The organism is Nitrospirota bacterium (genome assembly GCA_016207885.1).
Classification (GTDB): Bacteria; Nitrospirota; Thermodesulfovibrionia; order UBA6902; family UBA6902; genus JACQZG01.
Genome location: JACQZE010000031.1, coordinates 1 through 41,549, shown reverse-complemented (window position 1 = coordinate 41,549; position 41,549 = coordinate 1). Strand labels below are relative to the sequence as shown.

42 protein-coding genes and 1 pseudogene are annotated in these 41,549 nt (G+C 45.7%); 16 read left to right on the top strand and 27 right to left on the bottom strand.

Annotated elements, in window-relative coordinates; all coding sequences use genetic code 11:
- Positions 1-48: 48 nt before the first annotated feature.
- From HY807_12380 to napA, 4 genes are all read right to left on the bottom strand, one after another.
- A complete protein-coding gene (locus HY807_12380) occupies positions 49-411 on the bottom strand; it encodes a nitrate reductase cytochrome c-type subunit (protein ID MBI4827196.1) in 363 nt (120 codons plus the stop codon).
- Positions 412-452: 41 nt separating this feature from the next.
- On the bottom strand, positions 453-1,259 hold the full coding sequence (napH, locus tag HY807_12375) for a quinol dehydrogenase ferredoxin subunit NapH (protein MBI4827195.1): 807 nt from the start codon (positions 1,257-1,259) through the stop codon (positions 453-455).
- Positions 1,260-1,379: 120 nt separating this feature from the next.
- Positions 1,380-2,168, bottom strand: coding sequence for a ferredoxin-type protein NapG (napG, locus tag HY807_12370; protein MBI4827194.1), 789 nt, complete (start codon positions 2,166-2,168; stop codon positions 1,380-1,382).
- 58 nt (positions 2,169-2,226) lie between these two features.
- The gene (gene napA, locus HY807_12365; protein ID MBI4827193.1) at positions 2,227-4,998 is read right to left on the bottom strand and encodes a nitrate reductase catalytic subunit NapA; all 2,772 of its coding nucleotides are present in this window, start codon (positions 4,996-4,998) and stop codon (positions 2,227-2,229) included.
- A 269-nt stretch (positions 4,999-5,267) separates the two neighbouring features.
- On the opposite strand from napA, the gene HY807_12360 reads away from it, so the two are divergent.
- From HY807_12360 to HY807_12350, 3 genes are all read left to right on the top strand, one after another.
- Positions 5,268-6,923 carry a DUF3365 domain-containing protein gene (locus HY807_12360; protein MBI4827192.1) on the top strand — a complete coding sequence of 552 codons (1,656 nt, stop codon included), beginning with the start codon at positions 5,268-5,270 and terminating at the stop codon, positions 6,921-6,923.
- The gene (locus HY807_12355; protein ID MBI4827191.1) at positions 6,923-7,603 is read left to right on the top strand and encodes a response regulator transcription factor; all 681 of its coding nucleotides are present in this window, start codon (positions 6,923-6,925) and stop codon (positions 7,601-7,603) included. Before HY807_12360 ends, HY807_12355 begins: the two co-directional genes overlap by 1 nt.
- A 369-nt stretch (positions 7,604-7,972) precedes the next feature.
- Positions 7,973-9,451, top strand: coding sequence for a hydroxylamine oxidoreductase (locus tag HY807_12350; GenBank protein ID MBI4827190.1), 1,479 nt, complete (start codon positions 7,973-7,975; stop codon positions 9,449-9,451).
- Between the two features lie 90 nt (positions 9,452-9,541).
- Here HY807_12350 and HY807_12345 read toward each other — a convergent pair whose 3' ends face one another.
- Positions 9,542-9,994, bottom strand: a complete 453-nt coding sequence (locus HY807_12345) for a YhcH/YjgK/YiaL family protein (GenBank protein ID MBI4827189.1) — start codon at positions 9,992-9,994, stop codon at positions 9,542-9,544.
- A gap of 11 nt (positions 9,995-10,005) precedes the next feature.
- Entirely contained in the window at positions 10,006-10,398 is a 393-nt protein-coding gene (locus tag HY807_12340; GenBank protein ID MBI4827188.1) for an isoamylase early set domain-containing protein, read from the bottom strand.
- Between the two features lie 210 nt (positions 10,399-10,608).
- Here HY807_12340 and HY807_12335 point away from each other — a divergent pair, with 210 nt between their 5' ends.
- Positions 10,609-11,346, top strand: a complete 738-nt coding sequence (locus HY807_12335; protein MBI4827187.1) for a zinc dependent phospholipase C family protein — start codon at positions 10,609-10,611, stop codon at positions 11,344-11,346.
- A gap of 7 nt (positions 11,347-11,353) precedes the next feature.
- The gene (gene scpB / locus HY807_12330) at positions 11,354-12,043 is read left to right on the top strand and encodes an SMC-Scp complex subunit ScpB (GenBank protein ID MBI4827186.1); all 690 of its coding nucleotides are present in this window, start codon (positions 11,354-11,356) and stop codon (positions 12,041-12,043) included.
- Between the two features lie 8 nt (positions 12,044-12,051).
- Here the strand turns inward: scpB and HY807_12325 are convergent, their stop codons facing one another.
- Positions 12,052-12,216 carry a hypothetical protein gene (locus tag HY807_12325; GenBank protein MBI4827185.1) on the bottom strand — a complete coding sequence of 55 codons (165 nt, stop codon included), beginning with the start codon at positions 12,214-12,216 and terminating at the stop codon, positions 12,052-12,054.
- Between the two features lie 110 nt (positions 12,217-12,326).
- Between HY807_12325 and HY807_12320 the strand changes: the two genes are divergently transcribed.
- Complete coding sequence (locus HY807_12320; GenBank protein MBI4827184.1) at positions 12,327-13,622, top strand: diguanylate cyclase; 1,296 nt, start codon at positions 12,327-12,329, stop codon at positions 13,620-13,622.
- Here the strand turns inward: HY807_12320 and HY807_12315 are convergent.
- From HY807_12315 to HY807_12260, 12 genes are all read right to left on the bottom strand, one after another.
- Positions 13,614-14,012, bottom strand: coding sequence for a YjbQ family protein (locus HY807_12315; protein ID MBI4827183.1), 399 nt, complete (start codon positions 14,010-14,012; stop codon positions 13,614-13,616). The two genes, HY807_12320 and HY807_12315, sit on opposite strands and share 9 nt — an antisense overlap.
- 127 nt (positions 14,013-14,139) lie before the next feature.
- Positions 14,140-14,301 carry an addiction module protein gene (locus tag HY807_12310; GenBank protein ID MBI4827182.1) on the bottom strand — a complete coding sequence of 54 codons (162 nt, stop codon included), beginning with the start codon at positions 14,299-14,301 and terminating at the stop codon, positions 14,140-14,142.
- Between the two features lie 171 nt (positions 14,302-14,472).
- Positions 14,473-14,709 carry a toxin-antitoxin system HicB family antitoxin gene (locus HY807_12305; protein ID MBI4827181.1) on the bottom strand — a complete coding sequence of 79 codons (237 nt, stop codon included), beginning with the start codon at positions 14,707-14,709 and terminating at the stop codon, positions 14,473-14,475.
- Positions 14,706-15,134 (bottom strand): putative toxin-antitoxin system toxin component, PIN family, encoded by a 429-nt coding sequence (locus HY807_12300; GenBank protein ID MBI4827180.1) that lies wholly within the window; start codon positions 15,132-15,134, stop codon positions 14,706-14,708. Before HY807_12300 ends, HY807_12305 begins: the two co-directional genes overlap by 4 nt.
- Before the next feature lie 80 nt (positions 15,135-15,214).
- Complete coding sequence (locus HY807_12295; GenBank protein MBI4827179.1) at positions 15,215-15,745, bottom strand: hypothetical protein; 531 nt, start codon at positions 15,743-15,745, stop codon at positions 15,215-15,217.
- Between the two features lie 167 nt (positions 15,746-15,912).
- The gene (gene lpxK / locus HY807_12290) at positions 15,913-16,941 is read right to left on the bottom strand and encodes a tetraacyldisaccharide 4'-kinase (protein ID MBI4827178.1); all 1,029 of its coding nucleotides are present in this window, start codon (positions 16,939-16,941) and stop codon (positions 15,913-15,915) included.
- The gene (locus HY807_12285; GenBank protein MBI4827177.1) at positions 16,928-18,184 is read right to left on the bottom strand and encodes a 3-deoxy-D-manno-octulosonic acid transferase; all 1,257 of its coding nucleotides are present in this window, start codon (positions 18,182-18,184) and stop codon (positions 16,928-16,930) included. The genes lpxK and HY807_12285 overlap by 14 nt, the downstream gene beginning before the upstream one ends.
- Complete coding sequence (locus tag HY807_12280; GenBank protein ID MBI4827176.1) at positions 18,159-19,883, bottom strand: ATP-binding cassette domain-containing protein; 1,725 nt, start codon at positions 19,881-19,883, stop codon at positions 18,159-18,161. Before HY807_12280 ends, HY807_12285 begins: the two co-directional genes overlap by 26 nt.
- Positions 19,859-20,989, bottom strand: coding sequence for a lipid-A-disaccharide synthase (gene lpxB / locus HY807_12275; GenBank protein ID MBI4827175.1), 1,131 nt, complete (start codon positions 20,987-20,989; stop codon positions 19,859-19,861). The genes HY807_12280 and lpxB overlap by 25 nt, the downstream gene beginning before the upstream one ends.
- A gap of 82 nt (positions 20,990-21,071) precedes the next feature.
- Positions 21,072-21,380, bottom strand: coding sequence for a hypothetical protein (locus HY807_12270; protein MBI4827174.1), 309 nt, complete (start codon positions 21,378-21,380; stop codon positions 21,072-21,074).
- Between the two features lie 65 nt (positions 21,381-21,445).
- The gene (locus HY807_12265; protein ID MBI4827173.1) at positions 21,446-22,555 is read right to left on the bottom strand and encodes a DegT/DnrJ/EryC1/StrS family aminotransferase; all 1,110 of its coding nucleotides are present in this window, start codon (positions 22,553-22,555) and stop codon (positions 21,446-21,448) included.
- On the bottom strand, positions 22,545-23,513 hold the full coding sequence (locus HY807_12260) for a Gfo/Idh/MocA family oxidoreductase (GenBank protein MBI4827172.1): 969 nt from the start codon (positions 23,511-23,513) through the stop codon (positions 22,545-22,547). The genes HY807_12265 and HY807_12260 overlap by 11 nt, the downstream gene beginning before the upstream one ends.
- A 151-nt stretch (positions 23,514-23,664) precedes the next feature.
- On the opposite strand from HY807_12260, the gene HY807_12255 reads away from it, so the two are divergent.
- Together HY807_12255 and HY807_12250 are read left to right on the top strand one after the other, a co-directional pair.
- Entirely contained in the window at positions 23,665-25,047 is a 1,383-nt protein-coding gene (locus HY807_12255) for a putative DNA binding domain-containing protein (protein ID MBI4827171.1), read from the top strand.
- A 130-nt stretch (positions 25,048-25,177) separates the two neighbouring features.
- On the top strand, positions 25,178-27,025 hold the full coding sequence (locus HY807_12250; protein ID MBI4827170.1) for a putative DNA binding domain-containing protein: 1,848 nt from the start codon (positions 25,178-25,180) through the stop codon (positions 27,023-27,025).
- Positions 27,026-27,116: 91 nt separating this feature from the next.
- Here HY807_12250 and lpxI read toward each other — a convergent pair whose 3' ends face one another.
- The 6 genes from lpxI to bamA are packed head-to-tail and all read right to left on the bottom strand — an operon-like array spanning position 27,117 to position 33,067.
- The gene (gene lpxI / locus HY807_12245; GenBank protein MBI4827169.1) at positions 27,117-27,965 is read right to left on the bottom strand and encodes a UDP-2,3-diacylglucosamine diphosphatase LpxI; all 849 of its coding nucleotides are present in this window, start codon (positions 27,963-27,965) and stop codon (positions 27,117-27,119) included.
- Positions 27,956-28,738, bottom strand: coding sequence for an acyl-ACP--UDP-N-acetylglucosamine O-acyltransferase (gene lpxA / locus HY807_12240; protein MBI4827168.1), 783 nt, complete (start codon positions 28,736-28,738; stop codon positions 27,956-27,958). Before lpxA ends, lpxI begins: the two co-directional genes overlap by 10 nt.
- Entirely contained in the window at positions 28,731-29,171 is a 441-nt protein-coding gene (gene fabZ, locus HY807_12235) for a 3-hydroxyacyl-ACP dehydratase FabZ (protein MBI4827167.1), read from the bottom strand. The genes lpxA and fabZ overlap by 8 nt, the downstream gene beginning before the upstream one ends.
- Complete coding sequence (gene lpxD / locus HY807_12230) at positions 29,161-30,192, bottom strand: UDP-3-O-(3-hydroxymyristoyl)glucosamine N-acyltransferase (GenBank protein ID MBI4827166.1); 1,032 nt, start codon at positions 30,190-30,192, stop codon at positions 29,161-29,163. The genes fabZ and lpxD overlap by 11 nt, the downstream gene beginning before the upstream one ends.
- Positions 30,189-30,713, bottom strand: coding sequence for an OmpH family outer membrane protein (locus tag HY807_12225; GenBank protein MBI4827165.1), 525 nt, complete (start codon positions 30,711-30,713; stop codon positions 30,189-30,191). The genes lpxD and HY807_12225 overlap by 4 nt, the downstream gene beginning before the upstream one ends.
- 50 nt (positions 30,714-30,763) lie before the next feature.
- Positions 30,764-33,067, bottom strand: coding sequence for an outer membrane protein assembly factor BamA (gene bamA, locus HY807_12220; protein ID MBI4827164.1), 2,304 nt, complete (start codon positions 33,065-33,067; stop codon positions 30,764-30,766).
- Positions 33,068-33,233: 166 nt separating this feature from the next.
- On the opposite strand from bamA, the gene HY807_12215 reads away from it, so the two are divergent.
- Genes HY807_12215 through holA form a run of 3 tightly spaced genes read left to right on the top strand, consistent with a single transcriptional unit; the run spans position 33,234 to position 37,167 of the window.
- Complete coding sequence (locus HY807_12215; GenBank protein MBI4827163.1) at positions 33,234-35,675, top strand: leucine--tRNA ligase; 2,442 nt, start codon at positions 33,234-33,236, stop codon at positions 35,673-35,675.
- Entirely contained in the window at positions 35,676-36,224 is a 549-nt protein-coding gene (locus tag HY807_12210; protein ID MBI4827162.1) for a hypothetical protein, read from the top strand. It begins immediately after the preceding gene.
- Positions 36,214-37,167 (top strand): DNA polymerase III subunit delta, encoded by a 954-nt coding sequence (gene holA, locus HY807_12205; protein ID MBI4827161.1) that lies wholly within the window; start codon positions 36,214-36,216, stop codon positions 37,165-37,167. The genes HY807_12210 and holA overlap by 11 nt, the downstream gene beginning before the upstream one ends.
- On the opposite strand, the gene rpsT is transcribed toward holA, so the two are convergent.
- Positions 37,136-37,402, bottom strand: a complete 267-nt coding sequence (gene rpsT / locus HY807_12200) for a 30S ribosomal protein S20 (protein ID MBI4827160.1) — start codon at positions 37,400-37,402, stop codon at positions 37,136-37,138. The genes holA and rpsT overlap by 32 nt on opposite strands.
- Positions 37,403-37,514: 112 nt before the next feature.
- On the opposite strand from rpsT, the gene murJ reads away from it, so the two are divergent.
- From murJ to HY807_12180, 4 genes and pseudogenes are all read left to right on the top strand, one after another.
- The gene (murJ, locus tag HY807_12195; protein MBI4827159.1) at positions 37,515-39,083 is read left to right on the top strand and encodes a murein biosynthesis integral membrane protein MurJ; all 1,569 of its coding nucleotides are present in this window, start codon (positions 37,515-37,517) and stop codon (positions 39,081-39,083) included.
- 25 nt (positions 39,084-39,108) lie between these two features.
- Positions 39,109-39,732 (top strand): MBL fold metallo-hydrolase, encoded by a 624-nt coding sequence (locus HY807_12190; protein ID MBI4827158.1) that lies wholly within the window; start codon positions 39,109-39,111, stop codon positions 39,730-39,732.
- A gap of 119 nt (positions 39,733-39,851) precedes the next feature.
- Positions 39,852-40,271, top strand: a pseudogene (locus tag HY807_12185) (endonuclease domain-containing protein).
- A 1-nt stretch (position 40,272) separates the two neighbouring features.
- Positions 40,273-41,157, top strand: coding sequence for a PhzF family phenazine biosynthesis protein (locus HY807_12180; GenBank protein ID MBI4827157.1), 885 nt, complete (start codon positions 40,273-40,275; stop codon positions 41,155-41,157).
- A gap of 73 nt (positions 41,158-41,230) precedes the next feature.
- Here the strand turns inward: HY807_12180 and HY807_12175 are convergent, their stop codons facing one another.
- On the bottom strand, positions 41,231-41,407 hold the full coding sequence (locus tag HY807_12175) for a hypothetical protein (protein ID MBI4827156.1): 177 nt from the start codon (positions 41,405-41,407) through the stop codon (positions 41,231-41,233).
- 58 nt (positions 41,408-41,465) lie between these two features.
- Between HY807_12175 and HY807_12170 the strand changes: the two genes are divergently transcribed.
- Positions 41,466-41,549, top strand: an 84-nt coding sequence (locus HY807_12170; protein MBI4827155.1) for an IS200/IS605 family transposase, incomplete at its 3' end; no start/stop codon positions are given.

Genomic DNA, 41,549 nt, shown 5'->3' with positions numbered 1-41,549 from the left:
CTCTGTCTGTATCACCTGGCATTGCACGCAGTTGTAACGGTTTCCGGCTCATTCGCCTTTCAGGTCTTTCCCTGTATCAAAATCCGTAAGGTGTGATTTAGGCATCAGGGTTGCACCTGTGGCCCCGGCCTCTTCCGGCATATGACAGTCCATGCAGAGGTTCTCAGTCTGCGCTATGGGGAGCATCCCTGTGATATCATGCGGGATTAACGGAGGGCTGTTCTCAAAAGACCTCTCGAACCTGGTGCTCGTTCCGGCTTCTTTGGTAATAGGCGCTCCATACACAGGGGCTGAGGTGTTTTCATCATACAGGTTTTCATGCCTCAGGCCGAGATCCTCTTCAGTGTATATTTTTGTCCGGGCGCAGGAAAGCAATAAAATTGAAACGATTGATACGGCCAACACCGGCATCATCCATATTTTTCTCTCTCGCAGCATAACATCCTCCTTTTTTATTTATAAATATATTTTGAATATATATTGCTGAAATTCACAGCGTCATCATCGCATACCTCAACGCACCTTCCGCAGTTGATGCACTCTCCTGAAATCACGGCCCCGCTCTGCCTGCCGACCATGTGCAGGACCTGTTTTTCAGGACAGATATCAACACACTTCATGCATGATGTGCATTTGTCCCTGTCATATCCGATCCGCAAAAATCCGAAGCGTCCGGCAAGCGAATAAAAGCCGCCGAGGGGACATAGATGCCCGCAGAACCCGTTCTTTACCGCAAAAAGGTCAAAGAAAAATACAGTCAGCACAAATGCCCATCCAGGACCGATCCCGTAAATGACACCCCTGTGCAGCATCCCTATAGGGCTTATCCATTCAAAGGCAGCAACCCCGAGGATCATTGACAATACTACCGATAATCCCATTGCCCAATACCTGATGCTTCTCCTTATGTCCCAGGATTTCCAGACCTCGTCAAGCTGGAAATAGTTTCTGAGTTTATTGGCCGCATCCGTTATCATGTTTATGGGACATACCCAGCCGCAAAAGACCCTTCCCCCGAGCACTGCGTAAAACAAGAAGATAATGAATGCGCCGAATAACGCGTCCTTTGTAACAGAAGCGCCTGCTGAAAAACTCTGCAAAACCGCAAAGGGATCAGACAGGCTGATGACGTCAAAGACCTTTGCTGAGCTAAGGTTGCCTCTCAGGATTTTCCATCCGAAGGCGTTGCCGGCGAAAAAGAGGAAGAGCACCGTTGACTGTGTAATCCGTCGCGCTATGAGGTATTTATATTTTTTCATCTGAGAATAAATTCATCTAAAAATCCCCCTACATCCCCCTTTTTCAAAGGGGGACTTGTTTGAATCCCCTCTTTGTAAAAGAGGGGCAAGGGGAGATTTTTTTAAAGTAATTTTTCATGTTCAAAATACATCCTCATTCAAATAGTCCACAGGTTTCTTTTCGCTCCTCGGAGTCTCTGTTGTAACCTTCTCAGGGACATCTTTCAGCCGGTCCTCATCGCGTTCGTCCCAGCCCTTTACATATCTCTCGCTCGATTCTCCCATGGCGATTTTAAGGGGCAGTACGAATATGGACGCCTTTTTGGTTACGCACGCCTTTTCGCACATGCCGCATCCGGTGCAGGCTTTACTGTGAACAACAGGGGCGAGCATGGCGTGTTTCCCTGTTCGTACATTTCTCATATACTCGACAGTTACCGCCTTATCCATCAGAGGGCAGGCGCGGTAGCAGGCGTCACACTGGATGCCTGAATACGCGATGCATGTTTCCCTGTCTATGACCGCGAGCCCCATCCTTGCGAGATCAATGTTGAGTTTTATTTCTCCGTTTTCAACTTTATCACTCACCAATGCCTTATCAAGAGATCCTGTCGGACACGCCGGCACGCATGGTATGTCTTTGCACATCCGGCACGGATTGTCCCTGGGGATAAAATACGGAGTTCCGACCGGCTTATTATCTCCGGGTTTTGCAAGCGCAAGCGCGTCATAAGGGCATGCCTCAACGCACATACCGCATTTTATGCATGAGGCAAGAAATGCCTTTTCAGGCGCTGCGCCGGGCGGCCTCAAGATCAAAGGCGCTGACCTGCCTTCTTCAATAAACCCGCCCCACACCAGTCCGCCTGCTGTTGCGAGTCCAAGGCTTTTGATCGTCTTTAATAGGAAATCTCTTCTTTCAGGCATCATCTTCTATTGAAATACCCCTCACCCTAACCCTCTCCCGCAAGGGGAGAGGGAATTTGAATTACGCCTTATAAATTTTTACCGCGCATTTCTTGAAATCAGTCTCTTTGGATATCGGGCAGGTGGCGTCAAGCGTCACCTTGTTTATCAGGACATGCTCGTCAAACCACGGGACAAAGATCAATCGCCTCGGCGGGTTGTTCCGCCCCCTTGTATCAACATGCACCTTTACCTTCCCCCTTCGTGATTCCACCCAGATGAGGTCGCCGTCTTTTACGTTGTGTGACTTCGCGTCTTTCGGGTTCATAAAACAGACCGCCTCAGGAACCGCACGGTAGAGTTCAGGCACGCGCATCGTCATTGTGCCGCTGTGCCAGTGTTCAAGCACCCTTCCGGTGCTGAGCCATAATGGATATTCATTGTTAGGTATCTCGGCAGGGTCAATATAGTGCCTCAGAAATATCTTTGCCTTGTTCGGGAATTTGACCTTCTCTTCCCCTTTCGGCCCTGACAGGTCGCCTGACGGAAGCTCTTTAAACGCCTTTCCATAAAAAGCGAACTGCCCGTTGTTTGCCGCTTTTGCGTATGGGTCATACTCGGAATTAAATCTCCACAATGTCTCTTTGCCGTCCACTACCGGCCATCTCAATCCTCTAACTTTATGGTATGTGTCAAAGTCAGCGAGGTCATGGCCGTTGCCAAGAGTGAACTTCCTGTACTCTTCCCAGAGATATTTCTGAAGGAAGAAGCCGTAACCTTTAAATCCTTCAACATCCCTCTTGTCACCAGCGGCTTCTGAATTCAAAAAGCCTTTGCCCACAGGATCAGGCCACTTAAATGTCTTTGCCTCATTGTTTGCAAAGAGCACATCAAAGAGCGTGTCGGTCTCTTTATACCCCATCGCCTTTGCCTTCTCCAATACATTCGGGAGGGTAACCTCAGGTGAGATCTTATGCTCCTTCCATACTTCAGCCAATGTTAATCGTTTTGAAAATTCAACCAGCTGCCATGTGTCTGACATCGCCTGGCCGACCGGCGTCACCTGCTGGCGCCAGTGCTGAGTCCGCCTTTCGGCATTGCCGTACGCGCCCCATTTCTCAAATATCATGGCGCTCGGCAAAATCAGATCCGCTACCTTCGCTGAAATCCCGGGATACGCCTCAGATACCACGATGAAGTTGTCCATCTCCCTTGCCGCGGTTATCCAGTGGTTCATATTGGCGGTATTCTGCCAGGGATTATTTACCTGCACCCATACCCATTTGACCTTCCCGTCTTCAAGGTCTCTCATGATCTTCACATAGTGCGAACCTGGTATGGGATTCAATGTGCCTTCAGGAAGCTTCCATATCTTTTCCGTGATCTCCCTGTGCTTTGGATTAGCGACGACCATGTCGGAAGGGAGCCTGTGCGAAAAGGTGCCGACCTCTCTTGCGGTGCCGCACGCGCTGGGCTGTCCTGTCAGGCTGAATGCGCTGTTGCCGGGCTGGGACTGTTTGCCAAGAAGCAGATGCACAGTGTAAGCCTGTTCATTTACCCAGGTTCCCCGGATGTGCTGATTAAAGCCCATCGTCCAGAAGCTTGTGACCTTTCTCTCTTTCGCGGCATAGAGATCAACAAGCGTAACGAGCTTCTTCTTGAAGTCCTCAAGAGATTCGTCCGGGTCTCCCTTTGCGAGAGCTGCTACGAAATCAAGGGTATACGGCTCAAGCCCTTTTTTGAAATCATCAAAGCTGATCAGCCAGTGGTTGTCAGGGGTCTTGGCGTTCTTCATCTCCATCTTCTGCCCCTCTTTTATGCCGAGGGCGCGCATCGCCTGCGCCTCTTCCTTTGTGATTATTTTAAAGGCCTCTTTTCCGGCTGTGTCAAGCTCTCCGGGTTTATACTTTTTATGATCAACCTGCGGCCTGAGCCCGTATCCGATATCTACCGGCCCTGTTGCAAAGACACAGTTCTTGTTCACAAAATCCCAGTCAATAGCGTCAGGACGGTTATACACGATCTCACGCGTAATGTAATTCAGTATCGCAAGGTCTGTGCTCGGCTTGATGATTATTTCAACGTCAGAGATGCTTGAGCACCTGTTTGCAAATGTGGAGATGTTGACGATCTTTACCCAATCGGGTTTGCTCAGTTTTCTATCGGTAACCTTTGACCAGAGCACGGGGTGCATCTCAGCCATGTTGGCGCCCCAGAGGATTATCGAATCCGCGTAGTGCATATCGTCGTAATTTCCCGCAGGCTCGTCAATGCCAAAGGTCTGCATAAAAGCGGCAACCGCGCTCGCCATGCAGTGACGGGCATTTGGATCAATGTTGTTGCTCCTGAACCCGCCCTTTATCAATTTGACCGCGGCAACGCCTTCCATGATCGTATACTGGCCGGAGCCGAATACGGCAACGCCGGTGGGGCCCAGCTCGGCATAATATTTCTTAAACTGTTTTGCCATCTCGTCAAATGCCTTTTCCCACGTTACCGGCTTGAACTTTCCTTTTTTATCGAATTCGCCCTTGTCGTTGACCCTTAAAAGCGGTTCAGTGAGCCTGTCTGCCCCGTACATGATCTTCGCGTTGAAATAACCCTTGATGCAGTTCAGCCCCATATTTACAGGCGCGGCAGGGTCTCCCTTGACCGCGACTATCATGTCATCCTTTGTCGCAATCATGATGCCGCAGCCTGTGCCGCAGAACCTGCATACAGACTTGTCCCATCGCCATCCTGCCTCTGTTTCTTTGGCGATCGCCTTTAATTCATCCGGCACCGCCATGCCTATTGCTGTCGCGGCGCTTACAGCGGCCGTTGTTTTCAGAAAGCCCCTTCTGGTCACTAACATGATATACCTCCTTCAGTTTTGAATAAGAATTTATATTGGCAAGAATGGAAAATAATTTGGCATCTTATAAATTAAAGATATCAGATTTATTTGTAAGGAGTCTGTTAATTTATGTAAAGAACAGGTAAATTTATGCTTTTTATATAATTTCTATATCATGATCCGGGCCGCTTTGCAAAAAAAATATACCCATGCTTTTTTTCAGGCGATTGACTTGATGCCATGCGGCTCTTACAATGTAGTTAAAGGATTCAGGTAACCGCCCCCATATGCATACAATAAAACAGTTGTTCGCTGAGTTCAGGGCGTTAAGGATAAGCCTCAGCCTGAAATTCATTATCGGAGTTGCCGCTGTTTTGTCCTTGGCGATGGGGGTCTCTCTGTATTTCATTACGAAAAATCATGAGGAGCTTATCATCAAGCAGGTTGACCTGCAGGCCAAGACCCTCTTCAGGCAGATCATCATCACGCGCAAATGGATAGCCGACCACGGGGGGATATTTGTAGAGAAGGTTCCGTGGAAAGAATCAAGCCCTTACCTTACCGAACCTGAGATAGTGGACAGCGCGGGCAGGAGATATGTAAAGGAGAGCCCGGCAATGGTCACAAAAGAGCTCTCAAAATATGCGATGGAGAAGGAACTTTACTGGTTTCATATCACAAGCCTTAAACTCATGAATCCTGAAAATGCTCCAGATGATTTTGAAAAGGCCGCGCTTCGGGAGTTTGAATTCGGGCAGAAGAAGGATTCATTCAAGATAGAAAAAATCGGGGCATATCATTACTACAGGTACATAGCCCCGCTTTATATCGAGGAGTCGTGCCTTAAATGCCATGCTCATCAGGATTACAAGGTCGGGGATGTCAGGGGAGCGATAAGCATATCAATTCCTATGGATTACGCCTTATCCATGATACGTTCAGGAAGGAGGGACATGGTGCTGGCGAGTATGATTACTATCAGCTTACTGATGGCGGTGCTTTACATAATGATGAAGGAGCTGGTGCTTAGGCCTGTAAGTGAACTGAACAGGTCCATGAGGGAATTTTCAAGCGGAAGAAGCCCTGAGACATCTGTTATCAGGACAGGGGACGAGCTGGAGGTTCTGAGCAGGTCTTTTGTCGATATGTCACGGTCGCTCTCGGAATATCATACAGGCCTTGAGGAGAAGGTAAGGGTTGCCACAAAGAGCCTTGAGCAGGCAAACGCCAGATTAACTGAACTGAACAGAAAAAAATCCGACTTTATAGCTGAGGTCTCGCATGAACTGAGAACGCCCTTGACATCAATAAAAGGGGCGATGGATTACCTGTCGTCAAAACTGTCCATGAGCTCCATGCCGGGTGCGGATATTGACGACATAACTGATTTTCTGAATGTTATAAGAAATAACGCTGACAGGCTCATAAGGATGGTGAATGACACCCTTGACCTTGAGCGTATTGAATCCGGGGTTGTTGAGTTGCATTTCAGTGATGTCAATATATCTTCTCTTGTAAAGGATGTCGTTACAGGTTTCCATGCGATAGCCGGCAGGAAAGGGGTTGCCTTTAGAGCAGCCGTGCCCACGGATGTTGTGATCTTTGGTGATGAGGATATGATAAGGCAGGTGCTTATCAACCTCATCTCAAACGCCTTGAGCGTCAGCCCCGGCAACTCGGAGATAGAGATCACCGTTTCCGCACCTGGTGATCCGGTTACCACTTATATAAAGGATATGGGCCAGGGAATAGCTGAATATGAGAAAGAGAGGATATTTGATAAATATTATACTAAAAGAGGGAAAGGCGGGACAGGGCTCGGCCTTGCCATATGTAAAGGTATAATAGAAGCTCATAAGGGAGAGATAGGCGTGTACAATAATAAAGATGGCGGCGGGAGCACATTCTATTTCAGCATCCCGGCAAGAAGGGAGCGTGTCTGATGGCTGACAGGATACTTGCCGTCGATGATGACGCGGACATATTGAAGGTGCTTAAAGCCAATCTTGAGCTTCATGGTTATGAAGTTGATGCCGCTGATACGTGGGCAAAGGCGCGTGAGATATTATCAGCGGTTCAGCCTGATCTCATTATTCTTGATGTCATGCTTCCTGACGGCGATGGTGTTGAGATATGCCGTCAGGTAAGAAAGGAGTCGCCGAAGATCCCGATAATTATGCTCACGGCAAGGGACAAGGTCTCTGACAAGGTCATAGGGCTTGAGAGCGGGGCTGATGACTATATGGTCAAGCCGTTTGAGACGCTTGAGCTTCTGGCAAGGATCAAGGCCTGCCTGAGAAGGACGGCTCCTCCTTCAAAAGAGAATGTTGTCATAGGTGAACTCAAGGTTGATTTTAAAAAGCAGATCGTCACCATGGCAGGCGAAAGGGTTGAGCTTACGCCAAAGGAATACAAGCTGCTCTGCTTTTTCATAAACCATCGCGGCGAGGTGCTGAGCCGTGAGACACTGAGAAAGAGCGTCTGGAAGGATACACAGATATATTCCTGGAGCAGGGTTATAGATGTCCATATCCAGCATTTAAGGCAGAAGATTGAGAAAGACCTGTCAACCCCTGAATTCATCATCACAGTCCCCGGAGCCGGTTACAGGTTCATTGATTAAGCCTTCCGGAGTTTAAATTTTTTAACGCGTTAACCCGGCATATACCGGCCCGTCTGTTGCCCTCCGGCAGCAAAATAATCTATCAGATAAGTATGAGTTCGAAAGCATCCGGCCGTATCTTGACATTACAAATATGTATGAGAAGATGACTCTATACGGCTCATTATACGAACAATACATCTATAAAAATTAACATTTTCTTTACATGGATTAACCTCATATTTACATTGGTATTTGATAACATCAAAGTGTGGGAAGTGAATATTTATCAATGAACCGGCATTAAATAGGATTGGAGGAAGGATGAAAATCAAAAAAGGAGGCAAGGGCATGTCACAGGATTCTGTTTCAGAAGTAAAATCAGTTTTTATGGAGGTGGGGAAAATGAAAAAAGCATTATACGTTGCAATTGCAGTATGTTTTATTTTTGCCGCAACAGGCGCGTTCGCAACAACAAAGATCAACATTCCAAAGGAGCTCTCAAAGGAGAGCAAAGAGTGTATCGGCTGTCACAGCCAGGGCAATATCAACATTTATCAGCAGTGGGGATATAGCAAGCATTTCCGCGCCAATGTCGGATGCTATGAATGCCACCAGGCAAATAAGGGCGACGCGGATGCATTTGAGCACGAGGGCCATCTGATCGCTATTATCGTTTCACCTCTTGACTGCAAGAATTGTCATGAGAACGAGGCGGACGAGTTTATGAATTCCCATCATTCAAAAGCCGGCCGTATAATGGGCTCTCTGGATAATACGCTTGCCGAGGTCGTTGAGGGAAACCGCGGCATGAAGACAGAAGGGTTCCCTGACGGCGTATCCGCGGCTGCTGTCAACGGCTGCTGGCAGTGCCACGGCTCTGTTGTTAAGGTAAATAAGAACGGAACACTTGACCCTGCGACATGGCCTAATACAGGAATAGGCAGGGTGAACCCTGACGGTTCTGAGGGAAGCTGCACAGCATGTCATCAAAGGCATGAGTTTTCTGTAGCACAGGCGCGCCAGCCTGAGAACTGCGGCAGGTGCCATTTAGGGCCTGACCACCCGCAGATCGAGATCTATCAGGAGTCCAAACACGGCATCAATTACTATGCTAACAAGGACAGGATGAACCTTGAATCCAACAAATGGGTTGTCGGCGAGGACTACTCAGCAGCTCCGACCTGCGCGACATGCCATATATCAGCTACACCTGATATGCCTGTCACACACAATGTAGGGCTGCGCATAAAATGGAACAACCGCCCGCCGCAGCTTAAGCTTTCTCATGAGACTGATAAGAAGTGGGGGCTGGCATCCGCTTCTGTCACAAGCGATATGAGAAAAGACAATATGGTCAAGGTCTGCGTCGCGTGCCATAACGAAAACTTTGTCGAGGCATTTTATACCCAGTATGAAGGGCAGCTCCAGCTCTACAGTGAAAAGTGGGCAAAGCCGGGCGAGAAGCTCTTTAATAAGGCGACTGAAGTGCTCAAGGCTGTAAAAGGCGCTGAGTACGCCAACTTCGCGCAGAAGATAGATTACACATGGTTCGAGCTGTGGCACCATGAGGGACGCAGGGTCCGTCAGGCCGCTTCTATGCAGGCCCCTGATTATACACAATGGCATGGCAACTATGACCTTGCGAGAAACTGGTACGGCGAGTATGTCCCGGAGTTAAAAGAAGTAATAGCCATGGGTAAGGAGAGCAGTAATCCGGAGGCGGTAAAACTTGCAGGCGAACTTGAGAAGATGCTCACAGAGGTTCAGAATGACGCTAATCACAATTGGTCAATAGGCAAGGAAGACCCCGCAGCCAAGGCTGAGCGCTTAAAGAGGCAGAAAGAGTTCCAGGAGAAGTACAAATAAGATTGATATATGATTAAATGTTGCAGAAGAGGGCGGGGCGGTTGCTCCGCCCTCTTTTTGTTTGATTTCGTATCAGTTATAAAGCCGGTTCTATACAGGGACTTTAAAGACAGCTTTCCTCACCATCCCCGATGAGTCTCCATATTTAATCTTGGGCATATGCGCGTCATCCGGGAAAAATACCATGAAACTTCCAGCTCTGAAAGTAAGCATATCAGCATCTCCTTTTAATTTCTGAAGGTCCTTTTCTTCGTCATATGGAGAAGGCTCATCACATTCGGATTTGCGGCAGACGCCCATGCCTTCAACACCATCAATCATGATCTGGACATCTATGTATTTCCTATGGCATTCAATAAAGCAATCCGGGGTATCTTTTGTTTGGTAGGATTCAATTGCTACATAAGATCCCTGATGATTAATTTCATATCTCCCATCAGGACGATCTGCAATCGGTTCTGCATCCAGGAATTTTAATATATCGATGAAATGGTTATGGACACACTGGTATTTAATAAAATTCGGTATCTTGTCGAATATCATTATGCAGTATGTTAAACAACCACTACTGAATCATCACAACCGTAGCAGTTTGGCAGGTATTTGTCGGCGAACCAGTCATTCTCCCACCGGTTACCGTCGATCAGGTACCTGAATCTGTACTCTTTATTGCAGGGCAATGAAATGGTTACGGTAAAATCACCGTTCTTGAGTTTTTTCATTGGTGTTTCACTTATGCTCCAATTATTAAAGTCACCTACTATAGATGCTGAACCGGCTTCATGCGCCGCATCTTCCGGCAGCCTGAAGGTGACCCTGCATTCCTCTTTGGTCTTCAGGTATTGTTTTTTAATGCCGCTGGTTACCGGTTCTTTTAAAGGCTTAGCCTGTTTTTTCTTCTTAATGATCAGTTTAACAGCTGATTTATCCTTGCTTTTTGCTTTCATTTTAGAATGTCTCCCATTGATTATAATTAAATAATATCTGAACCGCCTAATTTATAATAATAAAGCAGGCTAATTAAGTATTTGAGCAATGATTATATAACAATGTATATCAAAAACCGTTCTCTGTCAATATTGCAGAGCTTATTTATCATGGTTGTCACTTGTATCCCTATAGCTTTTTTATAAGAATATGACTTAAACTATAGATATATGTTTATCTTAATTCTATTTTTGTCCATAATTCTTGTCCCTTCATTCGCGCATGCATGGGGGCCGCTTACGCACCTGTATCTGGGGCATCAGGTTATTGACGCGGGCGCTGCCGTTATACCTGCCGGGGTCTATTCCATCATAAAAAGATACGCAAAGGATTTTCTATACGGGAACCTGAGCGCTGATGTCATTGTCGGCAGAAAATATCAGGAAGAGGACAAGAACACACACAGCTGGGATATAGGGTGGAGGCTGCTTGAGGAGTCAGCAACAGACAGGCAGAAGGCCTTTGCATACGGCTATCTCTCACATCTTTCTGCGGACACTTTTGTTCACAATCTGGAGAGGTCCAGGATCCCTTTCAGCCACTCAATAATTGAAATAAAGGCGGAGAGCCTGGTGGACAAGAAGTACAGGAGAAAATTAAAGCACCTTGATGAGGGCATTCAGAAGATGCATGACCCTGTTCTTGAGGAGATGCTTGAAAGGGTATTGTTCTCATTCAAGACCAACAAAAAGATATTCAAGGGCTTTCTTTTCATTTCGAGATTCCCGAATTGCAAACATGTCTCAAAGTTCATTAACAATCGTTTTCCTAATGAGATACCTGTTTCTGACATCTATAAATTCAAAGAGGACTCGCTTAAGAATATATTTGAGGTTTTAACCAATGGCGAGGATTCACATGTCCTTAAAGATCATCCGCTCGGAAGGCATCTGAAAAGGGCGTCTTAGTCAGCTTATGGATGATAAAGAAACAAAATCTGTTCTTGAGTCAATTCTATTTATAGCCGGTGAGCCCCTTACTGTTGAAACACTGCAAAAGATACTTGATCTGAGCAGAGAAGAGATAGAAGGGCATATCAAAGAGCTTATCAGTGAATATTCTTTAAGGAACTCCGGCCTTCTCATTGTAGAGGTGGCTGAAGGAGTTCAGATGGTCACGAATCCTGCTTCAGCTCCGTGGGTCAAAAAACTTATCGCTACGGCAATACCTACAAAACTTTCACAGCAGTCGCTGGAAACGCTCTCCATAATCGCGTATAAGCAGCCCATCATAAAGTCTGAGATTGAAGCTGTCAGGGGAGTGAATTCCGACGGTGTCATAAAGACCCTTCTTGAGAGGAGGCTTATCAAGATACTCGGGAGAAAAGAGGTGCCGGGCAGGCCGCTCATGTATGCTACCACCAAAGAGTTTCTCCAGTATTTCGGGCTGAAGGACCTGTCTGAACTTCCTACGCTCAAGGACTTTGAGGAGACAGAGGGGTTGATGCTGCCTTTCCATGAAAACCCGGATGAAGGTTTGGAAGTTTTACCGGAAAGCGGGGAAGGCCTTGAGGCTGATGGATCAGGGTCTCTGTCAGATGATGAAGATGAAAAGGTCGCTGTAGAGGCTCAGGCCGAATCCGAACCATCTGAATCTATTGAGTAGGCTGTTTCCTATTTTGAATCCGAATCGCTTTCCCGGCCTTTAGTCGGGGCTTCCTTTATAGATATATCCCTGCTGAAATCAGCACACCTGATATCTTTCCCGCTGATGGAAAATTTTTTATTGCAGTCAGCCCTCCATGCGCATACAGCGCATATATCCACTTTATTGTTCACTTGTTCCTCCTGAGGATCCTGTTGCTTCTATTATAAAGATTTTACCTGTTATATGGAAGATAATATACGATCACTATGTTAAATAAATAAAAATTTGTAGAATATAAGTAATGAAAGAGAATAATAAAGATAAAAAGTCATTTCCAGATAAATCATACAGGGTATTCCTGATAAATATAACCATTGTAATTATTCTGATAATATCCGCTATTTTTACCGGGCTTTACATAAGGAACAATGAACTTATTGACGAGGAACTCAAGGCGAGCGCGAGAACCACTTTTAACAATATCCTTCTTACAAGAAGGTGGAACGCCGGTTACGGCGGGGTCTATGTGGAGAAGAAAGAGGGTGTTATATCAAATCCTTATCTTAAAGACCCCGATATAGCTACTGCTGACGGAAAGGTCTTCACAAAAAAGAATCCGGCGCTCATGACAAGAGAGATATCTGAGATATCTGCAAGATACGGTATGTCCACCTTCCATATAACAAGCCTGATACCCCTGAACCCGGAGAATAAACCTGATGAGTTTGAGAAGGAGGCGTTAACGTTGTTCTCAAACGGGCTGAATGAGGTATACAAAAAGGAAGTTATTGACGGGAAACACTATTACAGGTACATGGCGCCGCTCTATGTTGAGGAGACCTGTCTTGAGTGCCATGCTGACCAGGGCTATAAATTCGGCGACGTGAGGGGCGGCATCAGCGTCCGTTATAACATAGATGACACCGAGAAGGTGCTCAGGTATAACAACTACATTATCATTGCGCTCGGCCTTCTCATATCCGCCATCCTCATCAGCATCATACGGTTTCTTGTCTATGAACTTATGAAGAAGAACAGCCTTGCTCAAAGCAAAATAAGGGAGATGGCAATTACCGACGAGTTGACCAGGCTCTACAACAGGAGGTATCTGTTTCAGCATCTGGGGGATGAGATACGAAGGGCGGTGAGGTTCAAGCGGCTGCTCGGATGCATCATGATAGACATAGACGACTTTAAGAGCATCAACGACACATGCGGGCACTATGCAGGTGATATTGTACTCAAAGAAGTTGCAGAGACGATAAGAAATAATTGCCGCGAGGTGGATATATTGGCGCGTTACGGCGGAGAGGAGATCGTCATTCTATCCCCTGAACTTGACCCTGAAGGCATTCGAACATTTGCCGAGAGGATAAGAAAAGCGATAGAAGGCCTGAGCATAGCTGCCGGCAGCGGAAGAGAGATCAAAGTGACCATAAGCCTCGGCGTGACCAGCCTGACCTCCGGCCAGCTTGAAGATCTGGATGATGATGAAGATATAGTAAAGTTTGCCGACACAGCGATGTATCTTGCAAAGAAGAACGGGAAGAACAGGGTTGAGGCCTATATTGTTCCGGACAGTAAAGTCTCATCCTGAAGTTATCTTTACCATCGCTTTTCGATTTCTCGGCCCGTCAAACTCGCAGAAGAAGATCGACTGCCATGTGCCTAACACAAGCTTGCCATTGTCAATTATCACGGATTGAGACGCGCCTGTGAGTATGGATTTGATATGAGCGTCCGAGTTTCCTTCATCATGCCTGTAGTCGCCCTGATGGGGGATCAGCCTTGAAAAGGTCTTCTCAATATCTCTCTGCACCGAAGGGTCAGCGCCCTCATTTATCATCACGCCCGCGGTCGTGTGCGGGACATAGACATGACATATGCCGCTCTTTATCCCTGATTCAGAAAGGGCATCATTCACATTCTCTGTGATGTCGATGAACTCGCATCTTGAATTTGTGTTTATGTTAATGGTTTTCAGCATGAGCGGTGTGATGTTAGCGATTCAAACGTTCTCTTAACCATGCAGGATTCCTGCGGCAATCAAGCACAGCATATACTGCAACTTCATTCCATCAGGTCTTGTGATGCCGAATCGAGGATTCTGATCTTCACAACTTTTCGCGGATACTCTTTTTTGCTTTTTCCCAATCTGTAAAGGATTCTTTCCCTTCAGATACCAATCCTTCACGCTGCAAAAGAACGTCATTATGCCATGAAGGGGATGGTATTTCTGCGGCATGTCGGCATAGATCATCCCATAAATCTTCCATCCTGTAAGTTTTGAAAGGATTAACGTCAGCCCCTAACGCCCTGATGACTGACGAGTGCCACTGTAAAATGTTAAAAAGCATGAATACGATTTGCAAATCTCAAATCACTGCTCAACTGAAAAAGCGTCCTGTGGCACTCGTTCACGTCCATCTGGTTGATACTGTTTTTGGTCACAGGCGGTCATAATCATCCGGTTCAACATCTGCAACTTTAGACATGGCTTTTTCAAATTTCTTCCGGCTTCCTCTTTTAGCTCTTTTTTCGAGATACTCGCCAGTAATTAATGCTGATATTTTTTCCGCAAGTGCCGTAGCTACAAATTGATTGATTGACACATGATCTTTTTTGGCTAACTCACGAGCCGTTTCATGCAATGAATCAGGCAATCTCAGGCTAATCGTACTCATTTTATCACCCCTGTTAATTTCAATATTTCTTTTGGTGTTACTACCCGCAAACCAAAAGTTCTAATATTTTGAAAATCACGTTTGTTATAAGTAACTATAAAATCGCTTTTTGAAGTTACTGCAAGTTCCAGTACCATATCATCTTTCGGATCTTTCAAGTATGGTCTCCATAAGTAAAATATCTTCCATCGTTTTGCTTCCGAACATATATAGTCAAGTACATCTTCAATATCTCTTTTCGTAAGTCTTATCTTGCCGATTAACCTCTTTGCAGCATCTTCGTACTCTAATACCAATGGAACTGAAATATTTACATCAAACTTATCACTTCCAATTTCCATCAACAATTTGTAGGAAGCACCTCGTTGTGACCGAAGCGCTGAAACTATAACATTCGTGTCAATAACTATTTGTGGTTTCTTCATTAGGTATTATATATGATACCATGCCAGTTGTCTACATCTCTTTGATATGTGAATGATTAGAGCGTTGTTATGCGTATTGTTCATTGCGCTGGATACGGCAGTGTTTGCAGCACTTTCGGAAGTCTGGACTCAACTCGTTCTCGGAGCGCTTGATCTTTCTGGCACTCGCGAAGAAACGATTCCGCCCCAATAACAACATCATTTACGAACGACTTCGTTCCGATCAGAACTAAGCGCGGCTCAATGTCGGGGTTGTACTCATGCTTTCCACCATCATGATATCCGAACTTGATTGTGTCAGGGTCCTCATCATGTAACTCGGCATCTGAACCGTACGTGTGTAGAAATGCGCACCGCGCGGCGTAGACGTCCTTGCCGCGATAGTGATATGGCTGATCTGCATGGGCTTTAAGGTACTTCTCTACCCATTCCTTGAAATCTGCACGAGTAACCTTTTCTTTGTCCGCCGGCCGCGCGAGGTTGGCAAGAGCATCGATGCAGATGTACGCCATTGCGATGGATGCGGTTGTAACACCGCATTCGTCGCAGCGCTTCAATTCGGCGACCAACCCAGCAATGGCTTTCCAGTTGTTGTTGGAAGCTACGCCCATGCTATTTCTTTAATACGCAGAACAATTATTAGACTGCCAGCCGTATTTGCTGGAATATGAATATCATAGTTGTATGAATAAGAAAATACAATCACAAAATATGAGATATTAGAAGATTATGACACACCCCTTTATCCCCTCTTTTTAGAGGGGAATAACTGGAAGAGTTATTGAGCAGCCTGAACCTTTTCAAAGAGCTTTGCATAAAACTCTTCTTCGATTGAGAACTCAATTTTTAATGCGCGGATGTCTTCGGTGTTATGCATGCCTTTTAATTTGACCAGATCCTTCTCGGTAGTGATTATCTCCATTCCGTCTGCGCTCTTGATAATCCTGTCTATCTCCCGCTGAGTGTATTTATGGTGGTCTCTGAACTTTTTGAACCTGGCGACCGTTGCGCCTTTTGATGTAAGTATAGACTTGAAATATGAGGGGTTGGCTATGCCGGTGAATACATAAACCTTTTTATTTTGGAGCTTTTCAATGCCCTCTGCCTCACCTGAAATAGTAACGAGGGATGTCGGTTTATGGCTTGCCATATAGATAAGAGCGTCGGGATTGTGTCTTTTGATAATTCTCATCGCGTAATCTATGGATGCTTTTTCTGCTGTGTCCGACTTTGTGAGCACTATAATATCAGCCCTGCTGATAGCCTTAATAGGTTCTCTCAGCCTTCCCTCAGGAAAGAGCCTCTCATTACTGAACGGGTTTGTTGCGTCTATGAGCAGCACATCCATATCTCTGTGCAGCGCGATATGCTGGAAGCCGTCATCAAGGATGAAGAGGTTGCAGCATTCTGCTTCTTCCCTCTTATTATTGTGTTTATTCAATGCGAATTTGCCGGCAAGGTATCTGTCTTTTCCAATGACCACAGGAATGCCGCTTAGTTTTTCTGCCATAAGAAAGGCTTCATCGCCTGCTTCCTCTGCGGTGAGCAGTATACGGTTGCGCTTGCTCACAAAGCACGGCCCTTTTGCTTTTCCTTTATATCCCCTTGTGAGGATGCAGGGGTTGAAGCCGAGCGCTTTCGCGTGTTCGGCAACGGCTATCACCGCAGGAGTTTTTCCGGTGCCGCCAAGAGTGATGTTGCCGATGCTTATTACTTTGGACGGAAGCCTGCCCGGCTTGTTTATATGAGCGTAATAAAAACTTCTGGCTGCAAGTATTGCCCTGTATATCGCGCTAAGCGGCCCCAAGATATCTCCTTACAAGTTCGATAGCCTTATCAACAGCTCCGGTATTTTCATCCACTATCGCTTTGGCTCTGCTTCCCATTGCTTTTGCCCTCTCAGGAGCGTTAAGCAGCTCTGTCACATTCTTTACTATATCCGATGAATTCATCACAAGGATGGCTGCTGAGGAATCGAGAAATTCCCTGTGGATCGGGAAGTTCTCCATGTGAGTGCCGAAGATGATCGGGTTGCTCCAATATGCCGGCTCTAATATATTATGCCCTCCAAAGGGTAAAAGGCTTCCGCCTATGAATGTTACTGCTGATCTTGAAAATGCTATAGGCAGTTCACCGACCGTATCTAAAAGGATTACGGAAAATAATCTGTTTCGGCTTGAGGGATTTATATCTGAACGCCTTATATAGCTGAGGCCGCGCGCATTGATAAGGGCTTCAACATCATTGAACCGTTCGGGATGCCTCGGAGCGATCACGAGCTTAAGATCAGGGAATGCATCAAGAAGCCTGATAAAGGCATCAAGTATGATCTCATCCTCTCCCTTGTGCGTGCTTCCTGCGATAAGGATACGTCCGGCAATATCATTGATCCATTCCGCGGATGCTCTGCCGCCAAAATGAAGATCAAACTTGAAGTTGCCCATGACCCTGACTTTAGTGGGATCAGCTCCTATAGAGAGTATCCTTTCAGCGTCGCCTTTGCTTTGCATCAATAGATGATCCATGCCGAACAGTACTTTCTTCATGAAGAAGGAGGCGCGCTTGTAGCCCTTAAAGGAGCGTGGAGAGATGCGGCCGTTCAGAAGTATTATCTTTGTGCCTGACCTCTTCATTCTGCTGATCATCAGGGGCCATATCTCTGTCTCTATCGTAATGAAGAGCTTCGGCCTTATGGATCTTATTGCCCTGCTGATGCACATGCCGGAATCCCAGGGGATATACATTATCCTGTCAGCCTCGGGGAACTTCTCTCTAACTATCTTCTGTCCGGTATATGTGGTGGTGGAGAATGTTATCTTTCTGCCGGGAAAATCTTTTTTGAGCTTCTTTAAAAAGGGCAGGCACGCTATCGTCTCGCCCACTGATACCGCATGGATCCATATATCGGTGTGAGTGTAGGTGGATATGCCGAGCCGTTCGCGTATGAAGGAGCTTTTATCCTCCGGGCCTTTTTTTAAAAAAAGCAGCGGGAGATAAAAAAAAAGAGCAATGGTGGAGAGAATGTTATAGAGCAGAAGCATCTTTTTCAAATTGCGACTGATATAGGGATTTATACATGCCGCCTTTCTCAAGCAGTTCTTCATGCGTGCCTGATTCAGCTATCTTTGACTGGTCGATCACGATTATCCTGTCAGCCTTTCTTACTGTCGAGAGCCTGTGCGCTATGACAAAGGTCGTCCTGTTCGTCATAAGGTTGTCAAGCGCCTTCTGCACGATCATTTCAGAGGTTGTATCAAGGGAAGATGTGGCCTCATCAAGCACGAGTATTGGAGGGTTCTTCAGCAGCGCCCTTGCTATGGATATCCTCTGCTTCTGCCCGCCTGAAAGCCTGACCCCTCTTTCGCCTATGACGGTATCGTAGCCCTCCGGCATATCCATTATGAAATCATGCGCATAGGCAGCCTTTGCCGCGTCTATCACTTCTTCATCCGAAGCATCAAGCTTGCCCATTTTGATGTTGTCTTTCAGCGTCTCATTAAAGAGGATTATATCCTGGCTGACTATGGCGATATTCTCCCTGAGAGACCTGAATGTGGCATCATTAATATCTACGCCGTCAATCGTTATATTGCCTTCTGTAGGCCTGTAGAACCTCGGAAGCATGTCTGCGAGCGTGGTCTTGCCGGCGCCGCTTTTTCCTACTATCGCTATAAGCTCACCCTTCTTAACATGGAAGTCAATGCCTGAAAGCACCTTCTTTTTTGTTCCCGGATAAGCAAAGCTCACATTATTGAATACGAGGTCCTTACTGATGGCAGGGATGTCGATGGTTCCGTCTTTTTCAGGCGCCTGGTCAAGCATGTAGAATATCCTTTCAGCGGCAGCGCGCGCGCTCTGAAGATTATTATTCGCAGCACCTATTCTCTTGATCGGGGTCATCATCAGGCCTATTGCGGTAAAGACTGAGAAAAAATCACCGAATGTCATCTTGTCGTAGTATACGAGGTAGAAGCCGTAGAACATTATCCCGGTCAGGCCGATGCCCATTATTATCTCATGCAGGAGCTTGGAATATTCCGTGGTGCGGGAGGCTTTGATCGATATTCTGTAGTAACCGCTGTTTGCTTCGTTAAACTTGTCTTCATGGAACTTCTCTCTCATGAAGGCCTTTATCATCTTGATGCCGGTAATGCTCTCGCTCAGCCTTGTGAGCAGCTCGGATATCTCTTCCTGTATCTTATGGGATATCTTCTTCATCTTCTTGCCGAATTTATCAATGATGTAGAATGAGAAGGGCAGGACGATAAGCGCCATTAATGTCAGGTCCCACCGCCTTACCAGAGCTATAACCATCAGAAAAATAAATGTGGCACCTTCAACGACTATGTCTTTTATGGAGTAGCCCAGCACGCCTTCAAGCGCGCCTGAGTCATTGATCACCCTTGAGATCAGCTCGCCGGAAGGTTTTTTTACGAAGAAGCTCATTGGAAGCTGGATAAGCTTGTTAAAGAGCTGCACCCTGACATCTCTTACAACCTTTGTCCCGACGATCCGCATCAGCAATGAGTGGGCAAAAGAGAAGACTCCTTTGCTGAAGATGAAGAATATATATAGAAAAGGATATATCTTGATGACGCTCTTATCGGTTTTGATGCCGTCCACCAGAGGTTTTATGTACCACGCCATAGCCCCGGTGATGCCGGATACGCATAAGCTGAATATCGTGGCAACAAGTATTATCCACCAGTAAGGCTTTAGATATTTTAATACGCGCTTGTACTGTTCCATCCAGCTATTTCACCTGCCATGGCAGCCACCCTGTTTGAGGGGTTCTTGCCTGTCATGACATCCCTGACCTTTTTTAGATTGGAAATTATTTCATCTTTGTACGGTTTATCTTCAATGATCCTCTTTATCTCCCTGAATATATTGTCAGTGGTCGCATCTTTCTGGATCAACTCTCTGACAACCTCTTTTCCGGAAAGTATGTTGACGAGTGACGCGTACCTGACCTTTACAAGCAGTTTCGCCAGGCTGTATGTCAGAGGCGATACGATATAAAATACAGCCATGGGCGTTCCGAGAAGGGCTGTCTCAAGGGTCGCGGTGCCTGAAGCTACAAGTGAGACAGCCGAGCAGGCAACAGCTTCTCTCGTCCGGTTCCTGAATACTGTGATATAACTTTTAACTCCCTCCGGCGATTCCGACCCCTCTGCCAGAGGGATGACTATCTGAAAGTCCGGAAGTTCATTGTGCAGCCTTTCAGCGACTTCGTTAATTACCGGCATGTGCCTGCTGATCTCATCAGGCCTGCTGCCGGGCAGGAGTGTGATCACCGGTTTGTCAGGATGCAGCCCCAATGATATCTTTAGCTCTTCATTCGTCTTATTTATATTAATTGTTTCTGTAATGGGGTGGCCTACAAATTCGCAGGGCAGGCCTGTGCCTTTATAGTAATCAACCTCAAAAGGGAAGAGCACAGCTATCTTGTCTGCCAGTGATGCTATCTTTTTGATCCGCCCCGCGCGCCACGCCCAGACCTGCGGGCTGACATAATAAAGCACGGGAATGCCGGCTGATTTCGCCTTCTTTGCCAGCGCCAGGTTGAAATCAGGATAATCAATGAGCACGAGGATATCCGGCTTTCTGTTAACAAGCGCATCCTTTGCCTTTTTGAAGTTCTCTCTTATCTTTCCAAGATGTTTGACCGCCTCTGTGAATCCCATCACGCTTGTGATCTTTGCGATCAGCTCCACTCCCTCGCCTTCCATTTTTGCGCCGCCGATGCCGAATATCTCAGTTTCAGGCCATCTTGTCTTTACCTCTCTGCTCATAAGCGCTCCGTAGAGTTCACCAGATGCCTCTCCGGCGCTGATCATCATTGTTTTTGACATCAAGTAAAATATCATTCTTTCGAGGTTTAATCAATGGCAGGGCAGGAACAGGAAAAGCAGTTATCAGCAAACAGGCGGTGTATTAAGACATGGTGCCTATCAGGCCGAATTTTTTAAATAATAGAACGACTGAATATATTATCAACATAAATGCGGCCAATAAGCTGACATTACATAGAAGCTTTCTGACGCTTCCTGCGTCATACGGGTTTGTTATTACCCCATGCAGCCCGAGAAGAAGAAGAAAGAGATCAAAATTTTCACTGCCCTCAAATACCGGATCCATTGTTTTTGAAAGCAGAAGAAGGCCGAATATTATGGTAATGATCGAAAACATGCGGGTAAAGGTATCTGTGAAGCCGGGCCTTAGTTGTCTTTTTAAGTTGCTCATATAGACCTGCAGAGAAACATGCTTTTTTTATAAATTAAACTATCTTTTTTTGAATTGCAAACCGGTCAAAGACAATTCAATATAACTTTAGATATGAACTCTGCCTGTTCAGGTTCCATTTCAGGATATATGGGGAGAGATAGAACTTCATTGGCAGCAGCTTCACTTTCAGGGAAGTCACCCGGCTTATGTCCCAGATATCCGAATGCCTCCTGCAGGTGGAGCGGGATGGGGTAATAGACAACGGATGAGGCTGCATTATCTGCAAGCTCTTTTTTGATGAGATCGCGTTTTTTTGACCTTATGGTGTATTGATGATAAACATGTGTTGTCCCGGACGGCACGGAGGGGCACTTGACAGCGTGGGACATGAGTGAAGAATATATTTTTGCTATGTCGCGCCTCTTCTGATTATAGACATCTATATGTTTAAGTTTTATTCTGAGGATAGCTGCCTGAAACTCATCAAGCCTGCTGTTATAGCCGACAAACTTGTGATGATATACTACAGCGCTCCCGTGGTTGCGCAGCAGTTTAACAGTGTCATATATCTCCTGGTCATCGGTCACAATGATGCCGCCGTCTCCATAGGCTCCGAGGTTTTTGCTCGGATAAAAACTGAAACAGCCCGCGTCACCGATGCTTCCGGTTGCCTTGCCCTTATATTTCGCGCCGAATGCCTGCGCGCAGTCTTCAATGACCCTGAGATTGTGTTTCTTTGCTATCGCCATGATCTCATCCATATTGGCAGGCGACCCGAAGAGGTGCACAGGCACTATGGCCTTTGTTCTGGGGGTTATCTTCTCTTCTATCTTTGCCGGGTCTATGTTGAAGGTCTCTTTGTCGATATCAACAAATACAGGGACTCCGCCGTCATAGGTTATGGCTTCAGCAGCGGCTATAAAGGTGAAAGGGGTTGTGATAACCTCGTCACCTGTTTTAATGCCGATAGCTTTGAGAGCGAGGTGGAGCGCGTCTGTTCCGGATGCGACCCCGACAGCGTACCTGACGCCATGATATGCCGCGACCTCTTTTTCAAATGAAGCGACATTCTGGCCGAGAATGAAGATGCCGCTTTCCGATATTTCGTGAATGGCTTTCTCGATCTCGCCCCGGAGCGAGTTGTACTGGATCTTGAGATCCAGCATCGGTATTGTCGGTTTATTATTTGTCATATGATTTAGCTGCCTGAGCTTTCCTGTTTTCGCGGCGGATCAGTTCAGAGACCTTTAGCGCTATCTTTAGGGCTTCCTTTCCGGCGTGGCCCGATACAATAGGTTTAGTTCTGTTAATTATACAGTCAACAAAAGATATCAGCTGCTCTTTTAAAGGTTCCTTTGTCTCGGCCTTCAGCGTCTCACTATTCACTTCAGTACCGTGCCTTCTTACGCATGAGACTTCCTGATTCTGATAATCGAGGTTCAGAAAGGCGTCGTGCTGAAAGACCTTCAACTGCCTCTTCTTCTCATCTGCCATCCTGCTGGTGACAGCTTCAGCGACACAGCCGTTCTCAAATTCGATCCAGGCATGCGCGACATCTATATTATCCGTGAGTACAGAGGCGCCGGTTGCGCGGATGTCGGTTATATCTGAATTTACAAGGCTGAGTATTATATCTATATCATGTATCATTAAGTCAAGAGTCACATCAACATCTATCCCTCTGCCGAGAAATGGGGAGAGGCGCTGTGACTCTATGAAGCTGGGCTTATCGATCATGCTGCTTATGAGCGAGACGCCTGAATTGAACCTCTCAAGATGTCCCACCTGAATTATCAGCCCTTTTTTGTCCGCCTCTGATATCAGTTCATCCGCCTCCTGCAATGTGGAGGTTATAGGTTTTTCAACAAGTATGTCTTTGCCGTGTTTGAGAAAGTCCATTGCGACCTTATGGTGCAGAGTCGTAGGCACGGCGATGCTTACGGCATCCACTTCATCCATCATTTCCATATGGTCTTTATATGCTTTGCAATTGTACTGAGAAGCAAGTTCCCGCGCCCTTTCGATATCATAATCCACAATACCGACAAGGGCTGCGTTCTTCATTTCAGCATATATCCTCGCGTGATGCCTTCCTATGGAACCAACGCCTATGACCCCGACCTTAATCATGTCTGATGTATTTTTTATCATTATCTCGAAAATTGAAGTGCAAAGTGATTTGTTTCGTTTAAATTGTAACTTAAGGGGGAAGAAATATGAAAGTCATGATGGAATAAATTATAGCAACATATATGTTGTTTGCTGTAAAATGGAATGTGGTTTAGAAGGGGATTTTGATTAAATGATCGATGCCGACAAGATAAACATTCTGATTAAAGAAGGAGAAGGCTTAACGGTTGAGTTTAAGGAGAGATACACTCCAAAGATTGACCGTGATATTGTAGCTTTTGCCAATTCAAAGGGCGGATTATTGCTTCTTGGAGTTGATGACAGAGGAAAGGTTGTCGGAGAGACGCTGACCAATAGAATGAAGGCGGAAATAAATGCTATTGCCCGGAACTGTGATCCATCAATTCACATTAAGAAAATCCGTCAGAAGGGAAAGATCGTTGTTGTTGAAGTCGCCGAGGGAGATGAAAAGCCTTACGGCTCATCTTCAGGTTATTACAGGCGGCTTGACGCAGTGACACAGAAGATGACGCAGCGGGAGGTGCGGTCTATCTTTCGTGAAACCGATGAAATATCCTTTGAGGATATCACTTGCAGCGATTCAAATCTTAAGGATATTTCACTTAAGAAAGTGAAAACATTTCTGCAGGAAGCGAATACGCCCTATAAGATCAGCAAGGCAAATCTTGCCGCCTTTCTCACAAGTCTGAGCATTTACAGAAAAGGCAAAATCAACAATGCAGGGGCCTTAATGTTTGCCTCCAAAGTTGAAAAGTTCATCCCTCATTCAGAGAGCATCTTCGCGGCCTTTAAAGGAACTGAAAGAACTAATATTTATGACCGGAAGGATGTGAGAGACGATCTTCTACTGCAGTTCAATGAAGCAGTTGCTTTCCTTAAGAAACATCTGAATGTAAGAAGTGAAATTCGTGAATTTAACCGGTTTGATATTTATGAGATTCCACTGGATGCGTTAAGGGAGGCTGTTGTTAATGCAATTGTACACAGGAATTATGCGATTAAAGGAACCAGTATCTATGTAAGGGTTTTCGATGACCGTGTCGAAATAGAAAACCCTGGAGGATTGGTTGAAGGTATGGCCAAGCGGGATTTCGGCAAGTCTTCTGTAAGACGGAATCCGATCATTGCTGATTTATTTCATCGCATGGATAAAGTTGAACGCATGGGCACAGGCATCAATCGCATGAGGATGCTTATGGTTGAAGCCGGCCTGAAAGAACCTGTCTTTGAAATGGATTCATTCTTCAGGGCCATTTTTTATCGCGATCCACGGTATTCGCTTAAAGCTGGAGAGATAGAGGATACTACCCAGAAAAGTTCCCAGAAAAGTTCCCAGAAAAGTTCCCAGAAAAGTTCCCAGAAAATATTAGATATTATAAAGGAACAGGCAACAGTAACTATTAAGGAGTTAGCTGAAAAACTTGGGATAAGCGACAGGGCTGTTAAAAAAAATATAACAAAACTGAGGGAACAGGGATTACTTAGGCGCGTCGGCCCTGATAGAGGCGGGCATTGGGAGATAGTTGATGTCTAACCCCTCAAAACTTGAACTCACATGGATAGGCAAGGATGAATAGCCGAGGCAAGGGTTGCGTAGGAAACAATAAATAGAAACATATCTGTTGTTTCTTGTAAAATGAAAGTTAAATTAAGGAATGATACTCATGAAGAATCTTTATATAAATGAAATTTTAACTAAAATTCAATCTTCACTTGAAACGGGGAAGTTCATTCCTATTGAAACAGAGATAGTGGAGTTGAAAGGTTTATCAACCGGTGGTGATTGGAAATCCCTCAAAGAAACGGTCTGTGCTTTTCTGAATACAAATGGCGGTTATATTATTGCTGGCATTCATGAAAGGAATATGCAATATGTTTTAAATGGATTTAACAGGGATAATGAGTCAAATCTGATTGACTTACGGTCTAAAATATTTCAGGCAGATAACGGAACTTTTCCTGATTTATCTGATTATCTATCCTTTGAATATGATGATTTTCAAAATACTAATCTGGCAGTTGTCTTGGTCCGTCCGGTACCGGAAGACCTGAAATATTTGAGATTTGACGGTATTTATTATGAGCGTATTTTATCGCAGGACAAAAAGATACTTGATACAAAAATACTCCAGCATCAGGAGTATAAGCAAGAACTTGAGTATGCAAAAGAAATCACACCGATCAAAGAAGCATCTCTTAATGATTTAAGCCTTGATAAGATCAACCATTACATCACGTTGCTTAATAGGGAGATCAGAAAAGAAACCTTAAAGGCGGATTTGCAGCAATCTATGTCTTTCCTTGCAAGACAGTATTTCATGAGGCAGGAGCAGATAACAACGCTTGGGATGCTTATTTGCGGGGATGACCCTTTTCACTTTCTTGAAAACAGGGTGGCAGTTGACTGCTATCTTGATACCGGAGAATCTATTGCGAAAGATAAAAAGATATTCAGAAATGATGTGATAAGCCTTATGGAGGATACCTTCAAATTTGTATGGGGTAATATAAAAATAGGCCGGTCTGTTAGCGAAGGCGGATCAACAGAACCTGAATATTCAGAAGATTTAATAAGAGAAGTCATCAATAATGCGTTAGCACACAGGGATTATTATTCGAATAATTTTATTGCCGTAACTATAAAGCCAAATGAATATCTTGAAATAAGAAATCCCGGCACATTTAAACAGAAACTCACCGTCTCTCATCACACACATGAAATACAGATCAGAAGAATTATTCCCGGCATTCCAGAGACCAAGAATCCCAAGCTTGCTTCTGCTCTGAAGGTATTTGAGAAAATAGAAAGCAGGGGCAGAGGAATGGCTACTTTGGTTAATGCCTGTCTGATAAATAAAACTGACCTGCCATATTATGATCTAAGCAATCCAGATACTATTTGCCTGAGAATTCCGTCAGGTAAATTAATTGATGAACAGATTGAATCGTGGTTGAACAGTTTCAAAAAATACATTCTTAATAAATTGGGTGACAATTTAACTTTTCATCATAAAGCTGTTCTTGCCTATTTTTACAAATCAGAGATTCTCAACCGTAAAAGGCTTTATACAATTCTACTTACTGAAAGTAATAATCACTTCAATGTAATTGAATCTCTAAAAAAGGCAGGACTGATATTTGAACATCCTGTCAGTACAGAGAATGCGCCTCTTTATATGGTTGACAGGGAACTCATGAAAGACGATTTTTCATCAGAGTTAAAAGCGATCTTTGACTCCGAATATATATACCTTGATTCTGTATCTAAAAAAGTACTGAATATTATTTACAGACACACACTTTATAATGAAGAGCCTGTAACTGCAAGACAACTTACTCCTGAAATATACCGTGCCGAGATCGGCTCAAAAATTGATGTGAAGAAATTTGAAAATTTAGGCAGAAAAGTCAGAAATATGTGCAACAAACTAAATAAAAAAACCATATTGATCAAGTCGCCCAAAGGCTACACTCTAAATTCTGATTTCAAGAAACCAAATGACTTGCTTTAATCAATGTCTAAACCCCAAAAACTTGAACTCACATGGATGTGCCTGTTGAGCAGCCGAGGCTATAATAGGATAGCCACTTAGGAGTTTCCTCCTACAAGGTAAGCCCTACTACAACCATCCCGTCTTTATCGGCTTCTTTGATGAATTTTTCTTTATCGATGATTATGCATTTCCCTGCTTCAAGAGCCAGAATTTTCGCGTGCACACTTTTCATGGAGTGAAGCGTATCAATCCCCACAACAGGAACATCAAAGCGCATATCCTGATCAGGCTTGCTTACCTTTATGACAACGGCCCCTTTTCCTGAGAGAGTTCCGCCTCTTTTGATAGCTTCATCAGTCCCTTCTATCGCCTCCACAGCCATAACAGCCTTGTCCTTGACAATTACGGTCTGTCCGATATCAAGCTGCCCCATCTTTTTCGCGAGCTTCCATCCGAATTCTATGTCTTCCAATTCTTCTTTTGTCGGTTTTTTCTTTGTCAGTATTCCTTCAGGCACAAGAGAGTCAGAAGTGAAGGATGTCGTATTCAAGAGCCTTATCCCGTCCTTTTCAAGCTCCTTTACAATCGCAAGCATTATAGTGTCATCCGAGCGGTCCTTCAGTGAAAAGAGCACCTTGGCAGTTCTCATGTCAGGTATGAGCTTCATCTTGTTGCTGTAAAGCAGGCTCTTGGGGACTTTGCCTGCCATCACCGCTTCTGTAACCGACAGTTTTTTCATCAGCGAGATCAGCTTGCCGAAATGTCCGATATTGACCTTATGAAAATCGTCAACAAATTCCCTGAGCGAATCATCGGAAGGCGGCTGAAGGGCGAATCCTGTTACCCGGTAACCTTTTTTTCTCGCTTCTGCCGCCACGATCTTCGGGAGATGCCCCATTCCCGCTATGATGCCTAATGTCCTGGGATGTTCGGTACTGCGTGCTGCCTTTACCGGCATATGCCTCTTTTTGCGCTGTTCTCAATGAACTTCAAAAGGTGCTTTATCTCGTTTGTCTGCTTCAGATCGCTCTTGACCTTATCAATTGCCTCTTTTAGAGTGAGCTTGCTTCTAAAGAGCAATTTGTAAGCGGATTTAAGTTCTTTGATCGAGGAGTCTTTGATCCCCTGGCGTTTGAGCCCTGTTGTATTCAGGCCGAAAAGTTTCGCCCTGTTGCCTGAAGCCATGGTATATGGCGGGACATCCATGCTTACGCCACTTACGCCGCCTATCATGCAGCATGTCCCGATCCTTGCATGCTGGTGTACAGCGACCAGGCCGCCGATGACCGCGAAATCCTCTACTTCAACATGGCCTGCAAGCGTGGTGGTGTTCGCCATTATTATAGAGTTCCCCAGCTTGCAGTCATGTGCAATGTGTGAATATGCCATTATGAAATTGTTGTCCCCGATCTCGGTCAATCCGTTCCCGTCCACTGAGGCGCGGTGAATGGTAACGCTCTCCCTGATGGTATTATTGTTTCCTATCTTCACCATCGTTTTTTCATTCTTATATTTGGTGTCCTGCGGGGCAAGCCCTATCGCTGAGAACGGATATATGACACAGTCGCTTCCGATCTCGGCTTCTTTGATAGTGACATGAGAGACAAGCCTTGTGTTCTTTCCGATCTTGACGCCTTTCCCTATGATGCAGAAGGGGCCTATGTCCACTCCATCGCCAAGTTTGGCAGTGGATGATACTATTGATGTGCTATGTATCTTTGTCTTAGCCATTTTTTGCGCCCTCTGTGACCATTGCGGTAAGTTCAGCCTCTGAGACGAGTTTGCCGTCAACAAATGTCTTGCCGCCGCACTTCCAGACATTGCCTCTATGCTGGATGACATTCAGTTCGAGTCGAAGCTGGTCTCCGGGCACTACAGGCTTTCTGAACTTTGCTTTTTCTATGCTCATGAAAAAAACGGAACTGCCCTCTTTAGCGCCTGACTTAAAGGCAAGAATTCCTGCGACCTGCGCCATCGCCTCAACTATCAAAACCCCCGGCATTACCGGAAAGTCCGGAAAGTGCCCCTGAAAGAAGTGTTCGTTTATTGTCACATTCTTTAAGCCGACAGCCTTGACCCCCGGCTCCAGTTCAAGGATCCTGTCTACCAGAAGAAACGGGAATCTGTGCGGCAGGATATTTTGTATTTCGCGGTTATCCATCATTTTGACTGCCCCTCCTTTGTGATTTTTTTTCCAATTCCTTAAGGCGATTAATGTATTCAGGAAGTTTTGCGATAATGCTCTGCACCCTGAGCCATGTCTTATGCGGCATTGCAAGCGTTCCTGAGAAGATCTCTCCCCCGGTTATATCGCGGAAGACCCCGGACTGGGGAGTGACGATCGCGCCTCTCCCTATTTTGATATGGTCTGCCAGCGCTGACTGCCCTGCAAGTATAACATCGTCACCTATCTCTGTGCTGCCGGCTATGCCTGCCTGGGCCATGATCAGGCAGTTCTTTCCGATCCTGACGTTATGCGCGATATGCACGAGGTTATCGATCTTGGTGCCGGCTCCGATTGTAGTGCGGCTCTTCTTCATGGCAGCCCTGTCAATAGTGACATTTGCCCCGATTTCTACATCGTCTTCAATAATAACTCCCCCGACCTGGGGGATCTTATGGTTTGTGCCCTTTTCATTGACAAATCCGAACCCGTCAGAGCCTATAACAGCGCCTGCGTGTATGATCACCCGCCTGCCGACTGATGTTTCTCCATATATGGATACATTGGGATATATGACGGAATCATCACCTATTGTCACTCCTTCCCCGATATGGGAACCGGGATATATTGTGACCCCGGAGCCGAGTGATACGCCATCTCCGATAAAAGACAGGGGATGGACATTGACGTCATTGCCAAATTTCACGTTCTTCCCTATGGCCGCCTTTTCGCTTATGCCTATAGCCGTTCGGGGCTTTACATAAAGAATTCTTTGAAGTACGGCAAAGGCATATTGGGGATTATCGACTATCAGTGAGTTAGCGGCGAGGCCTTTGAATTCTTTTTTCAGTATTACCGCAGAGGCCCTTGTATTGCGGATCTCATTGGCGTATTTTTTTGCTGAAACAAAAGTAATGTCGCCCGGAGCAGCATCGCGGATGCCGGACGCCCCGGTTATCTCAACCCCGGGGTCTCCGGATATTTCAGCGCCGATCAGGCCAGCCGCTTCCTTCAGTTTCATGGTTTTGCGGCAGCGGCTGTTTCGTTGAAGCTCTTGATGACCTTATCGGTCAGGTCAAATCCTTTAGGCATGTAAAGTATGCCGCCTTCAAATACTTCGAAAATAGCGGTGTAGCCTTCTTTTTCCCCTAACTTCTCAATAATAACTCTGAGTTCTGTCGCTATGTGCTGAAGATATTCTTCTCTTTTTTTCTGGAGGTCTTCTTCAGAGTCCTTTGCCATTCTCTGTATTTCTTTGACCATCTTTTCGCGCTCACTCTGCTTTTTCTTGAGGGTTTCAGGTGTCATGACAGATGCCTGTTTGGCCATTTCTTCTTCAAGTTTTTTGTTCTCATTTCCTTTGGCGTCTATAACCTCTTTCTTTTCGTTGAACATTTTCTCAAGAGTGCTTGTTGCCTCTTTTCCCTGGTCTGATTCACTTACGGCTTTTGCAAAATCGACATATCCGATCTTTATTTCTCCGGCGTGCGCGCTGAAGCTGAATAATGATAATGCAGCAAACAACAAGATGATCCTTTTCATGCATCCCCCTTAAAGTAGTGTAAATATATTTTGAAGTTTTGCTTGTGAGGTTAGAAGACCCCGCCCATTGTAAATTCTATCTTGCTTGAACTCTCATCGATCTGCTTGTCAAGATTATATCCCCATTCAAGCCTGATAGGGCCGAAAGGAGATGTCCACCTGACGCCTACGCCTGTAGTCGGCCTGAGTTCGTTGATATAGATCTTTTCATTATTCTCAAAGGCCCTGCCTGCATCAAAGAATGCAACGCCTTTCAACTTGGCTTCTTTCGCAAGCGGGAAGATGAACTCGGCATTAAAGATAACTTCCTTGTTGCCGCCGATCCTTTCCCCGTTGGGGTTTCTCGGGCCTGCTTCACCGAATGAAAGGCCCCTTACCGTATTTATTCCGCCGACATAGAATCTTTCATATATCGGAAGTTCCTTTTCATTGAATCCTGAGGCATACCCGGCCCGGCCCCTGAGACTGAAGACGGTATCCCAGAAGAGAGGGAAATAGCGGCCGGAATCAATGATCCCCTTTACAAAGTAGTTGTCTCCTCCCAGGCCGGCAACAGTTGTATAAAGCGCCGTCCTTGCGCCTGTTGTGGTGTCTATATAATTATCCCGTGTGTCCTTCCATATGGAAGGGCTTATGCTGCTCGTGATGCTTTTGCCTTTCTGGTCTGAGATGAGTGAGGATGCTCCCTCAGCCACATCCGTGATCTCAACACTCTCAAAATTATAGATGATGTTTCCGGCGACATATTCTGACAGTTCTTTGCCCAATCCTACTGAACCGCCGGTCGTTTTTTTGTCGTAGTCCGGATACTCATATGACTCGTTATACAGCGACATAGATGCCGATACGGGTTTATCCATAAACCACGGGTCTCTAAGCGAGATATTGTAATTGGTCCTTGTGGCGCTTAATTCTGCCTTGAGCTTCAGATAAAGGCCTTTGCCGAAAAGGTTTGCCTGGGTGACCTCGCCCATGACCATGAATTTATCTACCGAGCTGTATCCGCCTCCGACGCTCAGCATGCCGGTCAGTTTTTCTTCTACCTTTACATGCAGGTCGATAAGCGATTCATCAACCCTTGGAAGCGGGGTGATATTAACGCTTTCAAAAAAATCGAGGTTTGTAATTCTCTGATAGCTTCTTTTAAGGAGCCTGCTGTTGAATGTCTGGCCTTCATCAAGCCTCATCTCTCTTCTTATGACTTTATCGCGTGTCTTTTTATTGCCTGATATCTCGATCCTGCCGATGGAGAAGACAGCGCCTTCTGTTATAGACATGGTGATATTCGCGGCCTTTTTTCCGTTGTCAACATCTATCAGCGGATTGATATCAGCCCTGGCGTAGCCTTTTTCCATATAAAGCTCAACAATATTGTCTATATCCGTTCTGAGAGCGCTTCTGTCAAATATCTCTCCGGAAACGGTCTTCAGCCCGGCAGAGAGCCGGCTGCTTTCAAAGACGGCATTTCCTGCGAACTTTACGTCTCCGACCCTGTACTGATCGCCTTCAGATATATTGATCTTGATGAAGAGCTTTGTTTTTTCCGGGTTCAATGTTATCTCAGGCTCGGATATGACAACGTAGATGTAACCTTTGCTGTTATAAAGTTCCCTGATCCTTTCGATATCAACGCTTAGCAGGTCCTTGCTGTATTTGCCTGAGCTTGTAATGAACGAAAAAAGCCACCATTCTTTTGTGGCCATCACTTTTTCTATTTCCCTGTCGGAAAGCGCGGAGTTTCCTTCAATATTAATATCTTTGATCACGACCTTTTTCCCTTCTTCAACCTGAAAGGTCAGAGCGACCGCGTCTTCGGAGATCTCCCTTATGACCGGAATTACCCTTGCGTGCCAGTATCCCTCTGACTGGTAAAATGACACTATCTTCTCAACATTGTCAGCGATCAGCGGAGGGTTGGCGATCGCACCGGAAGCAATGGTTGCCTTCTCCCTGAGTTTTTCCGCATCAAACTCCTTGTTCCCCTGGAAATCTATGCTGGCTATCGCAGGCTTCTCTTTCAGTGTGAAGATAAGTTTGACCCCGCCTTCAAACTGCTCGATATCTACACTGATATCGTCAAAGTATCCGATGCTGTAGATGCTCTTTATATCATCATGAACCGTGCTTTCCGAGAAAGGTTCCCCGGCAAGGCTTTTCATCTTTGAACGAATGGCCGCTTCTTCTATCTTCCGGTTACCGGTGATATCAATAGATTTGATCAGGGGCGCGGCCTCGGTTGTGCCCGGAAGGATTGCCGCAAGGATAAAGGCTGAGATGGCCAGAAAGACTGTCAGACAGATCAGGCTGTTAATGTTTTTTGCAGGGGGGTTTTGTAGGCCGGTTTTATTTATCACGCAATGCTCCTTGTCTAAAAATAAATGTTAGTATAGCACTATGATTACCTAAAATCCAACTTAATTCTATGGTATATATATGATATGATACCTGTTGAAATTTAATGATTATGCTAAAATAATTTTCACATAACATCCGGCAAAATACACAAACAGAGGAGTTTTTTTGGAAGAGAGATATACACCGCAGGAGATTGAGGAGAGGTGGCAGAAATACTGGGAGGATGAAGGCCTTTTCAGGGTCACGGAGCGTTCCGATGCCCCGAAATTCTACTGCCTTGAGATGTTCCCTTATCCTTCGGGCAAGATACACATGGGCCATGTCAGGAACTATGTGATAGGCGATGTTATCTCCAGGTATAAGAGGCTGAGGGGGTTTAATGTCCTGCATCCTATGGGATGGGACGCATTCGGTATGCCTGCCGAGAATGCAGCCATTAAGAATAAGACACATCCTTCGAAATGGACGTATGAAAACATAGATTACATGAGGATGCAGTTAAAAAGGCTCGGCCTCAGTTTTGACTGGTCAAGGGAGTTCGCCACCTGCGACCCCGGATATTACCGGTGGAACCAGTGGTTCTTTATCAGGATGCTGGAGAAGGGGCTGGCATATAAAAAGCTCTCGCCTGTTAACTGGTGCCCTTCCTGCGAGACGGTCCTTGCGAACGAGCAGGTCATAGATGAACAGTGCTGGCGTTGTGACAGTACTGTGAACAAGAAAGACCTGGAACAGTGGTTCTTCAAGATCACATCTTATGCTGATGAACTTCTCAGTGACCTTGATAGCCTTAAAGACTGGCCTGAAAAAGTACTCGCGATGCAGCATAACTGGATCGGGCGGAGCGAGGGTGCGGATGTTAACTTCAAGGTGATAGGCACTAACAAGACGATAAGGGTATTTACCACAAGGGCTGATACTCTATACGGGGCCACATTCTTAAGCATCGCAAAGGGGCATTCATTTATCTCAGAGGAGATCAAGGATAAAAAGGTGCTGTCTGATATTGAGTCGCTTTCAGATGACCCTGAAGAAAAGGAAGGGGTCTTTACCCGCTACTACGCGCTTCATCCGCTGACAAACAAGAAGATGCCGATATGGGTCTCTAATTTTGTTCTTATGGGATATGGAACCGGCGCTGTTATGGCTGTTCCTTCACATGACCAGAGAGATTTTGATTTTGCAAAAAAATATCATATCCCTTTAAAGACCGTTGTCTTATCACTTGACAAGGTGCAGCACATGGATATGACAGAGGCCTTTGAAGATGAGGGAATACTGGTTGAATCGGCACAGTTCACAGGGCTTCACAGCAGAGAGGCAAAAGAGAAGATAGCACTCTATCTTGAAACCAAGGGTGTCGGGAAGAAGGTTGTCAATTACAGGCTGCGTGACTGGGGGATATCCCGTCAAAGGTATTGGGGAACCCCGATACCTGTCATCTATTGCAAATCCTGCGGCATAGTCACAGTTCCTGAGGATGAGCTGCCGGTTCTCCTTCCGCAGGATGTCACTATAACGGCAAAGGGCGGATCCCCTTTAGCCGAACTTATGGATTTTGTCATTACCAAATGCCCGAAGTGCGGAGGCCGCGCAAGGAGAGAGACCGATACCATGGATACTTTTGTTGATTCATCATGGTATTTTCTGAGATACACATCCCCGAAGTCCTCTGATAAAGCGCTTGATCCTGCGGCTGCTGAATACTGGATGCCGGTTGACCAGTATGTCGGCGGCGTAGAACATGCCGTCCTGCATCTGCTGTATTCAAGGTTCTTCACCAAGGTGGTGAGGGATCTGGGACTGATAAAGGAGGGCGAGCCTTTCAGGAAACTGCTTACGCAGGGCATGGTCATAAAAGACGGCGCCAAGATGTCCAAATCCAAGGGAAATGTAGTGGATCCGGACTATCTTATTAAAAAGTTCGGCACCGATACAATGAGGATATTCTGCCTCTTTGCCGCGCCGCCTGAAAAAGACCTTGAGTGGTCTGACAAGGGTGTTGAGGGCGCTTCCCGTTTTCTTAACAGGGTATGGGGGCTTGTTTACAGATATCATAATGAACGCTCCGGCCGCGGCGCGGAAGAACTTTCCGGCCTTTCCGGTTTGTCAGACAGCGCCAAAGGGCTGCTTCGCAAGACACATCAGACCATCAAGAAGGTGACGGACAGTGTAGAACGTGATTATCATTTTAATACCGCTATCGCAGCCTTGATGGAACTGGTCAATGAAGCCACTGCCTTCAGCCCTGAGAGCGTTCATGACACCGGTGTATCCAGGTTCTGTATTAAGCATGTAATTCTTCTTCTATCGCCTTTTGCGCCGCATATATCCGAAGAACTCTGGAAAGAGATCGGCGAAGATAAAGGCATCCATAGTAAAGAGTGGCCTGTCTGGGACGAGGAGTTAGTAAAGGAAGATGTCATTGAACTGGTTGTCCAGATAAACGGCAAGGTTAGAAGCAAGTGTATGATCCGGGCCGGGCTTGATGATGAGGCTGTCAGGGAACTGGCCTTTAACAGTCCGAAGATACAGGATTACCTGAAAGGAATGACGCCCGGGAAGGTGATAGTTATTAAGGGCAAGCTGGTTAACATCGTTATATAAATGAAAAATATAAATTGCGTATCAGGGCCAGTTATCAGCAGGCGGGGATGGAATGGTATATATTTCCTGCTTCTTGTTTTTCCGTTCTTCTTTGTCAGTTCCTGCGGCTACAGCATCATAGGGTCAAAAAATCTGCCTTTTAACTCCATTACCATCAGGCAGGTTCAGAACAACACGTATGAGCCGAGACTTGAGGACAGGCTTCATTACGCGCTCTCAAAGGAGTTTTTGGCACATGGGGTAAAGGTCATGTCTGCCGGCGGCGATGTTTCCCTTGACACAACGATAGCAACTTTTATGTTGAGCACCATCGCGGCTGTTGACGAACGCATAAAGGAACAGGAGCTGCTCCTGAAGGTAGATATGAGGCTGACTGACGGCGGCAGTATCACTGAATTTGTCTCGGTGGAGTCGCCTATAAGGATCACATTTGAGACTACGGGAACAGTGAGCGAGTATGTTGTTCAGAAGGAGAGGGCTATAGACAAGGCCTTTACCGAGATCGCCAGGGAGATAGTCAGCAGGATAATAATCCGGTATGTTGAATAGCGCTCTCGATAAGGAAATTGAGAAAGGCCTTCCGCAAAATCTCTATTACTTCTGGAGTGAAGAAGACTATTTTCTCGATGATGTTTTAAAGAAAGCTGTTGAAAGGGTTGTATCTTCATCTCAGGCTGATTTCAATTATGACCTCTTTTACCCTTCTTCCGACCCCGGCCAGATAATTGACGCCGCATCTACCTTGCCTTTCATGGCAACCAGGCGATTAGTTGTGCTTAAGGGGTTCCATCAATACTCAAAGGCATCTGTTGATTCCCTGCTCCCGTATTTCATGAAGCCGTCTGAAAACACCTGTATGCTTGTCCTCTCGCAAAAGGCGCCGGCCAAGAAGCTGTCTGATATACCATGGAAGTTGTTTAAACTCGGGATAGAGGAGAGGGATATCCCGGCATGGATCAAGCGGCTTGCAGCTGACAAGGGCATTCAGATGACAGGCGAAGCAATAGGCTGCCTTATCGATTACGTCGGGTTTGACGCCGGGCTGCTTGCCTCTGAGGTTGATAAGCTCTCAATGTCGGGCAAAAAGAGGATAGATGAAAATGATATAACCTCATCAATAAGCGCTGTCAGGGAGTACACCACTTTTAATCTTATTGACGCGCTGGTCGCGGAGCACAGGACAAGGGCGTTCATGATACTTGAATCCATCCTTGCGGAAAAGATGCTTGCAACCTCTGTACTGGGGACGCTCAACTGGCACTACCGGGAGTTCTACGACCTCTGGCTTAATAAGGGGAAGAAGCCCCAGAAGATGAGGATGTCAACTTACAACATGCTTTCTAAACATCTCAGGTCATACAACGAAGATGCTTTTCAGGGTATATTTCAGGCCCTGCATGAGGCTGACGCGGCTATAAAGAGCAGCGGAAGGCCTGAGCTTGTATTAGAGATATTGATTATCAGGCTGCTTCAGAAGAGGAGAGTGAGTTGACAAGCTTTGTAATACGGGATATCTTCCTGGAAGCGGTGCTTTTGTGGATTATTCCATTCTTCGCAGCCTTGTCGATCGCTGAGACCGCTGTTGTCAAAGCAGCCTTTGCGTTTTCAATGTTCTTGCTCTTGACCTCTGCCTCGATCTTCTTGGTAAGGGTCTTTATCAAGCTCTTTACGGAGCGGTTCTTGTCTGTTTTTGCTATTGCCTGCCTCACTCTTTTGAGTGTTGACAGATTCTTTTTGACTGCGGGCTTAGTAGCCAATGCTCTACCTCCAACTATCTGTTAGTCTTGGTCTTAATTGAGTAATTAAATTACATCATGGAAGATAATAAAGTCAAGCTATATGGATGAAAAAAGAAAAATAACAAAGGCTGCGGGACTGATGTCTGCGGCAACCCTTATCAGCCGGATACTCGGTTTTGCAAGGGATATGATATTTGCGCGGTATTTCGGAGCGACAGGGCTTTCCGATACCTTTTTTGCCGCCTTCAGGATACCGAACCTGTTAAGGGAGCTTTTTGCCGAAGGTTCCATGTCGGCCGCGCTTATCCCGGTCTTGACCGAATACAGGCAGAAACAGGGAGAGGAAGAGGTGAACCGGCTTGTGAAGATAGCCTTCACCTTCGTTGTCATTGCTGCCGGAACGGTCTGCATCCTGGGCATTATCTTTTCTCCGGAAATAGTTACCGCGCTTGCGCCGGGATTTTTAAGCTCTCCGGAAAAGTTCTCGCTCACCGTGCTTTTGACAAGGATAATGATGCCGTTCCTTTTATTCATAAGCCTTGCCGCTCTGGTCATGGGCGCGCTGAATATCAAGAAGGTCTTTTTTATCCCGGCCCTCGCGCCCGCAATGCTCAACATTACCCTGATAATAAGTATTTTGATCTTTGAATCAAGGTCGCAGCAGCCTATCATAGTTGCCGCGATAGGCATGATGGTCGGCGGATTTGTACAGTTCGCCTTCCAGCTTCCGGCATTTTTCAGGAACAAATACAGGCTCGGCTTTAATATGAATTTCAGCCACCCCGGCATTAAAAAAATGGCGCTCCTGCTGATACCTGCCACGCTTGCCTTATCGGTAAATCAGATAAATATCGTAGTGAGCAATATCCTCGCTTCATTTCTGCCTTCAGGGAGCATCACATATCTTTTCTACTCCATGAGGCTGATTCAGTTTCCCATCGGCATGTTCGGCGTTGCAATGGGAATGGCGATCCTCCCGGCCCTTTCAGCGCATGCTGCAAAAGGGGATTTTGATGAGCTGAGGAGCGACTTCTCGTTTGCCTTGCGGCTGCTCTTTTTTATAACGATACCTTCAATGGCAGGACTGATATTCCTGAGAGAACCGATAGTCAATATACTTTTCCAGAGAGGGAAGTTCGACTATGCCGCCACGGCAGGGACCGCGCAGGCGCTGCTTTTTTATGCATTGGGGATATGGGCCATCGTCGGCATGAGGATAGTTACCGCAGGCTTTTATTCCATGCAGAATACGAAGACGCCGGTGAAGGTCGCCGCAATTGCCATGCTGACAAATATTACCATGAGCCTCATATTAATGAAGCCGATGCAGCACAGCGGGCTTGCCCTTGCCAATTCCATAGCCGCAACAGTGAATTTCGGCATTCTGTTTTTCATGCTGAAGAAAAAACTCGGAAGGCTTGACGGCAGGAATATAGGCATCTCTTTTTTTAAAGTATCCATAGCCTCCGCTGTGACAGGGCTTTTAAGCTGGTTCATTATAAGGAATGATATATGGATGCAGAGCGGGATAACCTTGGAGAAGGCCGGACTATTAACCGTCGCGATAGCGGTCTTTCTTGCTGTATATGTTTTACTTATGCATTTACTTGGAAGCGAGGAGCTGAAGCATTTAATAAAGATATACAAAGAACGGAAGGGCAGGGTATAATCACTTTTTCAAATCAGGAGGAGTCATGTTAATAAAGAAATTTGTTGTAGGGCCGCTTCAGGAAAACTGTTATATCGTCGTAGATGAAAAGACAAAACAGGCGATAGTTATAGACCCCGGTGATGAGGGCGACAGGATCAATGATGCCATAAAGGCTGAGGGGCTGACTATCACCGCGATAATATGCACGCACGCCCATTTTGACCACGTTGGCGCCGCGGGTGAGATAAAGGCAGCGACAGGCGCAACGATACTGATACATAAAGAGGATCTTGAGACATATAATATGGCAAAAGAGCATGCCTTGTTCTGGGGCTTTGATGTGGCAGACCTTCCTGATCCGGATGGTTTCCTCTCGGAAGGGGATGAAGTGAAGCCGGGCGGGCTTAACTTCAAGGTCATTCATGTTCCGGGACACAGCCCCGGCGGCATATGCCTTTATGGCGAGGGCGTTTTGATGGCAGGTGACACCATCTTTCAGGGTTCAGTGGGAAGGACGGACTTCCCCGGGGGCAGCCATGAGAGATTGAAAGATTCATTCAGGCGGCTGCTTGAGCTTCCTGATGATACAAAGGTATATGCAGGCCACGGCAATGAGACGACTATAGGCCGCGAGAAGAGAGATAACTTCTTTGTGAACGAGCTTTAGATAAATTGAGGCTCATTGTTGGATAGTATGGGTAACATCTATGAATCAGGATATCATTATTGTTATCCCCCACTTTAGAAAAGGGGGGTAGGGGGGATTTGAAGACTTGTCAGGTAACTGTGCTTTCTTATAATAAAAGATTACAACCATTTGCAAGAAGCCTGAGAAGTAATATGACTGATGCAGAGAAATTGCTATGGTCAAAAATCAGAAGAAAGCAATTAAAATGATTTCAATTTTACCGGCAGAAGATTATTGGCAATTATATTGCTGATTTCTACTGTCATGAATTAAAGCTAATCATAGAAGTTGATGGCGGCCAACATTACAGTCATGAAGGCAGAGAGAATGATAACATGAGAGATTCTTACATGGCAGGAGCAGGGATAACCGTTGTCAGGTTTTCAGATATAGATGTATTAAAGAATCTTGAAGCTGTTCTGGAAGAAATATGGAAGAGATTAGAATTAAAAAATCCCCCTTCATCCCCCTTTTTCAAAGGGGGAGACAGAAATCAAACTCTTAAGCGAAGACACTAAATTGAAGAACCCTTTTTACATTTTAGATGTCTTTGCACCGGAGAAATACTGCGGGAACCAGCTTGCTGTTGTCAGGCACGCAGTTTCGATATCTGATGCTGTCATGCAGAAGATAGCAAAGGAGATCAACTTCTCTGAGACGGCATTCATACTCTCAGATGACAAACGCGATGGCGCATTCGATGTGCGCATCTTCACTCCGGCGCAGGAGGTTCCTTTTGCAGGCCATCCTGTATTAGGCACGGCATATGTAATACAGCAGGAGATCATCAAGGAACCTGCCGGATCATTAATACTCAACCTCAAGATAGGCCAGATAGCGGTCACTATCAGTTACAAAGATAATTCTCCTGAGACATTATGGATGAGGCAGATACAGCCTGTCTTTGGCAAGGTTATAGGCGCTGAAGTTATCGCTGAAGTTCTTGGGCTTGACGCAGATGAGATTGACAGCAGATATCCTGTTCAGGAAGTATCAATCGGCCTACCGTTTATTATTGTTCCGCTGAAGGGGATGAAGGCTATAAAGAAGTGCAGAATTAACAGAGATAAATACTTTGAACTTATCAATAAGACCGAAGCCAAGGCTCTCTTTGTCTTTTCACCAGAGACTTATGAAGATGGCAATGACCTCAATGCAAGGATGTTCGCAGACTACTACGGCATACCTGAAGACCCGGCAACAGGAAGCGCGAACGGCTGTCTTGGCGGATATCTTGTGAAGAACGGTTATTTTAAAAAGAAGCAGATAGCTGTGCGGGTTGAACAGGGCTATGAGATAGGGAGGCGGTCTCTGATCCTTGTTAATGCGGAAGAGAAGGATGGGTCTATCGATATATCAGTCGGCGGAAAGGTTATGATGGTCAGCAGGGGTAAACTGGCGTAACGGTTTACTTCTAAATCAACTGATCTGCCGGGGCTGAGGGGATATTAGGAGTAAGAAGGGTTGGAGTTTATTTTTATGGATCAACTCCATACCAAGAAATTGAGATTAAGTTATCATTCTTGAAAGTTAAATCTAATCCTCGATAATCAATAATTTCGTCGCCCTTCCGAGTCTCCCAACCTATGTTTGTTTTATTATTTTTAATTTCAATTTTAGTTCCTAATATATTTTCTATTTCTTCTTTTTTCATATTTAATCTCTTAGGGTCTAATTCCCCGCAGCTCTGCTGCGATCTGATATGATGAGGAATGAGTCAGTACATACATAAAAGCCACAATGTTTCTGTATTGATGTATCACTTGGTGTGTCCAGCGAAATATCGGAGAGTTGTT

What these genes read in the sequence shown, in the direction of transcription:
- scpB (MBI4827186.1), top strand. Translation starts at nt 11,354, where the DNA reads ATGGATGATAAAGAAACAAAATCTGTTCTTGAGTCAATTCTATTTATA.
- HY807_12305 (MBI4827181.1), bottom strand. Translation starts at nt 14,709, where the DNA reads ATGAGTACGATTAGCCTGAGATTGCCTGATTCATTGCATGAAACGGCT.
- HY807_12225 (MBI4827165.1), bottom strand. Translation starts at nt 30,713, where the DNA reads ATGAAAAGGATCATCTTGTTGTTTGCTGCATTATCATTATTCAGCTTC.
- HY807_12175 (MBI4827156.1), bottom strand. Translation starts at nt 41,407, where the DNA reads ATGAAAAAAGAAGAAATAGAAAATATATTAGGAACTAAAATTGAAATT.
- HY807_12340 (MBI4827188.1), bottom strand. Translation starts at nt 10,398, where the DNA reads ATGAAAGCAAAAAGCAAGGATAAATCAGCTGTTAAACTGATCATTAAG.
- HY807_12360 (MBI4827192.1), top strand. Translation starts at nt 5,268, where the DNA reads ATGCATACAATAAAACAGTTGTTCGCTGAGTTCAGGGCGTTAAGGATA.
- HY807_12380 (MBI4827196.1), bottom strand. Translation starts at nt 411, where the DNA reads ATGCCGGTGTTGGCCGTATCAATCGTTTCAATTTTATTGCTTTCCTGC.
- HY807_12210 (MBI4827162.1), top strand. Translation starts at nt 35,676, where the DNA reads ATGAAAAATATAAATTGCGTATCAGGGCCAGTTATCAGCAGGCGGGGA.
- HY807_12255 (MBI4827171.1), top strand. Translation starts at nt 23,665, where the DNA reads ATGATCGATGCCGACAAGATAAACATTCTGATTAAAGAAGGAGAAGGC.
- lpxI (MBI4827169.1), bottom strand. Translation starts at nt 27,965, where the DNA reads ATGCCGGTAAAGGCAGCACGCAGTACCGAACATCCCAGGACATTAGGC.
- murJ (MBI4827159.1), top strand. Translation starts at nt 37,515, where the DNA reads ATGGATGAAAAAAGAAAAATAACAAAGGCTGCGGGACTGATGTCTGCG.
- HY807_12350 (MBI4827190.1), top strand. Translation starts at nt 7,973, where the DNA reads ATGGAGGTGGGGAAAATGAAAAAAGCATTATACGTTGCAATTGCAGTA.
- fabZ (MBI4827167.1), bottom strand. Translation starts at nt 29,171, where the DNA reads ATGATGGATAACCGCGAAATACAAAATATCCTGCCGCACAGATTCCCG.
- HY807_12280 (MBI4827176.1), bottom strand. Translation starts at nt 19,883, where the DNA reads ATGGAACAGTACAAGCGCGTATTAAAATATCTAAAGCCTTACTGGTGG.
- lpxD (MBI4827166.1), bottom strand. Translation starts at nt 30,192, where the DNA reads ATGAAACTGAAGGAAGCGGCTGGCCTGATCGGCGCTGAAATATCCGGA.
- napA (MBI4827193.1), bottom strand. Translation starts at nt 4,998, where the DNA reads ATGTTAGTGACCAGAAGGGGCTTTCTGAAAACAACGGCCGCTGTAAGC.
- HY807_12270 (MBI4827174.1), bottom strand. Translation starts at nt 21,380, where the DNA reads ATGAGCAACTTAAAAAGACAACTAAGGCCCGGCTTCACAGATACCTTT.
- HY807_12335 (MBI4827187.1), top strand. Translation starts at nt 10,609, where the DNA reads ATGTTTATCTTAATTCTATTTTTGTCCATAATTCTTGTCCCTTCATTC.
- HY807_12315 (MBI4827183.1), bottom strand. Translation starts at nt 14,012, where the DNA reads ATGCTGAAAACCATTAACATAAACACAAATTCAAGATGCGAGTTCATC.
- napH (MBI4827195.1), bottom strand. Translation starts at nt 1,259, where the DNA reads ATGAAAAAATATAAATACCTCATAGCGCGACGGATTACACAGTCAACG.
- HY807_12265 (MBI4827173.1), bottom strand. Translation starts at nt 22,555, where the DNA reads ATGACAAATAATAAACCGACAATACCGATGCTGGATCTCAAGATCCAG.
- lpxA (MBI4827168.1), bottom strand. Translation starts at nt 28,738, where the DNA reads ATGGCTAAGACAAAGATACATAGCACATCAATAGTATCATCCACTGCC.
- HY807_12250 (MBI4827170.1), top strand. Translation starts at nt 25,178, where the DNA reads ATGAAGAATCTTTATATAAATGAAATTTTAACTAAAATTCAATCTTCA.
- HY807_12260 (MBI4827172.1), bottom strand. Translation starts at nt 23,513, where the DNA reads ATGATAAAAAATACATCAGACATGATTAAGGTCGGGGTCATAGGCGTT.
- HY807_12310 (MBI4827182.1), bottom strand. Translation starts at nt 14,301, where the DNA reads ATGGAAGATTTATGGGATGATCTATGCCGACATGCCGCAGAAATACCA.
- HY807_12190 (MBI4827158.1), top strand. Translation starts at nt 39,109, where the DNA reads ATGTTAATAAAGAAATTTGTTGTAGGGCCGCTTCAGGAAAACTGTTAT.
- napG (MBI4827194.1), bottom strand. Translation starts at nt 2,168, where the DNA reads ATGATGCCTGAAAGAAGAGATTTCCTATTAAAGACGATCAAAAGCCTT.
- lpxB (MBI4827175.1), bottom strand. Translation starts at nt 20,989, where the DNA reads ATGTCAAAAACAATGATGATCAGCGCCGGAGAGGCATCTGGTGAACTC.
- HY807_12320 (MBI4827184.1), top strand. Translation starts at nt 12,327, where the DNA reads ATGAAAGAGAATAATAAAGATAAAAAGTCATTTCCAGATAAATCATAC.
- HY807_12300 (MBI4827180.1), bottom strand. Translation starts at nt 15,134, where the DNA reads ATGAAGAAACCACAAATAGTTATTGACACGAATGTTATAGTTTCAGCG.
- HY807_12295 (MBI4827179.1), bottom strand. Translation starts at nt 15,745, where the DNA reads ATGGGCGTAGCTTCCAACAACAACTGGAAAGCCATTGCTGGGTTGGTC.
- HY807_12345 (MBI4827189.1), bottom strand. Translation starts at nt 9,994, where the DNA reads ATGATATTCGACAAGATACCGAATTTTATTAAATACCAGTGTGTCCAT.
- HY807_12355 (MBI4827191.1), top strand. Translation starts at nt 6,923, where the DNA reads ATGGCTGACAGGATACTTGCCGTCGATGATGACGCGGACATATTGAAG.
- holA (MBI4827161.1), top strand. Translation starts at nt 36,214, where the DNA reads ATGTTGAATAGCGCTCTCGATAAGGAAATTGAGAAAGGCCTTCCGCAA.